This window comes from Variovorax sp. 05N34 (assembly GCF_056397405.1).
In genome coordinates this window covers 278,446-334,035 of sequence record NZ_JBFTNI010000003.1, presented here as the reverse complement: position 1 = coordinate 334,035, position 55,590 = coordinate 278,446, and the positions used below count along the sequence as shown (strand labels likewise).

Here is a 55,590-nt window from a genome sequence, read left to right as displayed (position 1 = left end):
GCCTGGTGCTGCGCAAGACCCGTCTTTCGTCCTTGCCGCACGTGCAGGCGGCCGCGGCCGATGTTGCACAGAAAGAAGAAGCGATGGTCTCGCGCGATCTTCAAGGCGCGACGGTGTTGACTTCGGTGGCGCCAATCCCGTCATTGGGCTGGAAGGTCTTCGTCGAACAACCGATTGGCGAGGTGTACGCCAAGCTGAACGCATCGATCCTGCGCACTGCCTTGCTGCTGCTGGCCGGCCTGGCGATTTCCGCGCTGGCCGCATCGGCGTTGGCTCGAAGCATGGTGCAGCCGATTCGCACGCTCGCAAGGGGCGCGCGCCGCATCGGCCAGGGGGACTTGAACCAGAAGATCGTCGTGGACACAGGCGACGAACTCGAAGGGCTCGCGCAGCAGTTCAATCGCATGTCGGCGCAGCTGCGCGAGTCGTACGGCGAACTCGAACGCAAAGTCGAGCAGCGCACTGCCGAACTGACCGCGTCGCTCGAATACCAGACCGCCACGGCGGAGATCCTCAGGGTCATCAGCCGATCGCCGACGGATCTGCAACCCGTGCTGTGGGCGGTCGCTGAGCGCTCGGCGGTGCTCTGCAGGGCGCATGGCTGCAGGGTGTGGCTGCCCGAAGGCGACCACCTGCGGTCGATGACGGGCTACCAGGGCGTCAACGATGGCACTGCCACCGGCCGCGACGAAATCCTGCCGCAGACCCGCGGGTCCGTGGTGGGGCGCGCATTTGTCGAACGGCGCACAGTGCATGTCGACGACGTTTCGAAGCTCGTGCATTCCGAATACCCGGAGTCGCGAGATCCTCAATCGCGACACCAATTTCGCACCGTGCTCGGTGTTCCGATGGTGCGAGAGGGTGCCTCCTTCGGCATCATCGCGGTGGTGCGACGAGAGGTACGGCCGTTTTCGGATGCGGAGATTCGGCTCGTGGAAACCTTTGCCGACCAGGCGGTGATCGCCATCCAGAATGCGCGCCTCTTCCAGGAGATCGAGGACAAGAGCCGCCAACTGCAGATTGCCAACCAGCACAAGTCGGAATTCCTCGCCAACATGTCGCACGAGTTGCGCACGCCCTTGAACGCGATCATCGGTTTCTCCGAAGTGCTGACCGAGCGGATGTGCGGCGAACTCAACGACAAGCAGATGGAGTATTTGAGGGACATCCACTCGTCGGGCCAGCACCTTCTGACCTTGATCAATGACGTGCTGGATCTCTCGAAGGTCGAAGCGGGCCGCATGGAGCTCGACCTCAGTTGCTTCGACTTCGGCTCGCTGCTCGAAAACGCGTTGACGCTCGTGCGCGAGCACGCCCAGCGCAATGGCCTTTCGATTGCACTGGACGTCGGGGAGGGCCTGAGCGAGTGGATCGCCGATGCGCGCAAGGTCAAGCAGATCGTGGTCAACCTGTTGTCGAACGCGGTGAAGTTCACACCCGCCGGTGGACACGTGAGCCTGACGGCGCGGCGCATGGAAGGCTTCGACGGCGCAGTGGTCGAGCTGAGCGTGGCGGACACCGGCGTGGGCATCGCACCCGAAGACCAGGCTGTGGTGTTCGATGAGTTCAGGCAGGTGGGCGTCGACTATCTGCGCAAGGCGGAGGGCACCGGCCTGGGCTTGTCGCTCGCCCGTCGGTTCGCGGAATTGCACGGCGGGACCCTCACGGTCCAAAGCCGCATCGGAGAAGGTTCGACCTTCACGCTGGTTCTGCCGCTGCAGATACTGGAGACTGTGGAATGAGCGCGCACATCCTCGTCGTCGACGACCTGGCGACCAACGTCAGGCTGCTCTCGGACATCCTCACCGCCCGCGGCTATCGCACCAGCACGGCCGCATCGGGCGAAGAAGCGCTGGCCCGCATCGCCGCCGACGCGCCGGACCTCGTGCTGCTCGACGTGATGATGCCGGGCATGAACGGCTACGACGTCTGTCGCGCCATTCGCGCCGATCCGGCGCTTGGCGTCCTGCCCGTGGTGTTGGTGACGGCGCTGAATCCGGAGCAGGAGCGCATGAACGGCCTGAACGCCGGCGCTGACGATTTCCTCGGCAAGCCCATCAACCAGGCGGAGCTGCTGGCTCGCGTGCGATCGCTCTTGCGCGTGAAGACCCTGTACGACGAGGTGCAGCGGCAGAGGGCCGAACTGCAGGCATGGAACACCACGCTGGAGCAGCGCGTCGCCGAAAGCGTGCGGCAGCTCGACCGCGTGGGGCAACTCAAGCGCTTCTTCTCGCCGCAGTTGGCGGAGGCCATTCTTGCCGGCGGTGCCGACGATCCGCTGAAGAGCCATCGGCGCGAGATCACGGTGGTGTTTCTTGATTTGCGCGGTTTCACCGCTTTCACCGAGACTGCGGACCCTGAAGAAGTGATGGCGGTCCTTGCGCAGTACCACGCCGCAATGGGGCGCCTGGTGCTTGCGCACGAGGGCACTCTGGAGCGCTTCTCCGGCGACGGGATGATGATCTTCTTCAACGATCCTCAGCCGGTTGCCGATGCACCCGTTCGCGCATTGCGCATGGCGTTGCAGATGCAGCAGGAACTGGCCGTGCTGAGCGTGCAGTGGCGCCGGCGCGGTTACGACCTGCACATGGGCATCGGCATTGCACAGGGCTTCGCGACGCTCGGCGGCATCGGCTTCGATGGGCGAATCGACTACGGCGCGATCGGCACGGTGACCAATCTTGCGGCGCGGCTCTGTTCGGAGGCCGCGGCCGGGGAAATCCTCATCTCGCAACGCGTGCAAGGCGTGTTGCATGAGATGTCCCCGAACCCCGACTGGTCGACCGAGCAGGCGGGCGAACTCGAACTCAAGGGCTTTCAGCGCAAGGTGCCCGCCTGGCGGGTGCTGCCCGGCGCATGATCACTGCGCCGGGGCCTCGTCGTCTCGCGCCTCGTCACTCTTCCACGAAGGCTTCTTCCCGCTTGGCCTTGATCGATGGCAGCAGGACGATCCCCAGCAGCAGGCAGGCTGCCGCCAGCAGCCCGGCGGACAACGGGCGCGTGATGAATACGCTCCAGTCGCCGCGCGACAGCAGCAGTGCGCGCCGCAGGTTCTCTTCCATCATGGGCCCCAGGATGAAGCCCAGCAGCAGTGGGGCCGGCTCGGTGCGCAGCTTCAGGAAGAGATAGCCGATGAAGCCAAAGGCCGCGACCATCCACACGTCGAAGGTGTTGTTGTTGGTCGAGTAAACGCCAATCGCACAGAACAGCACGATCGCCGGGAACAGGAACTTGTAAGGCACCGTCAGCAGCTTGATCCACATGCCGATGAGCGGCAGGTTCAGGATGATCAGCATTGCATTGCCGATCCACATCGAGGCGATCAGGCCCCAGAAGAGCTCGGGGTTGCTGGTCATCACCTGCGGGCCGGGCTGAATGTTGTGGATGGTCATGGCGCCGACCATCAGCGCCATCACGGCGTTGGGCGGAATGCCCAGCGTGAGCAGCGGAATGAAGGAAGTCTGCGCGCCGGCGTTGTTGGCCGACTCGGGCGCGGCCACACCGCGGATGTTGCCCTTGCCAAAAGGCACTTCGCCGGGTTTGCCGCGCATCTTTTTTTCGAGCGCATACGAAGCGAATGACGCCAGCAACGCACCGCCGCCGGGCAGGATGCCAAGCGCCGAACCCAGGGCGGTGCCGCGCAATACAGCGGGCGCCATGTCCTTGAAGTCCTGCTTGGTGGGCCACAGGCCCTTGACCTCGGACGTGAACACTTCGCGTTCGTCATCAGGCTGCGAAAGATTGCCGATGATTTCGCCATAGCCGAAGACACCCATGGCAATCACCACGAAGCCGATGCCGTCGGTCAGTTCGGGGATGTCGAAGCTGAAGCGTGCGACGCCCGAGTTCACGTCGGTGCCGACGATGCCGAGCAGCAGCCCCAGCACGATCATCGCGACTGCCTTGAGCAGCGAACCCGAAGCCAGCACCACGGCGCCGATCAGGCCCAGCACCATCAGCGAGAAGTACTCTGCCGGGCCGAACTTGAAGGCCAGCTCGGTCAGCGGCGGCGCGAAGGCCGCCAGGATCAGCGTGCCGACGCAGCCTGCAAAGAACGAGCCCAGTCCCGCGGCGGCAAGTGCCGGACCCGCGCGACCTTGCCGCGCCATCTGGTAGCCGTCGATACAGGTCACTACTGAAGATGATTCGCCCGGCAGGTTGACCAGGATCGCGGTGGTCGATCCGCCGTATTGCGCGCCGTAGTAGATGCCGGCCAGCATGATCAGCGCCGACACGGGCGGCAGCGCGTAGGTCGCCGGCAACAGCATCGCGATGGTCGCGACCGGCCCGATCCCCGGCAGCACGCCAATCAGCGTGCCCAGGATGCAGCCGACGAGGCAATAGAGCAGGTTGGTGAGGGTGAACGCAACGCCGAAGCCGGTTGCAAGGTTTTGAATCAGATCCATGGTGGTCTCCTCAGCCCGAAACGAAGGTGGGCCAGACCTGGATCTGCAGCTTGAGCGCCCAAATGAAGGCGATGTAGCTGCCCACGGCAAGGATGGTCGAAAGAACGAGCACGTCGCGCAACTTGAAATGCGCGCCTGCGAGGCTGGAGATGATGGTCAGCGCGTAGATCGCGAGGATCATTCCCATGGCGGGTACGCCGATGCTGGGCAGTCCGCCGAGCAGCACGCCGAACGCGAGATTGGCCGCCAGCACGAAGAAGAGCGGCTTCCACGCCCACTTGCCGATGGGGTCGCCGTCGACCGTCTCGACCACCAGCGACTGGAACATCACCGCCGCGCCGAGGACTGCCAGCAGGATTCCGAGCATGAGGGGAAAGTAGCCGGGCCCCATCCGGGCGCCGTTGCCGACGGTGTAGGAGGTCGCGCCAATGGCGAAGGCCGCTCCTATGGCTGTGAACATGACTCCTGAAAAGAAGTCTGCCTGACTCTTGACGCGCATGTCTCGCTCCTCGGTTTTGTGGAGCGAGGGTCGTCCCGCGTGCCTGACTCCTGGCTGACCAGGGCTGTACGGACTTCCACGTACCAGCCGGCCACCCAGGCGCTCAGCCGCCTCGGCGCAGCGGCTTCAGCAGACCCTTGAGGCCGTTGTGATCGATCTCGTGCATCAGCGCCAGGAGCCTGCCGATCTCGCCCTTGGGAAAGCCCTCGCGGGCGAACCAGGTGAGATAGTTGCCGGGCAGGTCCGCGATCACCCGGCCCTTGTACTTGCCGAAGGGCATCTCCAGCGTGACGAGTCGTTCGAGGTCTTCAGGGCTCATCTTTGCGCCTCGTGCCGATGCTGTTCCAATTCACCATGTCTTTCAATTCCCTGGGACTCGATCCCGCCCTGGTGCGTGCCGCCACCGACAAGGGCTATGCGGCGCCCACGGCCATTCAACTCGAAGCCATTCCGCCCATCCTGCAGGGGCGCGACCTGCTGGGCGCGGCTCGCACCGGCTCCGGCAAGACCGCGGCATTCTCGCTGCCCCTGCTCCAGCGGCTCGCCGCCGAGCCGCGCCAGACGCCCCGGCGGCTGCGCGCGTTGATTCTGGTGCCCACGCGCGAGCTGGCTGCACAGGTGGGCGAATCCATGCGCGGGCTCGCGCAGCATCTGCCCGTGCCGTTGAAGATTGCGGTCGCCTTCGGCGGCGTGTCGATCAACCCGCAGATGATGGCGCTGCGCGGCGGCGCCGACATCATGATCGCCACGCCGGGGCGCTTGCTCGATCTCATCGATCATCGCGCGCTCAGGCTGTCGACGGTGTCGATGCTGGTGCTCGACGAAGCCGATCGCCTGTTCGACCTTGGCTTCGCCGAAGAGCTGAATCGCATCCTCGCGCTGTTGCCCGAACGGCGCCAGAACCTGCTTTTCTCGGCAACCTTTCCGCAGGCGATCCAGTCGCTGGCTGAAGCGTTGCTGCGCAATCCGGTCCGCGTGGAGGTCGCCTCCGAAGCGGCGGAGGAACCCACGATCCAGCAGCGCGCGATCGAAGTCGACGCCAGCCGGCGCACGCAGTTGTTGCGGCAACTGATCGAAAAGAGTGGATGGCCGCGCGTGCTGGTCTTCGTTGCCACCAAGCATGCTTCGGAGATCGTCGCCGACAAGCTGCGCAAGGCGGGCGTCGACGCCGAGCCTTTTCATGGCTTGCTGAGCCAGGGCAAGCGCACGCAGGTGCTGACCGACTTCAAGGCTTCGAAGGTGAAGGCGGTCATTGCCACCGATCTCGCGGCCCGTGGCATCGACGTGGTCCAGTTGCCGGTCGTCGTGAACTACGACCTGCCGCGCTCGGCTGTCGACTACGTCCACCGCATCGGGCGCACGGGCCGCGCCGGGGCGAGCGGGCTGGCCGTGAGCTTCGTCAGCGCCGACACTGAGGCGCACTTCCGGCTCATCGAAAAGCGCCAGGGCCTGAACGTGCCGCGCGAGCGGGTCGCAGGCTTCGAGCCCGTGGAGACGGCGACGCCGGCCGCACCCGCTTCGAATGCGGGCGGCATCAAGGGAAAGCGGCCGAGCAAAAAGGACAAGCTGCGCGCCGCCGCGCGCTGAATTCACTCGCCCGCGCCGCCGTTTCGCTCAATCCTGCGGCGGCTTCTTCGCGATGCCCATCGTCTTGGCGAGGATGCCGAGCATGACCTCGTCCGCACCACCACCGATCGAGGCCAGCCGGCCGTCGCGATACAGGCGCGACACCCGGTTTTCCCAGGTGAAGCCCATGCCGCCCCAGAACTGCAGGCAGGTGTCCGCCACCTCGCGCGTGAGCCGGCCGCATTTGAGCTTGGCCATCGACGCGAGTTCGGTCACATCCTGGCCCTGCACGTGCAGATCGCAGGCGCGATAGGTGAGCGCCCGCAGCGCCTCGACCTCGGTCTTGAGTTCGGCCAGCTTGAACTGCACCCACTGCTGGTCGGCCAGCGTGCCCCCGAACAGTTTTCGCTGCTGCGCCCATTCGATGGTCTGGGCGATGCAATCGTCCAGCGGTTCCAGCGAGCTGGCGGCGCACCACAGGCGCTCTTCCTGGAACTGCTGCATCTGGTAGACGAAGCCCTGGCCTTCCTCGCCGATGCGATTGCTTTGCGGCACGCGCACGTTGTCGAAATAGATGAGCCCGGTGTCGCTCGAATGCATGCCGATCTTGCGGATCTTCCGGGCTTTCTCGATGCCGGGGCTGTCCATCGGAACCATCACGAGCGATTTGTTCCGATGCACCGGCCCATCGCCGGTGTTGACCAGCATGCACATCCAGTCGGCTTGCAGGCTGTTGGTAATCCACATCTTCTGGCCGGTGATCAGGTAGTCGCCGCCGTCCTTGCGTGCATGCGTCTTCAGGCCGGCGACGTCGCTGCCGGCCCCGGGCTCGCTGACGCCGATGCAGCCCACCGTTTCGCCTGCGATGGCCGGCGCCAGGAATTCGCGCCGCAGTGCGTCGCTGCCGAAGCGGGCGAGCGCGGGCGTGCACATGTCGGTCTGCACGCCGATGGCCATCGGCACGCCGCCGCAGCTCACGTGGCCCAAGGCTTCGGCCATTGCCATCGCATACGAATAGTCGAGCCCCGAGCCGCCGTACGCCTCCGGCTTGTTGAGGCCGAGCAGCCCGAGCGCCGCCAGCTTCCTGAAGATCTCGTGCGCCGGAAAGCTCTCGGCCTCTTCCCATTCATCGACGTGCGGATTGATCTCCTCGTCGATGAAACGGCGCATCGTCCTCTGGATTTCGAGATGCTCGTGCGTGTATTGCATGGCGCAGACTGTAGGCGGCGCGCGGAAAGGCTGCTTGCGGGAAGTGGCTACCGGATGAGCCCGGGGCCGCGGCAGGCTCAGCGCTGCGGCCGGATCCGGTAGAGCGCGTTGTTGCGGTCCGCGCTCACGTAGATGGTGCCGTCGCTGCCGACTGCGACGCCGGTCGGCACATAGGGCGGCGGCATGCCCGGGCCGCTTTCGAGGCCGATCGGCAGTCCTTCGGCGACCGTGCGGCGCGTGCCGCTGGCGGGGTCGATCTCGACCAGCCGCCGCGCCGCGCTTTCCGCCACGATGAAGCTGCCCCACGGCGTCTGCGCAACGCCTTCGGGCATGGCCAAGCCTTCGGCGATGGTGCGCAGCGGCGCGCTCGCGTCCAGGGGAATGCGCGTCAGCTTGCCCGCGGCCTCCGTGACGTAGAGCGCACCGTCCTTGCCGACGATCATCTGGACCGGCCCGCCAAGGCCGCTGGCGATGACTTCCTTGTTCTCGAACTTCGGGCCACTCGCGCGCGTCACGCTGCCGGTGGCAAGTTCGGCGTAGATCACGCTGCCGTCGGGCATCGGTATGGCGTCGTAAGGTGCTTTCAGTGCGTGCAAGATGGCCGTGGTCTTCAGTGTCTTCCGATCCACCAACTGCACCGTGCCCGTGAACCATGACGCGAGTGCGAAGTGCGTCGCCGAAAGGCCCACCGCAAACGGATACTCCAGATCCGGATCGCGCTGCATGCGGAAGACGTCGCGCACGGCGCCGGTGCTGGCATCCACTTGGCGGAAGCCGAAGACATCGGCCACCCAGAGATCGTTGCCGTCGATCTTCATGCCGGCCGGCACCGCGAGCCTGCCGCCAGTCAGGAGCCGCAGTTCGCCCGTGTCGGGACTGAAAGCCTGGACCGAGTTGTCCGCCATGTTCGAGACATAGATGGTCCCGTCCGGCGCGATCGCCAAGTTGTCAAGCGACGGCTTGAGCTGCTTGGCGACGGTCTTGCGTCCAGTGGCCAGATCCACGCGCACCAGTTCGCCGCTGCGCGCATCGACCACCCACAGGTTGCCCTTGCCGTCGAGATTGGCGGCGGCGGGGATCTTGAATCCGTCGGCGATCACCGTCATCGCGCCATTGGCCGGATCGATCCTCACGACCTGGCCCTTGAACCACAGCGGGCCGTAGAGCATGCCGTCCGGCCCCACCTCGAAGCCGTTGAAGCCGCCCATGTCCTTCTTGATGAGGCGGGGCGGCTTCTGACCCGTCCGGTCGATCTCCCATAGGGCGTCGCCCAGGAAGACCTGCGAGGCATAGAGCTTGCCGTTACGCCGGTCGAAGTCGAGCGAGTTGAGTCCGGGCAGGTCCTTCGCGACCACCCGCATCGGCGCGTTGTCGTTCTCGCGCATGCGCAACATGCCCATCAGGTAGTTGGTCCAGGCGAGTTCGCCGTTGGGGCCGACCGCGATGTCGTCGGCCTGACCTTCGACGCTCTTGATGAAGACGCTCGCCGTACCGGTCTTCCGGTCGACTTCCCACATGGTGTTGCCGACGACGGAGCCGGCAAGCAAGCGGCCCTGCTTGTCGATGGCGAGGCCGTGCACGCCCGAAAACGCTGAGGGCGCCACGATCGCCTCGGGCGCGGCCCACCCGGCGGGCTTCGTTGCCGATGCGGCGGAAGCAGTGGCGGGCAGCGATGCAGGCGGTGCCGTGGTGCAGGCACTGAGAACGAGAAGGAAGGCCGACGCCAGAAGCGCGCTACCGATGACTTGTTTCATGTCGTCTCCTCAGGCTTGGAACCGCTTGCGTGTCAAACCCAGTGCGATCCAGAAGGCGGCCACGGTGTATGCCACCAGCACGAGTGCGTGCCGCCACCAGTCCGGCGGCCACTGGTCCATGAAGAGCGGCCGCACCAGCATCACCGCGTTGGTCAGAGGCAGCCACGCGGCGACCGCGCGCACGGCATCGGGCAGTTGGTCCAGCGGAAAGAACACGCCCGACAGGAACATCATCGGCGTCATGAAGAGCGTGAAGTAGTAGGTGAAGAAGTCGTAACCCTTCGCGAGCGCATTGAAGATCAGCGCAATGCACGAAAAGGTGATGCCCGCACCCGCCAGCACGAACCAAGCGATGATCAGCTTGGGGCTGTGGCTGATGCCCAGCGCCAGCATCACGAACATGATCGCCGTGGTCGTGAAGATCGCCTTGAAGGCCGCCCAGAGCATCTCGGCCAGCACCACGTCATCGAGCCCCACCGGCGCGTTCATGATGCCGTCCCACGTCTTCTGGACGTGCATGCGCGAAAACGCGGAGTAGAGCGCCTCGAACGAGGCCGCGTTCATCGCACTCATGCAGATGGAGCCGCTCGCCAGAAACAGGATGTAGGGGATGCGCGTGCCGTCGACCTCGACCTTGCCGACCAGCGCCCCCATGCCGTACCCGAAAGCCACCAGCCAGATCAGCGGTTCGGCGATGTTGCCGATCAGGCTCGGGATCGCGAGCTTGCGCCACACCAGCAGGTTGCGCAGAAACACTGGCCACCAGCGCATCGAGAGTTCGGGCGGGCGCCACACCGACACCGCCGGCGCCTCGGCGATTGGCGAAGTCGTATCCATCTGCATGCTCATCGTTGCCCCTTCTTGCAGGCTCTTCAGCCGTCTTCGCGTATTTGGCGGCCGGTCAGTTTGAGGAACAAGTCTTCCAGATTGGCAGGCCGATGAAAGGTTCGCAAGCCGCTGCGATCGCCGAGCGCAGCCATCAGCCCGCGCGCATCCTGCGTATAGAAGAACACCGTCTCGCCGCTGACTTCCACGCGCGCGGCATAGTCCTTGAGCGGCGACCGCGCCAGTTCGAGCGCGCCGTTGCCGTACAACTCGACAACGTCCGGCTCGAGGTATTGAGCGATCAGGTCGCGCGGACGGCCTTCCGCGATCTTGCGGCCATGGTCGAGCACAAGCAAGCGCGAACACAGCCGCTCGGCCTCATCCATGAAGTGCGTGGTCAGCAGGATCGACTTGCCCTGCTGAAGCAGCACCTGGAGCCTTTCCCACATCAGGTGGCGCGCTTGCGGGTCCAGGCCCGTCGTCGGCTCGTCGAGCATCAAGAGCTTCGGGTCGTTGACCAATGCGCGGGCCAGGGAGAGGCGCCGCCGCATCCCGCCAGACAGCTCGCCGGGCTTGGCGTCGGCCTTGTGCGAGAGAGCCGCGAACTCCAGCAACTGCGGGATGCGCGGCGTGATTTCCGCGCGCCGCATGCCGAAGTAGCGCGCGTAGACCATCAGGTTCTCGGCGCAGCTGAAATCGGGGTCCAGCGTATCGAACTGGCTCACCACGCCCAACTGAGCCTTGATGGCGCGTCCGTCGCGCGGCATCGAAAGCCCCCCCAATCCCTCGATCGTTCCGTGGTCCGGCGCGGTGAGGCCGAGGCACATGCGGATCGTGGTCGTCTTGCCCGCGCCGTTCGGGCCGATCACGCCGAGGCACTCTCCGGGCGCGATCTCGAAGGAGAGGTCGTCCACCACGGTCGTCGTTCCGTAGCGTTTATGGAGGTTGCGGGCCTGGAAGAGGGGGGCGGGCGGGGTCGGCACCGGGGCATTGTGGCGCATCGGAGGCTGGCATGGCGCCCGGCTTCAGAGGCGAAGACCGTCGAACTCGGCCTTCATCCAGTCGATGAAGGCGCGCGTCCGGGCGGGCAGCAGCCGCGCATTCGGATAGATCACGCTCACTGGCCGGGGCGGCGGCTCGAACGCCGTCAAGACCAACTCCAGGCGGCCCTGCGCCACCATCGGCAGCACCTGATAGGAGAAAAAGTTGCCGAAGCCCACCCCTGCTGCGCAGGCTTCCACAGCCGGCGCGATGTGATTGAACTCCAGGTTTCCACGAGTCGCGATCGACAGCGGCCGCCCGTCTTCGCGAAACATCCATGGGCCGACCGTGGACGGATGGATGCGCACGCAATTCGCATCCCGCAGTTCGCGCGGATGCATCGGTGTGCCGTGACGACGCAAGAAGCCGGGGCTTGCAACCACCACGCGGCGAATGCTGCCGAGTTGCTGCGCCACGAGCGACGAATCCTCGAGCTTGCTGATGCGTATGCCGACGTCGACGCCTTCTTCGAGCAGGTTCACGGACCGATCCTGGAGCAGTACGCTGCAGCGCATCTTGTCGTAGCGCTGGAGAAAGCGCACCACGGCCGGCGAAACGTACATGTGCCCGAACATCACGGGCGCGGTGATCGTGAGCAGCCCTGCCGGCTCCGTCGCATCCAGCGTGAGTGAACGATCGGCCGCATCGGCTGCGGCGAGCACCTCTCGGACGCTTTGCAGATAGCTGCGGCCTTCTTCGGTGAGCGAGATGCGTCGCGTGGTGCGGTGGAAGAGCCGTACGCCGAGGTGAGCTTCCAGCGCTGCAAGCGAACGCACCACTGCCGGAAGCGAAGTGTCCAGTGATTCGGCGGCCTTCGTGAGACTGCCCTGGTCGGCGATCTGCACGAAGGTCTGCATGGCTTTGAGTCGGTCCATGGGGCGATTAAATCCGATTGGCTCGATTAATCCGAAACTCGCAGCAGTCAACTGCGTTGTGCGCCATTACTCCTGCGCAAGGAGCAAACAACAATGAAGGCGTTGCAACAGGTCCGCAAGGATTCGCAAGGAGAAAGCGCATGTCTTCAACCCCGACCCGCCCAGCAGATCAAGCTCTAAAGCCATCGGAGAGGACTCGCATCATGACCGCCGCATCGGCTGCTGCGTCGGCTTGGCATGAAGGCGAACAGGCGATGCAGGCGCGCGCGGGCGTGCTGGAGCGCATGGCGATGTTCGGCACGCGCGTTCTTCGCGACTACATGCCCGACCAGCATCGGACTTTCTTTGCGCAACTGCCCTTCCTGATTGCAGCCAGCCTCGACGGCACCAAGCAGCCGTGGGCCAGCGTGCTGGCTGCGCCAGCGGGGTTTGCGCATTCGCCGGATGAGCATCATTTGCGAATCGACGCACATGCGGACGCGGGCGATCCGTTCTCGGATGGGCTGGTGCGAGGCGCGCAGATTGCGCTCTTGGGCATTGAGCCGCACACCGGGCGACGCAATCGGATGAATGGGGTGGTGGAGGAGATGGATGCAAGTGGCTTCACTGTTGCCGTGCTGCAGAGCTTCGGCAACTGCCCGAAGTACATCCAGGCGCGCGAGCCTTTGTTCGTCGATGAGTCGCGCACGGGGTTGCCTGTACGGCGCATCGATGTCCTGGACGCCGCCGCCCGCCGCATGATGGCGAATGCCGACACGTTCTTCATCGCGACAGCGCATCCCTCAGCCGGTGACGGCGCGACATCGCACGGCGTCGATGTATCGCATCGCGGCGGACGGCCGGGGTTCGTGCGCGTGTCTGACGATGGCGCGCTGACCGTGCCGGACTTCATCGGCAATTCGTTCTTCAACACGCTGGGCAACATCGCAGTGAACCCGCGCGCGGGCTTGTTGTTCATCGACTTCGACACCGGCGATCTGCTTCAACTGGCGGTGACGGCCGAGGTGATCTGGGACGGTCCTGAGCTTGCCGCTTTCGAAGGTGCCGAACGCCTTTTGCGCATGCGAGTGGTCGCTGCGATCCATCGGCCGGCCGCCTTGCCGCTGCGTTGGGGGCCGGCGCAGTTGTCGCCCTTTCTCGCCGGCACCGGAAATTGGCCGCAGGCGTCGTGAGCCGTCCGGTCAGTGGAAGCAAGGAATGCGCGCGTTCACGGAGGGCTGGTAGTCCCAGCCGCGCTCGTGCAGCCCATCGGTCGCGAGGCCACGTGACAGCAGCGCCTGAAGGCCCGCCGCTGCGGCAGTGCAGGCGAGCGATTGGCCGGGACACGCGTGCTTGCCATAACCAAAGCCCAGCGTCTGCCGACGGGCCCGCATCAGTTCGAAAGTCGCTGGCGCGGGATTGAGCGCGGGATCCCGATTCGCCGCCCCCAGCACCAGCAGAACCGCATCGCCCGCTGCGAGTTCGGTACCTGCGATCACAGCGTCTTGCGCGACGAAGCGGCGCGTGTTCTGAACGGACGGATCGTGGCGCGCAACTTCTTCGACCAACGCAGGCAGCAATTCCCAGCGTGAACCGAGCGTGCGGCGCAGGTTCGGCTCGCGTGCCAGCGCGGCCAGGCTGTTGCCCAGCAAGCCCGCCGTCGCTTCGCAGGTTTGCGACAGCAGGCCGATGAGATTGGCGCGAAGCACTTTCGTGCAGCGCTCCGGTGCCTCGGTCTGCACAGCCGCGAGCAGGCTGCCGCCGCGCGCCGGGGCGGCCGCAGCGTGCTGCTCGAATCGCGCCATCAAAGCCACCGCCGCATCGCTGGCGGCGTCGAGTCGAGCCTGCGTCGACAGCGGCGACAGGCAGGCTACGAAGTCCCGCATCCAACGCGATATTGCCGGCAAAGCTTCGTCAGCGAAACCCAGAAGATGGGCCACGGCGCTGACCGGGAACGCGAAGCAGAAATCGCCGAGCGTTTCATCCGCCAGCTTTTCAGCGACCCGCAATGCATCGGCATGCGCCGCGGCGAGATCGAGCCGAGCCAACGCACGTTGCAGCACCGGCTTGTGAGCCGCGTGCAACTCGCCGTCATTCATACGGACGAGCTGGCCGAACACCTCGCCCGCCGGTGTCCCGGCGATCACATTCGGCACGGATTCGCCAACCGGCCGCACACGCAAGGCATCGCTCGACAGCAGTTCGCGCACGACGTCGGCACGGCTGGCAACCCACAGTCGCAGGCTTTCGTCGCGGACCAGCGCGGGCCCGCTGCGAAGCGTGGCGTACCACGGATAGGGATTGGGATGCGTGACAGCCGCAATGGCGTCTGCGGGTAGGGCGAGATGGTTCATGCGGCAAGTGTGGTGCTTTTCAAGCGATCACACTTCGCTTACGATCGAAGTATGGACGCAACCGCCGACTCCCATCTCGCCCGGCTCGCAGGCGCCATCGCCGAGCCGGCCCGCTCCCGCATGCTGTGCTGCCTGATGGACGGCCACGCGCGCACCGCGACCGAACTGGCCGCCGTCGCCGAGGTTGCGGCATCGACCGCGAGCGCCCATCTGGCGCGCCTCAAGGAGCAGCGGCTTGTCGAATCGGTTGCGCAAGGCAAGCACCGGTATTTCCGGCTGGCCGGCAGCGAGGTGGCTGCCGTGCTCGAAAGCCTGCTGGTGGTTGCCGGCGTCACGCGCAGCGAGTTTAGGCCGACAACGCCGAGCCGGCTTCGCTCGGCGCGCACTTGCTACGACCACATGGCCGGTGCCGCGGGCGTGGCACTGCACGATCACTTGCACAGCCAAGGCTGGCTGAAGGCTTCGTCGGACGGTGCGGGCCGGTCGTATGACCTCACGCAGAAAGGCATGGCCGCACTCGAGGCGCTCGGGGTCGACGTCGAAGCGGCGCGCGCCAGGCGCAGGCGGTTTGCTTGCGCGTGCCTCGACTGGAGCGAACGCCGCCCGCATCTTGGTGGCGCGTTGGCAGCGTCCTTGCTGCAGCTTTCATTGGAGCGCGGCTGGGTCCGCCAGGATCTGGACAGCCGCGCCCTGGCGGTCACGCCGCGTGCGCGCCGGGAAGCGCCGGCGCTGTTCGGCGAAGCGGGCGCCCCGCCGGCCGGCTATTGAAACGCCACTTCCGCAAAGCTGCGCAGCTTGCGGCTGTGCAGCCGGCTCGATCCTTCCTTGCGCAGGACGTCGATGGCCGCCATGCCGATGCGCAGGTGTTGTTCCACGCGCTCGCGATAGAACTGGTTTGCCATTCCAGGCAGCTTGATCTCGCCATGCAGGGGCTTGTCGCTCACGCACAGCAGCGTGCCGTAGGGCACACGAAAGCGGAAGCCGTTGGCCGCGATGGTTGCGCTTTCCATGTCGAGCGCGACGGCGCGGCTCTGGCTGAAGCGGCGCTGGGGCTGGTTGCCCGGCAGCAACTCCCAGTTGCGGTTATCGGTGCTTGCGACGGTACCCGTGCGCATGATCTTCTTGAGCTCGGTGCCTTGCGTGCCGGTGACCTCAGCCACCGCCTTTTCGAGAGCGAGCTGGATTTCCGACAGCGCCGGGATGGGCACCCACAACGGAAGCTCCTCGTCCAGCACGTGGTCTTCGCGAACGTACGCATGCGCGAGCACGTAGTCGCCAAGCCGCTGCCCCTGACGCAGCCCCGCGCAGTGGCCGAGCATCACCCATGCGTGCGGACGCAGCACCGCGACGTGATCGGTGATGGTCTTGGCGTTGGCCGGCCCGACGCCGATGTTGACCATCGTGATGCCGGTGCAGTCCTCACGCACCAAGTGGTAGGCAGGCATCTGCGGCAGGCGGGCCGGCGACGTGCCCTGCGTCCCGTCGAGCAACTCGCCATACACACGGCTCGACCCAGCCGCCATCCCGCGGCGGCGCGTGACCACGTTGCCTGGCTCGATGAAGGCGACGTACTCGCTCTTCTCGTCGGTCATCGCCTCGTGTCCGAGCCGCACGAATTCATCGATGTAAAACTGGTAGTTGGTGAACAGCACGAAGTTCTGGAACCATTCCGGCGCCGTGCCGCTGTAGTGGCGCAGGCGATGCAGCGAATAGTCGACCCGCGCCGCCGTGAAGAGCGACAGCGGCTGAGCCTCTCCAGGCTTGGCCTCGAAGGTGCCGTTCGCGATGCCGTCGTCCATTGCGCCCAGGTCTGGCAGGTCGAAGACATCGCGCATCAGCGCACGACGCTCCGCGCTCATCGTGCCTTCGATGTGATCGTTCTCGGCAAACGAAAAGTGAATCGGAATCGGCTGTGTGCTCGTGCCGATCTCGAGCTCCACCTGATGGTTCTCCAGCAGCAGCCTGAACTGCTCCCGGTAATACCGCAAAAACAGATCCGGCCGCGTCAGCGTCGTCTCGTAGCGCCCCGGCCCCGACACAAACCCGTAGCTCAACCCCGCATTGGCGACCGGCGTGCGCCGCGACACCGTGTGCGTATGGATCCGCACAAACGGATAACAAGCACGAACCCGCCCCGGCAGGCTTTCCCCAGCCACAAACCGCTGCATCGCATCCCGAAGGTGCTGCAACCCCCCGTCATAAATCAGCCGAACCTGCTCCAGGGCAGCATCAGCATCGGTAAAACGCGCAGGAGCAATAAACGCAGGCATATAAGGCATGCAACATTGTGGCCCACCATCAAGTCACGCAGCCACCAGCAAAAATGGCCGGCGCAGCCCCGCCAAATTCGCGAACACCGCGGAACTGGCTTCGCCAGGCCGCTGGTGTTGCCCCCGGTAGGGGGTTGGCGAAGCGACACGAAGTGCGCGCAGCCTGGGGGCGAGCAACAGTCAGGGCATAGGTTCGCGCATGGTCACGAACTCCTCGGCCACCGTGGGATGAATCCCGATCGTGCTGTCGAACAGCGCCTTCGTCGCCCCGGCCCGCATCGCCACTGCAAACCCCTGAACGATCTCCCCGGCATCCGGCCCGACCATGTGCAAGCCAACCACCTTGTCGCTGGCCGTCTCGACGACCAGCTTCATGAACGTGCGCTCCTCGTTCCCCGACAGCGTGTGGCGCAGCGCCCGGAACTCGCTCGAAAAAATCGTGACCTTGCCGAACTTCATCCGCGCCGCGGCTTCGGTGTAGCCGCAGGTGCCGACATTCGGGTGCGTGAACACGGCGGTCGGCGTGTATTCGTAGTCGAGCTGCCGCTTGCCTTTGCCGAAAAGCGAGTCCACCACCACCATTGCCTCCGCCAGCGCGACCGGCGTGAGCTGCTGGCGAGTCGACACGTCGCCGACCGCGTAGATCGAAGGCACGGAGCTGCGATAGTGCGCGTCGACGATCACGCCCCCGCGCTCGTCGAGTGCCACACCCGCCGCGTCGAGCCCCATGCCCTCGGTGTTGGGCACCCGGCCTGTCGCAAAAAGGATGACGTCGGCCTCCACCCGCTGGCCGCGAGAGAGCATGGCGCACAGGCCGCTCTCCAGTCGCGTGATCATGTTGATTTCGTTGTTCAGCCGGATGTCGATGCCGGTCCGGGTCATCTCCTTGGCAAGGAACTGCCGAAGATCCTCGTCAAAATCATTGAGCAGATGCGCATTGCGCTGCACCTGCGTGACCTTGGCGCCCAGGCCGTTGAAGATCGAGGCGAATTCGCAGGCGATGTAGCCGCCGCCCACCACCAGCAACCGCTTCGGAAACGGGTCCAGATCGAACATCGCGTCGGACACGACGATGTGCTCACGGCCCGTTACGTCGGGCACGAAGGGCATGCCGCCGGTGGAGATCAACACATGCTGGGCCGTGAACCGGCGCTCACCGACCTGCAGCGTCTGGGCGTCCGCGAACTGCGCCCAGCCCTGGATGAGCGTCACGCCCGCGCCTTCGAGCAGGTTGCGATAGACACCATTGAGCCGCGTGATTTCGCGTGCCCGATTCGCCTTGAGGCGCGCCCAGTCAAAACGCGTTTCGCCGACATGCCAGCCGTAGCCTGCCGCTTCCTCGAAAGCGTCTGCATAGCCGGCCGCATAGCTGTAGAGCTTCTTGGGGATGCACCCGACGTTGACGCAAGTGCCGCCGAGTTCGGCGCATTCGGCCAGGGCCACTCGCGCGCCGCGCTGCGCCGCCATACGGGCAGCGCGCACGCCACCGCTGCCGCCGCCGATCACAAAGAAGTCGAAGTCGAATGTGCGCATGGAAGCTCCTTGGCGCCGACTGTAGCCGGCGCAAGGAGAAGCCGCTGCGCACTGTGGCGGATTACGGCCGGTCGACCAGGCCCTGTTGCGGTTGATCCGGGCGGCCCGGGGCGCGGGGCCGAAGTTCCTGCGCCTGGCGCGCCGCCTGTTGCCGTTGCTGGATCATCTGCTGCGCTTGCTGCTGTTGCGCCCGCATGGCCTGTTGTTGCTGCATCTGCATGGCTTGCGCCTGCGCTGCGCGTTGCTGGGCTTCAGCCTGCTGTCGCTGCATCTGCTGCAATTGCTGCGCCTGTTGTGCTTGTTGCGCCTGCATGGCTTGGGCCGCTGCGCGTTGCTGGATTTCCTGCTGCTGGCGCTGTGCCTGTTGCAGTTGCTGTGCTTGTTGAGCCTGCAAAGCCTGCTGCGTCGCGGCACGGCGCTGCGCTTCCTGCTGCTGCCTTTGGGCCTGCTGCAGTTGCTGCGCCTGTTGCGCCTGCATCGCTTGGGCGGCGGCACGCTGCTGCGCTTCCTGTTGCTGGCGTTGAGCCTGTTGAAGTTGCTGCGCTTGCTGCGCCTGCATGGCCTGCGCTGCGGCGCGTTGCTGCACTTCTTGCTGCTGCCGCTGCACTTGCTGGAGTTGCTGTGCCTGTTGCGCCTGCATGGCTTGAGCGGCCGCTCGCTGCTGCAGTTGTTGTGCCTGCTGAGCTTGCTGTGCCTGAACGGCTTGCCCTGCCGCGCGTTGCTGGATTTCTTGCTGCTGGCGCTGGATCTGCTGTGCCTGGAGCGCTTGCTGAGCCTGTTGAACTTGCTGGGCCTGCTGGAACTGCTGCATCTGTCGTTGCTGCTGTCTCGGCTGCACCGCACCGGGCGGAGGCACCGCCGCGGCCCTGCTGAAGGCCGCGGGTGACGGCCCACCGTGCAACGGGATTGGCGCGCCCATCCCCACAGGCACGCTGGCAAGCCGCTCGGTGGGCACACGGACGACCTCTCGCCGCCCGATCGGCCCGCGAGCGAAATGATCCGCCGGCACGACCGTGACCGCCCCGGGCATCAGCCGATTGGCAAACTCGGCATTGCGTGCGGCGTTCTGCGCGGCGATTTGGCGGCCAAGCGCAGCGCGATTGGCTTCGTCGATATAGCGCTGGCTGGCGCGGTAGCCGGGCCGCCATGCCTCGCCGGGAGCCAATGGGAACCACCCCACACCGTGGCGCCCTCCGCCGATCGCCAGGTTGGCACTCGCGCCGGCGGCCGTGCCGCCCACGAAGCCCACAAGCGCAGGCGCATAGACAGGGCGCGCGTGCTGACGTCCCGGAACCCAGCACCAGCGCGACCCGACGCGCGCCCATCGGCCGTAGTGTGTCGGTGCAAAGCCCCAAGGCGCGGCGTCGATCCAGGTCCATCCCCAAGGCGCAACCTCGGCCCATTGGCCGTTCTGATAGGGCGCCCAGTCGGCGTCGACATTGCGCGGATACCAGACCTGACCGTAGTTGGGATCGTTCTGCCAATCGCCATAGGCGTCGAGTTGCTGGTAGCCGACGGTGTCGCGCGACACATAACGCGCGGAGACCGACTGGTCGTCGATGCGATCGCGTTCCGCCACCCAGCGGTCGAAGTCGCTCGCCGCGCGGACCGGTGCGCCGTTCGCGGCTGCGAGGTTCCTGCCGGAGACCGTCAGTTGCTGATGCGGCCCCAGCGGCGTGCTTTCGCCGTTCTCGCCGAAGAGCGTGACGTTGCCCGCCGCGACCGAGACCTGGGTCGTGCCCGAGCCCGGGTCGACGTTGATGCGGAAGTCCCCGGGGGTGTCCACGATCATGGCCATGTTGGCGGTGTCGACCTCGAAACGTCCGCCGGCGAGATCGTCGCGCACACGAACCTGAAGGCTTCCCTGAGTGGCTGTGATGCGGGCCGTGTTGTCGTCGACCTCGGACATCGTGATGCCGGTCTGCTCGTCGAGCCGCACGGCGGTCGAGCCCACGTAGACCTCTGCGCGTGCGCTTCGATCGGCCCACAGGCGGTCGCCGGTGGTGAGCGGCCGATTGGCGACCGCCTCATACCAATTGTCATCGCCGGCCGGCGAGAAGCTCACCGAGCCTTGCTGGAAATTGAGTCGTCCGACGCGAGTCGGAGGGTCTTGCTGCGCTGCCGCAAGCACGCTGGTCAGGAGCAGCGCCAGCCCCAGGAGCCAGCCGGTCGCGCGACGCGGAAACGGGGTGGTGCGTTGGTTCATGGAAGGGTCCTCGGTACTGACCACTCAACGCGCGATGGCGCCTTGGCGCTGGCATCCGCATTGCAAAGCAATACGAATATCCCGCACGGGAGGAAACCAGGTGTAAGCCGAGCGCCCCTGTCGCTATGGGCGCACCACCATGCGCTTGGCGGCCGTGGAAATCCAATCGGCAATAGAACCGGAAACTGCAGGATCTGTCGTCCGACCTAACCCGTTGATAAACAGACGTTATTCACGTATTTTTAAGGAAAAGGAACCGGAATTCATGTCGGTAAAATCCAAGGCAAGCGCCGTCTATGACCAACCCCATCAGTTTGAGCCCCTTCTTCCGGCTCAGGACCTCGATGGGCTGGTTGAAGCCACGCGTCGGATCTTCGAAAAGTCTGCGCAGTTGCGAGCCTCGGCAAGTCCCGAAGCAAGGGAGGCCCTGCGTGCGATTGTGCGGTCGATGAACTCCTACTACTCGAACAGCATCGAGGGCCAGGGCACGCATCCGGCGAACATCGAGCGCGCGCTCAGACACGACTTTTCCGAGAAGCCGGACGTGGCCATGCGACAGCGGATAGCCGTCGCTCACATCGAAGCGGAACTGGAACTTGAACGCCTCGTGACGACAGAGGCGGCCGCCCTCAGCAGCGAATTTCTTTTGAAGGCGCACGCGGCTCTTTACGGCAGGCTTTCAGAAGGCGACCGGCGAACGGAAGACGGGCGCATCGTTGTGCCAGGAGAGCTTCGCAAGCACGACGTTGCGGTAGGCCGGCATCAACCTCCGACCTGGCAGTCGGTGCCCCAGTTCTTGGCAAGGATGGATGAGAGATATGGTCGCCTCAAAGGGGTCGATGCTGTGCTCTACACCATCGCGTCTGCCCACCATCGCGTGGCGTGGACTCACCCGTTCGAGGACGGAAACGGGCGAGCTGTTCGCCTGCAGACCCACTGCTCACTGTTCCCTGTGAGCGGAGGCCTCTGGTCGCCAAATCGCGCGCTCGCGCGCCAGCGCAAGGTCTACTGCGAGATGCTCGACAACGCGGACAGTGCGCGGCAAGGCGACCTCGATGGTCGCGGAAACCTCAGCCAGAAGATGCTCTTGGCGTGGTGCCGCTACTTCATCGAGCTGTGCGAGGATCAGGTCACGTTCATGACCACGATGCTCGATCTTCGCAAGCTCAAGGACCGCATTCGCGCCTATGTTCTCGTGCGCGGGATCACGGATGGAATCTCCGAGTACCGTGAGGAGGCCATCTTTCCGCTTCAGACGGTCGCCACGGCGGGTTCGATCTCGCGGGGCGACTTCATCAGGATGACGGGCCTGGAAGAGCGCACGGGCCGGAAGGTCGTGTCGCGTTTCCTGGCCGACGGGCTGCTCAAAAGCGATGGTCACCGCTCAGACCTATGCATTGGGTTCCCCATGGCGTCGCTCAACATCCTGTTTCCCAACCTGTACCCAGAAGCGTCCGCGGCAGCGCTCGAGTAGCTGCACACCCACGAGCGGACTGGACAGGCACGCGGGCTCCCCCGCTGAATGAGCGGTTCGCCTTCTGTCTGTTATTAGCTAGCCCGCCGGCCTTGGCCTCGGATGGGCCAGGAAGAAACGCAGCATTTCAGCGCTGGCGTCAGGCCCGGTCGGATCGGTGAAAGAGCCCCTCGGGCTGCCGCCCGCCCAGGCGTGCCCGGCGCCATGCAGCAGCCAGTGTTCGATGGTCTCGCCGCCTTGCTCATAGACGCGGCGGGTGTACCTGCGGCCCTTGCTGGCCTGGCCTCTGGACTCGTCCGTGGGCGCTGCGGCGTTCTGGCTCGCGAGCGCTGCGGCCACCAATTGCTCGCCGTTTCGTGCGTGCACCGTGCCATCGGCGTCGCCGTGGAAGACGATGATCGGTATCGATGGCCGAAGGGTCGGTGCGGCCGCCTGTCCATTCTTCATCACCGAAAGCGCCGACATCAGGTCATGCGCGGCGCCAGCAGGGATCCCCGAATGCACCCCGACGGCGGCGAACAGATCGGGATGCGTCCGGCCGAGGATGTCCGCCATTGCGCCGCCCGCCGACAGGCCGGCCACATACACGCGCCCCGGGTCGACCGCTTGCTCCGACATCACCGACCTCGTGAGCGCTGCGAGCAGCGCCGGTTCGCCGCGATCGCGCTGCTGGTGCTGCGGCTTGAACCAGTTCCAGCATTTCGATGAATTGGCGTGCTGCGTCTGCGCCGGATAGAGCACCAGAAAGCCGTGCTCCTGCGCCAGTCGATTCATCTGCGTGCCGGCGGCGAAGTCGTCCGGATGCTGCGTGCAGCCATGCAGCATCAGCACCAACGGGCGGGCCGTTCCGGTGCCTTTCGCGGGAACGAAGAGCTTGTAGGCGATGCTGCGGTTGCGATGGGCAAAGAGGCCGTCCGTCCACTGGTCTTCGCCGAGCTCCGGTACGACTTCAGGCTCGCTCGGTGCATCGCGTGCCACGGGAGGCGCTTCGACAAATCGCGCCTCGACGTCGACCACCAGCCTGTCATCGTTCGCAGCATGGGTAGGGTGAGCAGGGGTGTGCTCGGCCTCGGCAGGGCGTGCGCCTGGCGCTTCCGGCGGAGAGTCGCCCTTCAATGCGCGCTGGATGGCGCGGGTCGCCTCCTGAAGATTGCCGCCCTGTGTCAGACGCGCGGCCTGATGCATCAGGCGTTCAAAAAGTTGATTCATCGGAACACCTCAGCGAATGCGATCGGCCAATGCAGCCTTGACGGCGGGTGGCGCATGCAGTGCGCCAAGAACGGTGATGGAGCCGATGGCGTCCCGCGCGAGTTCGGGCGTCACATCGGCCGAAATGCTCGCGAGGCCGAGCACCCGGATTTCGAGCTTTTCGCCGGCGTCGCGGACGGCTTGCAGATCGGCCGCGCCGAACTGTTGCAGCCCCAGCACCAGCATCTTTCGCGCAACCACCTGCTTCAGCGCGTCCCCGTGGACAGAAAGCTGATTGCGGATTGCCGTTCGTATGAAGTCCGTCCGGTTGGAATAGAAGCCTTCGGCGACCATCAGGTCGATGTGACCGAGATCCACATAGCCCAGGTTGATCGTGATCTTCTCGGCGTCGGGCAGCTTGGTGCGCGGTGCCAAGGGAACGAGTTGATTTTGCATGGCGCCATCCTAACACCATCCAGCCGGATGGTGTGCAGATGGCGTCCGGATGGTCCCGCAGATGGGTCTTGGATCGTTCTTGAATAGAAATCTCGTCGGCAGTATGTTGAACAGGCCCCGGGGGCACCGCTTCTCGAACTGGTGAAGAATGTGTGTTTCCCCAAGTTGGATCACGAAGGACAGCAAGCAATGACCAAGCCGGATGCGACCCCGCCAACATCAGCCGCCATTCCCCCCGGGCGAACTGGCGTCTCGCCGGCCACAGGCTATGCCGGCGACGTCACCCCCGAACAGGCTGCGCAATGGATGGCCGACGGCACCGCGGTCCTTGTCGACGTGCGCACGGATGCCGAACGAGAGTGGGTCGGCTATGTCCCCGGCGCCGTCGGCATCGCCTGGAAACAGTGGCCCGGGATGGCCCTGAACACCGCCTACGACGAAGCTGTGCGCGCCGCCGTCCCTCCCGGCAAAAAAGCGGTCCTGCTATGCCGAAGCGGCGTCCGCTCCATCGCCGCCGCCAAGCGTGCCACCGAACTCGGCATCGAGGCCTACAACATCCTCGAAGGCTTCGAAGGCGACCCCGACCCAGAGGGCCACCGCGGCCAAAAAGGCGGCTGGCGCCTCCGCGGCCTCCCCTGGAAGCAAAACTAGCCCTCCCCAGCGTTGCGTAACCCGCTCGCTGGACACGGCGGAGGCTGCCGGTGTCGCCCGGGCCGAGCAACAGGAACACCGCGGAACCGGCTTTGCCGGGCCGCTGGTGTTGCCCCCGGCAGGGGGTAGGCGGCTACACGAAGTGAGCAAGCCTGGGGTGAGCAAGTGACACCGCGGAACCGGCTTTGCCGGGCCGCTGGTGTTGCCCCCGGCAGGGGGTGCAGAGCCACACGAAGTGGGCGAGGCTGGGGGCGAGTTAGATCTTCGGGATCCTGAGCTTCTGCCCCGGATAAATCTTGTCCGGACTGCTCAGCATCGGCTTGTTCGCCTCGAAGATGGCGTTGTACTTGTTGGGATCGCCGTAGTACTTCTTCGAAATCGCAGACAGCGTGTCGCCCCGAACCACGTCGTGGTACTGGGCCGGGTCTGCTGCAGGCGCGGAGAGCTTGTTGTCGACCTGCGTCACATTGGCCACGTTGCCGGCAGCCAGCGATGCCTTTTCACTCGCTTCCTGCGACGGCGCGCTGCCCGAGAGCGTCACGGTGCCGCTCGCCGCGACGTAGGTCACCTGGAGCCCGGTCAGGCCGAGGTTTTGCGTCTCGATGTACGTCTTGATCGCGTCGGCGGCCTTCTTCTCGGCATCCGGTTCCGGCGCCTGCGCGGGCTGTCCGGCTGGCGCGGCATGTGCGGTGGACCCACCGAACAGCTTTTCTCCCGCTTCCTTGATGAAACTGAGCAAACCCATCGTCTTCTCCTTGCGGCTGGTTGATCGAAGGAATGATTTAAGTGCGGAAGATGGCCCGCAAGCGTAGTCCGCCACCCCATCTGCAGCCTTGCCGGTTGCAAAGTCGTAAATAATCCCGCGCATGGCCTTCCTCGCGATCGACATCGGCAACACCCGCCTCAAGTGGTCCCTCTACGATGCCGCGCGACCCGGAGCAGCGCTGGTCGCGCACGGCGCCGAGTTTCTCGATCACATCGAGCGCCTTGCCGAGGGGGCATGGGCCGAGCTCCAGGCGCCAGCGTCGATGCTGGGTTGCGTCGTGGCCGGCGATGCGGTCCGGCGCCGCGCGGAAGAGCAATTGGTCGAGCGCTTCGATTGCTCGCCGCGGTGGGTGGTCTCCAGCGTCGCCGAGGCGGGCATCGTGAACGGCTACGACCACCCGACACGCCTGGGTGCCGATCGCTGGGTTGCGATGATCGGCGCGCGCCACCGCATGCTGTCGCAAGGCCCGGCACGCCCGATGGTGGTCGTGATGATCGGCACCGCAGTGACGGTCGAGGCGGTCGATGCCAACGGCCGCTTTCTCGGCGGCCTGATTCTTCCAGGGCACGGCATCATGCTGCGCGCGCTCGAATCCGGCACCGCCGGCCTGCACGTGCCCACCGGCGAAGTGCGAGAGTTTCCAACCAACACCAGCGACGCGCTGACCAGCGGCGGCACCTACGCCATCGCAGGCGCGGTCGAACGCATGGTCCAGCACGTGCGGGCGCACTGCGGCGCGGAACCCGTCTGCTACATGACGGGCGGCGCAGGGTGGAAGATGGCGCCAAGCATGAACGGCGAGTTCGAACTGGTCGACAGCCTCATCATGGACGGGCTGCTGGTGATCGCCGAAGAGCGACTGCTACCCAACTGACCCAGCCGTCAAACGGTCAAGCCCTCAAGCAGTCAGGCAGTCAAGCCATCCACCGCCTGGAACATCACCTGCCGGGCCTGACTGATGACCTGCCCCCGCCACGCATCGGAGTCCGTGTAGAAGGCTTCGAGCATGCCCGCATGGATGGAATCGGCCAGTTCGGCCGGCGCGTCCGGATGCTTGTGCAGCCAATGATCCGCGCGCAGAGCCGCCATTACGTCGATCAGCGGCAGCGTGCCGTACTCGAGCGCCATGCCGGTGTACTCGGCTTTTGGGCATTCTTCGTAGATCGCACTCCAGTTGAGCCCGGTCAAGAATGCGGAAGCGGATGACCCGTCGTAGATCGATGTGACCGGCGTTGCCGGCGAGCCCCACCAGGCATTCGCTCGGTCGTAGGCCTGCTGGTCGTCCCTGCAGGCAAAGATGCGCTCGCCAATGCCGTTGGGCCCCAGGCCCGTGTGCAGATCGACCCACGCCAGCCGGCGTGCGCGCTGGCCGTGCGTGCGCAGCACATCCCGAAAGGTCTTGTTGCTCCACGTCGGCGCGTGGCCGCCGAAGAAGAGGCCGTCCTCGAACTGATATTGCCCGCGTGTGACCGCGGCCTGAAATGCACTGGCGCCGTTCTTCGAAACCCAGGCAGCGATCGCGGCCACGTTTTCCTCGGTCGGCGGCCATGTCTCCGGCAGAAGCAGCGGATGCAGGCTCGCATACGGCTCGTTCACCGGCAGCGGCTGCTCGAAATCGAAGAAGTTGCGGTTCAGGTCGACGTTTTCCTGCGTCACGCGCCGGCCATACGAAAAGCCATGCGGATTGAGCGCATGCACATAAAGCACCGCCACGCCTTGCGCGCGAGCCTTTTCGCGCCATTCGTCGTCGTGCAGCGCAAAGACCTGCACGCCGCTGCCGCAATGGCCTTCGACGCCATGGCAGGCGCTGGTCACGAGCAGCATGCGCTCGGCATCGGGATCGCCGTCGAGCGCGACGTCCATCGCGAGTTCTTCGCCGTCGCGCCCCTTGAGCGGATGCACATGCGAACGCACGGCAAGCCCTGCGTTCGCACAGGCCTGGAGGAATTTCTGTCGCGCGATGAAGTAGCGAGATGCGAAGGCTTCGCCGACAGCGATCATGCTGCGGCCCCCGGCGTGGTTGGCGCATTCAGAAACTGTTCCGCCAATTGCACCCAGCAGGTTGCGCCCAGGGGGATCAGGCTGTCGTTGAAGTCGTAGCTTGCGTTGTGCAGCGTGCAGGGGCCGGCGCCGTGGTGCATGTCGCGATGCGTGCCGTCGCCGTTGCCGATGAAGGCATAGGCGCCCGGCTTGGCCTGCAGCATGAAGGAGAAATCCTCGGCCGTCATGGCGGGCTCCTGCAGGAGCACGTTGTCGGCGCCGACGATGCCGCCCATCACGCGGCGCGCGAAGTCGGCTTCGGCCGGCGTGTTGATGGTCGGCGGATAGGTGCGGATGAATTCGAAGTCGCAGCTTGCGCCATGCGCCGCGCAGATGTGCTCGGCAATCTGCTTCATGCGCGACTCGATCAGGTCGAGCACTTCGTGCGTGAAGGTGCGAACGGTGCCGCGGAGTTCTGCGTCGTTGGGCGTCACGGTGGGCGCTTCGCCGGCATGGAACATCGTCACCGAGATGACGCCGGCGTCGATCGGCTTCATGTTGCGCGTGAGGATCGTCTGGAAAGCCTGAACCATTTCGCAGGCGATCGGCACTGGATCGATGCTCGTGTGCGGCAGCGCCGCATGGCCGCCCTTGCCGCGCACGACGATGTGAAACTGGTTGCTCGAAGCCATCACCGGCCCGGGGCTCACGGCGAATTGCCCGGCCTTCATGCCCGGCCAGTTGTGCATGCCGAAGACGGCATCCATCGGAAATTGCTCGAAGAGGCCCTCCTTGATCATCTCGCGTGCACCGCCGCCGCCTTCTTCGGCGGGCTGGAAGATGAGGTAGACGGTGCCGTCGAAGTTCCGGTTCCTGGCCAGGTGCTGGGCGGCCGCCAGCAGCATCGCCGTGTGGCCGTCGTGGCCGCAAGCATGCATCTTGCCGTGGTATTTGCTGGCGTGTTCGAAGGTGTTGAGTTCGGTCACGGGGAGGGCGTCCATGTCCGCGCGCAAGCCGACGGCCCGGGTGCTGGTGCCGTTCTTCACGATCCCCACGACCCCCGTGGTGCCGAGGCCGCGGTGGATGGGAATGCCCCATTCGGTGAGCTTGGCCGCTACCACGTCGGCGGTGCGGACTTCCTGGTAGCAGAGTTCTGGGTGGGCGTGCAGGTCACGTCGGACCGCGGCGATACCGGCCGCCTGGGTGACGAGGGAATCGATGAGTTTCATAGGGCAACAGTCTAGGCTTTGCGGGAATGCCCGCAAAGCCCGTGCCTGCCCTGATCAACGCGCCGGGCCGGACTTCCGGGACAATGGCCGGCATGCCCCATGTGCTTTCCACCCGCAGCCTCGAACTCGCGCAGACGCTCGTGCGCATGAACACCGTGAGCGCCAACAGCAACCTCGAGTTGATCGACTTCGTGCGCGACCATCTTGCCGGCCTGGGCGTGCGCAGCCGCCTCACCTACAACGCCGACAAGACCAAGGCAAACCTGTTCGCCACGTTGGGCGCCGGCAAGCAGGCCGGCGTGATCCTCTCCGGCCACACCGACACCGTGCCCTGGGAAGGCCAGGAATGGACCGTCGATCCGCTTTCGGGGACCGTACAGGACTGGCCCCGTGTCGACGCGCATTCCGAGACAGCCATGGTCGAGCCGCGTTTGTACGGACGCGGTTCGGCCGACATGAAGAGCTTCATCGCGGTGGCGCTTGCCAACGCCGAGCGCTTCATCGAAAGCGAGTCGCCCTTTGCGGTCCACTTTGCTTTCAGCTATGACGAAGAAGTCGGCTGTTTCGGCGTGAAGGAACTGATCGCCGACATGAAGGACCAGGGGATCAAGCCGCTGGCCTGCATCATCGGAGAGCCGACGTTGATGGTGCCGGCCATCGCGCACAAGGGCGTCTACCGCTACAAGTGCTGCGTGCGCGGCAAGGAGGCGCATTCGTCCCTCACGCCGCACTCGGTCAATGCGATCGAGATGGCCGCGCGCGTGGTCGGCAAGTTGCGCGACATGGCCGAGGGATTCGAGCGCGAAGAGCGGCGCTACGAGGGCTTCGACGTGCCCTTCAGCACCGCGAGCGTGGGGCAGTTTCATGGCGGCATCGCCGACAACGTGGTGCCGCGCGATGCGGAGTTTCGCTATGAATTCCGCAACCTGCCCACGAGCGACGTGGTGCAGATGCAGAAGGAAATCACCGCCTTCGCGAGCCGCACCGAAACGGCGATGAAGAAGGTTGCGCCCGAAGCCAGCTTCAGCTTCGAGACCATCTGCGAAATCCCGAGCTTCCTGAGCTCGGCGAGCGAGCCCGTGACACGGCTCGCGCAACGGCTTGCCAAGGAGCAGCGCACGACGCTGGTCGCATTCGGCACCGAGGCCGGCATCTTCAGGAATGCCGGTATTCCCACCGTGGTGTGCGGCCCCGGGAGCATCACCCAGGCGCACCAGCCCGACGAATACGTCACGCTCGAGCAGCTCGCACGCTGCGAAGACTTCCTGCGGGGACTCGCCGCGACGAAGGAGATCCGCTGAGTCCGCCGCCGGGCCGCCCCAAGGCGGACTGCACGCCCCGGGGAGGCAGTGATGACACGCAGTGCGGAGCGTGGGGGTCATGAAAAGAATCGCGCTGGGCTTGCTCTGCGCCGCCGCGCTTCTGTATGTGGCAGCGACGGCGCTCGAATCGCGACATGCGGCCTGGAGCTACGTCGCCGCTTTCGCTGAAGCCGCGATGGTCGGCGCCATTGCCGACTGGTTTGCCGTGGTCGCGCTGTTCAGGCACCCGATGGGCCTGCCCATTCCGCACACCGCGATCATTCCGGCCAACAAGGACCGCATCGGCGCCAAGCTGGCCGGCTTCATTTGCAATAACTTCCTGAGCACGCAGCAGGTGCTGACCAAGCTGGCGCAGTTCGATCCGGCCTCGCGGTTGGCCGATTGGCTTTCGCGCACGGACCACGCGGAGAAGCTGGCCGAGCATCTGATCGCTGCCGTCAGATATGGATTGAGCGCCTTCGACGACGCGCGTGTGCGCGACTTCCTCGGGCGCATGGCTTCGGCGGGGCTCGCCCAGGTGGATATCTCGCGCCTTGCCGGCCAGGCGCTCGACGCACTCACTGCGGACGGCCGGCACCAGACGCTGCTCGACGATGTGCTGGTGCAAGTTGCCGGCATGGTCGAAGGCGATGAAGTCCAGGAGCACATCACCGAAGCCATCGCTCGCGAAATCAAGGCGCTGCGTTATGTGGGCCTGGACCAGGTCGCCGCCAAGCTCGCCACCCGCAAGATCGTGAATGCCGTCGCCCGCACCATCGGCGAAATGGCGGCGGACCCTGCGCATCCGCTGCGCGTGCGTTTCGATGAGTTCATGGCCGGCTTCGTCGAGCGGCTCAAATCAGACCCTGAATTCCGGCGCCGCGGCGAAGTCATGCGTGCCGACTTGCTGGCACACCCCGCGCTGGGCGACTACCTGCACGGCCTGTGGAGCGAACTGCTCGCATGGCTGCACGAGGATCTCGGCAAGAGCGATTCAAGCATTCGCCTGCGCATCATCGCCATGGCCGGAACGCTCGGCGCGCGCCTGAAGGCGGACGAGGCAATGCGCGTATGGATCAACGAGCAGATCGTGGATGCCGCCCCACGTGCCATCGAGCGCTATCGGGAGGACATCCGCCGCTACATCGTCGAACGTGTCGCCGACTGGAACGCCGACGAGATGACCAATGAACTCGAGCGCCACATCGGCCGCGACCTGCAGTTCATCCGCGTCAACGGAACCCTCGTCGGCGGCCTGGTAGGCCTGGCCATCCATACCGCCACCCAAGTCTGGAAGGGTTGATGGTGAAACAGGTTAGCCCGTATTAAGTCCGTATTTTTCCGTCGGCAGTGATCATCGATAGCTCGACGAACTTCGACGCCACATGATTGCGCGGCGAGAACGACACCTCGAACCCGCCGAACTGCTGGCGATCGATGCCTTCCAGACCCGCGATCAGTCCTTCTCGGCTGGGCTTGCCCGGCGCACGACGCAGCCCTTCGACCAGCACCTTGGCGGCCAGGAAGCCCTCCTGGCTCGAGAAGTTCGCCTGCGCCTTCGAATTGCTCTTGCGCACCGCTTCGCTGAATTCCCGCGTGATGCCATTGGCTGCGTTGTAAGGCGAAGGCACGACCTGCGTGACCACGACGCCCGCACCTTCCTTGCCGAGTTCGTCCGCCAATGCCTGCGTGCCGACGAAGGAAACGTTGAAGAAGGTGCCGCCGTAACCCGATTTGCGCGCCTCGCGAATGAAGGCCGCGCAAGATTTGTAGGCGCTGACCTGGACCACGGCGTCTGGCCGGGCCGCGATGATCGTCTTGACCGCCGCGGAGACATTGACCGAATTGCGCTCGACCGTCGCGAGGGCGGCCGGCTTGAGGTCGAGTTGCGACAAGGCCAGGGTGACGCCGTCGAGACCTGCCTTGCCATAGGCGTCGTTCTGATAGAAGACCGCGATCTTCTTGAGGCCCAGGTTGGTCAGCTGCTTGACGATCAGCGCGGTCTCGTCGTTGTAGGAAGCGCGCAGGTGAAAGACGTTCTTGCGGAACGGCTCCCGCAGCGCCATGGCCCCCGTGAAGGGCGCGATGAAAGGCACCTTGGCGTCCACCGCCAGCGGCAGAGCGGCAAGGCTGGTGGGGGTCCCGATGTAGCCGAACAGCGCGAAGACATCGTCGTCGATCAGCTTCTTAGTGTTTTCGGCGCAGCGGTCCGGCTCATAGCCATCGTCCAGGAACTTGATCTGCACGCTGCGGCTCGACTGCGCGTTGTACTGGTCAAGGAAGAGCTTCGCGCCTTCATAGAACTGAATGCCGAGCTGCGCAGCCGGCCCGGTGAAGGGCGCGGACTGGCCGAGAACGATCGGAACATCGCCCTGAGCCCTGGCGAACTGGAAGCCGGCGAGCGCTGCTGCGCCAGTGGCCACGGAAAACTGTCTGCGATTCAACATGTGATAACCCCCACGCCCGCTTTGTCAGGCGCACAACTTAGACTCGGCCGGTTGCTTTCCCCCACTGATTCATGACTTCCCACTCTCCAGTGCGCGAGGCGCACCCGGTGCATCAAGTGCTCGGCGCATGCCCACATGACTGCCCGGACACTTGCGCGCTCGTCACCACCGTGCAGGACGGCGTCGCCGTCAAGCTGCAGGGCAATCCTGAACACCGGCACACGGCAGGCGTCCTTTGCACCAAGGTCTCGCGCTACATCGAACGCAATGACCACCCGGAACGGCTGGTCCAGCCGCTGAAGCGATCGGGGCCCAAGGGCAGCGGCCGCTTCGAGCCGGTGAGCTGGGACGCTGCGCTGGACGACATTGCCCTGCGTCTGAATGCAATTAGAAGTAACAATCCGGAAAAGATTGTGCCCTACAGTTACGCCGGAACCATGGGTCTGGTGCAGGGCGAATCGATGGATCGTCGTTTTTTTAACAAGCTGGGCGCATCGCTTCTGGACCGCACGATCTGCTCCACCGCCGGTGGTGAAGCCTTAGGTTTTACTTTGGGGGGCAAGGTCGGCATGCGGGTCGAATTTTTCGCCGAAGCGAAGCTGATCCTTATCTGGGGCAGCAACTCGATCGCCAGCAACCTGCATTTCTGGCGCCATGCGCAAGCTGCCAAGCGGGCAGGGGCGCGACTGGTGTGCATCGATCCCCGCAAGACAGAGACCGCGGACAAGTGCGACGAGCACGTGGCCCTGCTGCCGGGCACCGATGCCGCCCTGGCATTTGCGCTGATGCACGAGCTGATCGTGAACGACTGGATCGATCACGACTACATCGAACGCTACACCGTGGGTTGGTCGCAGCTTCGCGAGAGGGCATTGCAGTGGCCTCCGGCCCGGGCAGCCGAAGTGTGCGGCGTGCCCGAAGCGCAGATCGTCGAATTGGCTCGCGCCTATGGAACCACCCGCCCGGCGGCCATCCGCTTGAACTACGGCATGCAGCGCGTACGTGGCGGTGGCAATGCGGCGCGTGCCGTGGCTTGCCTGCCCGCATTGGTGGGCGCATGGCGCGAACGCGCAGGAGGTCTTCTGCTCAGCAGTTCGGGGCTCTTTCCCGTAGACCGCGCAGCGCTGCAGCGACCGGACCTGCTCGCCGGACGGCAGCCGCGCACCATCAACATGACCGCCATCGGCGACGCGTTGCAGGACGATGCGCATCCGATCGAGGCGTTGATCGTCTACAACAGCAACCCGGTCGCGGTCGCACCCGACTCCGGCAAGGTGGTTGCGGGCTTTGCGCGCGAAGACCTCTTCACCGTCGTGCTCGAACAGTTCCAGACCGACACGGCCGACTATGCCGACTACGTGCTGCCGGCCACCACGCAACTCGAACACTGGGACATCCATTTCAGCTACGGCCACACGGACGTGATGCTGAATCGCCCCGCGGTTGCGCCCCGTGGACAGGCGCGCAGCAACACCTGGGTGTTTCGCGAACTCGCCCGGCGAATGGGCTTCGACGAGCCCTGTTTCTCTGACGAAGACGAGACGCTTTGCCGTGCGGCATTCGCGGCTGACGCGGTGGACTTCGACGAATTGCAGGCGCGCGGATTCGCGACACTGAAGCTGCCCGATGCGCCCTATGCCGAAGGCAACTTCCCGACGCCGTCGGGCCGCTGCGAATTCTTCAGCCAACGGCTCGCTGCGATGGGACAGGACGGCTTGCCCGATCACATTCCCAATTACGAGCCAGCCGGAAGCTCCAATGAATTCCCGCTCGCGATGATCTCGCCGCCGGCGCGCAACTTCCTCAATTCAAGCTTCGTCAACGTCCGCAGCCTGCGTGCGATCGAAGTCGAGCCTGTGCTCGAAATCAACGATGCCGATGCCCGCCCGCGCGGTATCAGCGATGGCGCCATCGTGCGTGTCTTCAACCAACGGGGCGAGTACCGCTGCAAAGCCGAGGTTTCGCGCAGGGCTCGTCCGGGGGTGGTGCACGGCCTGGGCATCTGGTGGCGCAAGCTCGGCATGGACGGCACCAACGTCAACCAGCTCACCAGCCAGCGCCTGACGGACATCGGCCGCGGCCCGACTTTCTACGACTGCCTCGTCGAGGTGGAGTCGGTTGCGGAACCCGCGGTCGCGCCATGAAGCGGACTCGGTGGGCACTGCTTGGAGGTGCCGCGATCATCGGCGCGGCAGCGCTGGCGGGATGTGCCGACGTCGGCTACTACTGGCAATCGGCCAGCGGCCATATCGATCTGATGCGCGCAGCGCGCCCAGTGCCCGAATGGATCGAGGACCCGTCCGCATCCAAAGCCCTCAAGTCGAAGCTCGAACTCGCGCAGCGCATTCGCCGCTATGCGGTGACCGAGCTCGATTTGCCCGACAACGCGAGCTACAAGGCCTACGCCGACCTTCATCGCACCGCTGCGCTCTGGAACGTCGTCGCGGCGCCGGCACATTCGCTTCAACTGAAGACCTGGTGCTTCCCAGTCGCCGGCTGCGTCGGGTATCGCGGCTATTACGACGAAGCCGCAGCCAACGCCGAGGCCGCAGTGCTGCGTTCGCAGGGCCTCGAGACGGCGGTCTACCCCGTGCCTGCCTACTCGACGCTCGGCTGGATGAACTGGGCGGGCGGTGACCCACTGCTCTCGACTTTCATCGGCTATCCCGAAGGCGAACTGGCGCGGATCGTGTTTCACGAACTGGCGCACCAGGTGCTGTACGTGTCGGGCGACACCACATTCAACGAATCGTTCGCGACCGCGGTGGAGCGCATCGGCAGCACGCGCTGGCTCAAGACACAGGCGAGCGAAGCGGCTCGGATCGAATATGCCGAGTTCGATGCACGCCGCCAGGAGTTTCGCGCGCTCACCGCCGAAACCCGCCTTGTGCTGCAGGGCATCTATTCGTCCAAAGAAGCCGAGGCCCACGACTGGGCCGCGGTCGACGCCAAAAAGCAGGCGGCCATGGAAGATTTCCGCAGGCGCTACGCAGCACTTCGCGCCACATGGACCGGCCCTCGGCAGGGCGCCTATGACGCCTGGGTGGCCCGCGCGAACAATGCGGCTTTCGGCGCGCAGGCTGCCTACGACGAACTCGTGCCCGGCTTCGAGGCGTTGTTCGAGCGCGAGGGAGAAGATTGGCCGCGCTTCTACGCAGCCGTCAAGCAACTCGCCGCGATGCCCAAGGCAGCACGCGACCTGGCCCTGAAAACCGCCCCCGCTTCACCCGACCAGCTCATGCAGACTCGTTCCCCTTGCTGCAAGCCCGAACACAACGGAGGCCACGGTGCCTGACATCGACATCGAACGCAATCACACGCTGGGCCTGCCGGCCGCCCGCGCCGTCGCCCGCCAGTGGATGCAGCGCGCCGAACAGGACTACGGCATGGAGTGCAGCTATGCCGAAGGCGAAGCGTGCGACGTGGCCCAGTTCGGGCGCGCGGGCGTCGATGGCAATGTCGAGGTCAGCGCCGACAACATCAAGTTGCGCGCGACGCTGGCTTTTCCGTTCAACAGCTTGAGCGAACAGATCGAACAGCGCCTGCGGGAGAACCTCGACGAGTTGCTCGGCGCCCCTTCGGCGGGGGACAGTGCCCGCAACGAAAAGGATTGGCTGTGAGCCGAACGGCTCAGCGCAATGATTCGATCAGGTCGATGTATTGCTGCTTGGCCTCGTCTGCGCTCAAACCCTTGCGCGACGTCCAGGCGTCCCATTTGGCGCGCGCGACGATGTCGCTGAAGCTCGGCTTTTTCTCCGTGTTGTCGCCCCCCGTCGCCTGCTTGAAGAGGCCGTAGATCTTGAGCAGCGTCGGATTGTCCGGGCGCTCGGCGAGCAGTTTGGAGTTGGCCTGGGCGGCTTCGAACAGGGCGTTGAGATCAGACATTGCGGCACTCGGCAAATAATGACCCGCGATCTTAAGTGACGGTTTCGCATCAATAACTTCAAACGCCAAGACATGACGAAGCTGAGCACCGACTCGCCCGACATCGCCGCAACTTTCGCTCCTGTCGCCCGAAGCCCGCGACTGGTATGCGCGGCCGCGCTACTTTGGGGTTTCGTGGTTTTCATGCCGGTCGGGCTCAACTACGTTGGTGCGGGTCTGCTGATCCTCGCCGTTCTGGTTTCGGGCGGACTGCGCGAGCGCGCTGCGCGACTGCGCAGCGACCCGCTGCGCTGGCCCATCCTGGCGTTCGTCGTCTGGACGCTGGTCGTGCTGGCGTTCCGGCCGCATCATCCCGAGACAGGCTTGAGCCTGTGGCACGACGGGCGCATTGCGGCCACGCTGGCAATCACCCTGGTCCTGTCGGTCGAGGAAACGGTGTGGGCATTGCGCGGCTTCCTCGCCGCGGCCGCATTCGCATTGATCGTGATCATCCTCGCGCACACGGTCGGCGTGCCCTTGCTGCCGATCTGGCACAACGTCGTCGTGATGAAGGGCAACAAGTCCATCAACGATGCGCTGCTGTTCACGGTGATTGGCGCGTCGGCTGCGGTGTGGGGGCTGGCGCATCTCAACGACACGCGCGACCGTTGGCATTGGGCCGGTCCGGCCTTTGCAGTGACCATCGGGATGGCCGTGATCGTGACTGTGACGCTGCCCTCGCGCACCTCACTGCTAGGACTTCTCCTGGGCGTCTTCGCCGCGTGCGTACATCAATGGCGCGGCCGGTTGCGCGTGCTGGCCGTGTCGTTGGCCGTGGGCGTCGTGGTGGCGGGCTGTCTCGTCTCGCAGGCGCCGTCGGTGCAGGAGAAGTTCACGTTGGGCATCCAGGAACTCGAAGCCGCCAAGGCCGGTGCGGTTTCGGAGGGAAGCTGGGTCGTGCGCTATCACATGTACCGCGAGACCACGCGCATGATGCTCGACGCCCCGCTGGCCGGCCTGGGGCTCGGCAGCTGGACGCCGGAATGGCATCGGCGCGGCCCCAAGCTGCTGTACGACTACAGCATGCCGCACAACGACTTTCTTTGGATGGGTGCCGAAACAGGTGTGCCGGGCCTGCTCGCGCTCGCCGCGATATTCGTGACGGGGCTCGTCGTCGCATGGCGTCGCCGCGACATCACCGGAAGGCTGGCCTTTGTGGCGATGCTGATCCTGTTGGTGGCGACCTGCGTCAACTCGGCCATGCGCGATGCCGCGATCGGACTGAGCCTGCCGTGGATCGCCTTCTTGTACCTGCACCTCGTTCGCGCGCCCGGCAACCCATGGGTCGGCGTGGTGCCGGGGCGCTGGGGCGCGGTGCTGCGCGGCTAGATCTTCAATTTCCCCCAGGCCGCGCCCTGCACGGCAAGCAGGCCGGATCGGCCCTGCACGGTGCCCTGTTCCAGCAGATGCCGGGGCAGTGCGGCGCTGGCGGATTCGTCGTGCAGATTCCGCATCGCGACCAGCGAGTGACCTTGCGCACGCCACCCGGCGAGCAGCCGCTCGAACACGGGCCGCAGCTTCATGCCTTCGAGTTCGGCGTGCAGCGTGTAGACCTGGTCTTGCGTGGTGCCCTCGGTCAGTGCGAGCAGTTGCTCATGCACGTTGTCGACGGTGATGTCGCCCACGCCGATGAGTTCATCGAGCGTCGGCAGCGTGGTCGGGTACTGCGGCGGCCCAAGCACCGCGCCGTCCTGGCCAACGGGCACAAAAGGATGGGTGCCACGCGAATCGGACGCGAAGGTGATCCCGAGCATGGTCTCGGCCTTGGCCGCCGCCGGGTTGAATTGCCAGCCCGCAGCGCCGTGCAGCACCGGCGGCGAGCCGAACACTTCAGTGTGGCGATCGGTCGCGAGGCGCATCTGGTGCTCTGCCCAGGCGGCGTCGTGCGTCATGAGCCCGTCCTGCCAGCGCACGTGGTCCCAGCAATGCACGCCGACCTCGAAGCCGGCATCGCGAACGGCACGCAAGGTGGCCGCTTCTTTCCGGCCAATGTCCGGCCCCGGCAGCAAGACGCCGTAGAGCAAGGTCTTCACACCGTAGTGCTCGACCACCGACGTGCGAGATACCTTGCTGAGAAACCCGGGCCGAAACACTCGAAAAATCGCGCGGCCCGTGTGATCGGGGCCGAGGCTGAAAAGAAAGCTCGCGCCCGCGCCCGCATCCGTCAGGACCTTGACCAGGGGCGGAACCCCTTCGCGCGTGCCTCGCAGAGTGTCGACGTCGATCTTGAGTGCGATGCGCGCCATTGCGCTCAGGCTTCCAGATCGGCGGCGGCAGCAGCGGCGTGGTCGCTGTAATACGCGAAAAGGGCGCGCAGCGCGTCTTCCATGCCGACGGTGGGCTTCCAGTCGAGGTCCGAAATGGTCCGGCGGATGTCGGGCACGCGCTGCAGCACGTCCTGATAGCCGCTGCCGTAATAGTCTTCGGCGGCAACGTCGATCAGCTTGACCTTCGCCGCGGCGTCGCGGTACTCGGGCAAGGTAGCCGCCAGGCTCAACATCATGTTGGCAAGTGCGCGGATCGAGTGGTTGTTGTTAGGGTTGCCGATGTTGTAGATCTTGCTGTCGGCCACGCCGCCTTCATTGGCGATGATCTTCACGAGCGCTGAAATGCCGTCGTCCACATAGGTGAACGCGCGTTGCTGGCTGCCGCCATCGACCAGCCGGATCGGTTCGCCGCGCACGATGTGACCAAGGAACTGGGTGATGACGCGGCTCGAACCTTCCTTCGGCGCATGCAGGCTGTCGAGCCCGGGGCCGATCCAGTTGAACGGACGGAAGAGGGTGTAGCGCAGGCCCTGTTCCTGGCCGTAGGCATGAATCACCCGGTCCATCAACTGCTTGGCGCAGGCGTAGATCCAGCGCGGCTTGTTGATTGGGCCGTACACGAGGTTCGATGCTTCGGGATCGAAGGCTGCGTCGGTGGACATGCCGTAGACCTCGCTGGTCGATGGGAAGACCACGCGTTTTCCGTAGCGCACGCATTGCCGGATGATGGGCAGATTGGCCTCGAAGTCGAGCTCGAACACGCGCAGCGGCTCGCGCACGTAGGTCGCCGGCGTGGCGATTGCCACCAGCGGCAGCACCACGTCGCACTTCTTCACGTGGTATTCGATCCATTCCTTGTTGATGGTGATGTCACCTTCGAAGAAGTGGAAGCGCGGATTGTCGAGCCAGGGAGCGACGCGGTCGGACATCATGTCCATGCCGTGGACTTCCCAGTCGGTGGTTTCCATGATGTGGCGGGTCAGGTGGTGACCGATGAAACCGTTGACGCCGAGGATCAGGACTTTGAGCATGTGGTTCTGCTTTTCTGGAGGAAAGGGGGCTTCTCAGGCGTCGGCTTCGAGCCAGCGGGTGGAGAAGAGGGTTTCGAAATCTTGCGCGCCGAACGGTTTGGCGTCGCCTTCGCGGCGCGCGGACATGACACGCAGCGCACTTCCGTCGGCGGCGACCAGCCAAAGCGTCTGCCCATCGGTGCCCAAACGCAAGCCTTGGCCGCGTGCTTCCACAGGCGTTTCAACAGGCGCGGCCGCACGCAAGGTGCGTTCGATGAGGATGCGCTGGCCGTTGACCGTCAGGAATGCGCATGGATAAGGCGGGGCGAGTGCGCGCACGAGATCATGGGCTTGGCGGGCATTCGCATCGTTCGGAATGCGCCCGTCTTCGGGACGGCGCCCTCCGAAGTAGCCGCCCTGCGACAGATCCTGCGGACGCTCGATTGCCGTGCCGTCGAGCAGCGCCGGGAGGCTTCGCGCCAGCACGATCTCGGCCGCGAGCGTCACTTTGCCGAACACGTCGCGGGCCGTGTCGTTTGAAAGGATGGGCACCGCGAACTGATCGACGATGGCGCCGTTGTCCGGCTTTTCGTTCATGCGATGCAAGGTCGCGCCTGTTTCGCGCGCGCCGTGGAGCACCGCCCAGTTCACAGGCGCGCGTCCGCGGTATTGCGGCAGCAGCGAACCATGCATGTTGAAGGCGCCGCGGCGCGGCATATCGAGCCACTCGCGCTTGAGCATCTGCCGGTAATAGAACGAGAACAGGAAATCGGGTTCAAGCGCGCGTGCGCTTTCAAGCAGCGCCGGATCGTGTGGATCGGTGGGTGTGACGACTCGCAGGCCGTGTTCGGCGGCGACAGAGGCCACGCTGCCGAACCAGATCGTCTCGCTGGGCGAGTCGGTGTGCGTCACGACCAGCCCCACGTCGACCCCTGCATCGAGCAGCACCTGCAGGCAGCGCACGCCGACGTCGTGATAGGCGAACACGATCGCGCGCGGCGCGCGCAGGGCGGCCGTCATTCCCTGCGCTCCAGGATTGCGCTGACCAGGTAGCGCGGCCGTGCGCGGACTTCCTGGTAGATGCGCCCGATGTATTCGCCAAGCAGCCCGATACCGAAGAGCGCGAGCCCGATCAAGAGGAACACCAGCGCAAACAGCGTGAACACGCCGCCCACTTCAGGGCCGAGGATGAGACGCCGCGCCGCCAGGATCACGAACAGCAATCCCGAAAGCAGCGAGACCGCAAGGCCCAGCAACGAGAAGGCCTGCAGCGGCACCAGCGAGAAGCCGGTGACCAGATCGAAGTTCAACCGGATGAGGCTGTACAGCGAATACTTGGATTCGCCCGCATGCCGCGCTTCGTGGCCGACCACTACTTCGGTTGGATTCTTGGCGAACTGGTAGGCCAGCGCCGGGATGAAGGTGTTCATCTCGTTGCACTGGTTGATGAGTTGGACGACGTCGCGGCTGTACGACCGCATCATCGACCCGTGGTCGGTCATCGCGATGCCGGTGAGACGGTGGCGCAGCCGGTTCATTGCGCGCGAGGCCCAGCGGCGCCATGCGACGTCCTGCCGGTCTTGCCGGATCGAGCCGACGTAGTCGGAGCCTTCGTCCATCGCATCGAGCAGAAGCCGGATGTCCTCGGGCGGGTTCTGCAGGTCGGCATCGAGCGTGACGATGCGCTCGCCGCGGCAATGCTCGAAGCCCGCGAGGATCGCGCGGTGCTGCCCGAAGTTGCCGTTCAGCAGGATCACACGCGTGACGTCCGGCCGCAACTCGAACTGCGCCGCAAGCAAGGAGGCCGAGCGGTCGCGGCTGCCGTCGTCGATGAAAACGATCTCATAGGCGATCGCCAGTGCGTCGAGCGCGGGATAGAGCCGCTCGAACAGCGCGGCAAGGCCGGCCTCTTCGTTGTAGACCGGGATCACGACGCTCACCGTCGGCCGCTCAGCCAGAAACGGCGGTTGCGTGATGGTGGACGTGGCGGCGTCGTTCATTTGCGTGGCGTCCATGTCAGCGCAACGTGGCCATCACCCTGGCGACGGCATCACAGACGCGGTCCACGTCGGCGTCGGCCATGGCCGGGAACAACGGGAGCGTGATCGTGCGCGCGCCGATGTCCTCGGACACGGGGAAGTCGCCCGGCGCATGGCCGCGCTTGCGGAACATGGTGAAGAGGTGCATGGCAGGGTAGTGCACGCCGACACCAATGCCTTGCTCCCGCATCGCTGCGATGAAATCGCCCCGGCGCGGCGCGAGCTCCCGAGGAAGCAGCGGCTGAAACATGTGCCAGTTGCCTTGCCGCGTCAGGTCGGCGGGGGGCAGTTCGAAGCCGAGCGTCGTGTCCCACCGCGCGAGATAGCGCTCGGCCAGTTGCCGCCGGCGGACGTTGAATTCGTCGACCTGCCGAAGCTGCCCGAGCCCGATGGCGGCGGCCACGTCAGTGAGATTGGCCTTGCTGCCCCAGGCTTCGACGTCCATGCCGCCGTCCGGGAGACGCGTCACGCCCTGAAGGCGGAGCTTTTCGAAGCGACGCGCCTCGTCTTCGTTGTTGACGACAAGGCAGCCGCCCTCGGACGTCGTCAGGTTCTTGTTGGCATGAAAGCTGAACGACACCAGATCGCCGAAGCTACCGATTTCGCGGTCGCCCCAGTGCGAACCGAAGGATTGCGCCGCGTCTTCGACCACGCGCAGCTTGTGCTTTTGCGCAATCGCGTTGAGCCGGTCGCGGTCGACCGGCAAGCCGGCGAGGTCGACCGGCATCAATGCCCGGGTGCGCGGCGTGATGGCGCGCTCCATCAGGTCGAGATCGATGTTGCGGGTGTTCGCATCGGCATCCACGAAGACCGGCGTGGCTCCGACGGCAAGGATCACGTTGGCCGTCGCGACCCAGCTCATCGGTGTGGTGATGACTTCGTCGCCAGGGCCGATGTCGCACAGCCGCAGACCGAGCTCCAGGGAGGCCGTGGCCGAACTGACCAGCCGGACAGGGCGGCCGCCCATGCGCTGCGACAGCGCTGCCTCGAGCGCCTGGCACTTGGGGCCGGTCGTGATCCAGCCCGAGCGCAGCACGTCGCCGACTTCGGTGATGGTGCGTTCGTCGATCGACGGACGCGTGAAAGGGAGAAACGGTAGGGAACTCATGCGGTACTCCCGCTGCGGGCCACCAGGATCACGCCGACGATGATCACACCGATGCCCAGCCAGCGCTGCAGGTTGACGTCTTCGCCGAAAAGCCACCAGGCGAGCATGGCATTCACGACATAGCCGATGGAAAGCATAGGGTACGCGATGCTCACCTCGACGCGCGACAGCGCGATGATCCAGACGACCACGCTGACGGCATAGCAGGCCAGACCGCCGAGGATGCCGGGATGATGGGCCAGGCCGAGCGCCGTGCGGAAAAGCGCGGGTGCGCCGGCCGACATCGATATCTCGCCTGCACTGTTGGCGCCGGCCTTGAGCAGAAGCTGCGCGACAGCGTTGAGCAGCACGCCCGACAGGACCCACAGGAAATCGAGTGCTTTCATTTACTTCCTGGTAACGACCACGCGTCGCTGGTCTTCATACACGATGCGCATTGGCAGCCCGCGCTGCTGGAGTTCCATCCACGTATCGCGGCCCATGTAGGCCGCCGCCTGGGGCAGCGATTGCCAGCGCGTCACGAACTCATCCAGAGTCTTGATCCAGCGATTCGGTTCTTCGATTTCGCCGAGCGCGAATTCGTCAATGTATTCGACCAGCGTTACCGGGCGGCCCAGGTAGAAAGGCAGCGTCTGGTCGTAGGTGCGAACGGAGAAGACCGGCGTATCGGCCGTGATCTCGCGCTGCAGGATGGGCGCGAACGTCGCGGCGCTCTTGAGCTGCCCATAGGTGTTGTGCGATTGCAGGACCACCAGGGTCCCGATCAGATGGCAGAACGCGAGGCTCAGCACGGCCGCCGTGACCTTGCGCCGGCCCAGCAACCACCATGCGAAGGCGGCGCCCACCAGGAAAACGGCGCCGCCGACCCGGATGGCCGCGGCGATCGGCGCGAGCATCTCGGCCGGCGTGGTGAGCGAGGCGAAGCGGCCCACCTGGGTCGAAAGGACGAACACCAGCACCCAGGCAAGAACCGGCAGGAGCAGATGCCAGCGCAGGACGGAAGCCGAGGCATTGCGCAGTTGCAAAGCGACCAGCATCGCCAGCGCCGGGAACATCGGAAGGATGTACGACGGAAGCTTGGAGCCCGAAGCCGAGAAGAACAGGAAGATGAAGACGCACCAGACCAGCAGGATGTCGCGGGCGGCAATCGGCGGCCGACCGCCGTCCGCAGTGCCCTTGCGGAACAGCCACGGCAGTGCCCCGGTCCAGGGAAGCATTCCCCCCAGGAGGATCGGAACGTAATACCACCATGCACCCTCCCGTTGGTGCACGTTGGACAGATAGCGCTGCAAGTGTTCGTGGATGAAGAAGAACTGCGCGAAGACAGGATTGCGCGCCGACACCAGCACGAACCACGGCGCCGCAAGCGCGAAGAGGATCAACAGCCCGGACACCCAATGCATGCCGCGCCACAAGCGGGTGGTGCGCCGCCAGATGCTGACGAAGACCAGCACGGCCCCAGGGATCGCGATGCCCACGAGGCCCTTGCTCAACACCGCCCCGGCCATCGCCGCCCATGCGAGCCAGATCCAGCCGCGCCGCGCGCGCGCATCTGAAGTGGTGCTGTCGTTGGCCAGCAGCATGGCGCAAAGCGCCAGCGTGAGAAACAGCGTCAGTCCGGCGTCCAGCGTGAGGAAGTGGCTGTTACCCGCGATCCAGGTCATCGATGCGGCAATGGCGAGCGTGCGGATGCCGGTTTCGCGGCCCCACAGCCGGCCGGCCGTGAAGCCGACGGCCGACACCGTGAGGAAGCCGGCGACCCCCGGCCACAGGCGCGCTGTGAAATCGGAGACACCCAAAGCCAGGAACGCCAGCGCGCCCACCCAGTATTGAAATACCGGCTTCTCGAAATACAGAAGGCCGTTCAGCCGGGGCGTCACCCAGTCGCCGGTGCGCGCCATCTCGAGCGCCAGCGTGGCGTAGCGGCCTTCGTCGGGGGTGATGAGGGAACGTGTTCCGAGGCTGATGAACCAGATGAGAAACAGCGCCGCAAGCAACAACATCACGCTCATGACGGTCCATGACGTGGCGCTGCGGGAAGGCGTGCTGGCGGAAGGGGTGAGCCGGGCGTCAGCGTCGGCGTCGGGCGCGCCGTAACGCTGATTGGCAGTCATCTTCATCAAACTTGGCGGGCGGAAAAGTCCAGGAGCAAGTGGGTAGCGGCGGTCCTCGACGGGGCGGCCGAAGTCAACCCCCGAAGGTGCCTCAGGGGGATGAATTCTAGGTGAACGGCCGTCCCAGTCTGACCTTATCCGTCAGTCTGCAAGGCCCGCCCGCGCGAGTTCGATATCAAGCCTTTCGCGGGCGTCCGCGGGCTCCAGGCCGGCGGCCTTTTCATAGAGCCGCGTCGCTTCGGCCATGCGCGTATCGCCGTACAGCATCAGCAGTCCGCGCGCGTACTCCATGAGCGCGCTGGCGGAATGCGGGTTGATCTGCAATCCGCGCTCGAACAGTTGGATCGCCGTTTCCGCACGCACCCCATAGGTCATCCGGCCGACAAGCGCGCCGACCTTGTCGATGACCTCGGCATGGAATGCGGCCAGCGCGACATAGGCTTCCGGGTAGCTCGGCTGCAGCTCGATCACCCGCTCGAGAGCGCCTTTGACCTTCGACCCGAGACCCTGCGCCAAGGCTCGCGCCACGCTGATGCCCTGGCTGTAGCGGCCCAGCGAATAGGCTTGCCAGAAGAGTGCCTGGCAATTGTTCGGCTCCGTGGAAACCTGTGCGGTGGCGCGTTCCGTAACCTGCCTGAACAAGGCCAGGCGAACGGCTTCGCGCGGCTCCAGGTAGTTGGCATAGACCGCCGTGGCTTGATTGGCGAGGCACGAACCTTCGCGCCCGAGCTTCAGGGCCGCTTCGACTGCCCGCTCGAACTCCCCGCTGTGATAGAGCGCCCAAGCCTCCGCCAGCGCCCCCGTGGGTGGCTGCAGACCCTGTCCGATATGCAGACGCTCCCAGTGCTCTGCCAGATTCGACGCGTCGAAGCGAGGCGTGTCCCCGTACGGTATGCGCGTCCATGGCCCTATGGTCGGCGCGTTGCCAGTCGACAGCCGCGGGAGGGGTTGGAGGTCTGGCTGGGTCATTCGGAAAGAAATCGAGTTCAGACCGTTGGGGTTCAGACCGTTGCAGGTTGATCTTCGCCCGAATAGGCACTGCTAAGTGTCAGCAAATGCCTCCGTTGCTCCGGGGCCAGATAGGGCGCCAGCAGGTGCAGCGTGTGGTGCGCGCCGCGCAGAAGCGCGCCCTGCGCATGAGCCGGCTCCAGCGCCTGGCGAGGATTGCGCACGTATTCATAGCTGAGCCAGTAGGTCAGCACCACCACCATGCTCTGCGCGAGCGTATCGACCTCGCGCGGATCGATGTCGAGATGCCCGGCATCGCTGAGCCCGGCGAGAAGGCTGCGAATGGCGCGCGCCTTGTTCTTGAGCACCAGCTGGAACTGCGTTTCCAAGTGGCGGTTCTTGCTCAGCAGGTCGTTCAGATCGCGGTAGAGAAAGCGATAGCGCCAGATCAGTTCGAACAGGCTGTGCATGAAGAACCACGCATCTTCGACGTCGTGAACGCCCTGGCTCGCGTGCAGCAGCTCAGTGAGCTCCGTCTCGTAGCCCTCGTAGAGCCGGTTGATCAGCTCATCCTTTGCGGGGTAGTGGTAGTAGAGATTGCCCGGGCTGATGTTGAGCTCGCCGGCAACGAGCGTTGTCGAGACGTTCGGCTCCCCGAACCGATTGAACAGGTCAAGTGCGGCTTCCAGGATGCGTTGCGCAGTGCGGCGTGGCGCCTTCTTGGCCATGTCGTAGCCCCCGGGGTTTGTCTCTTGGGGACACTCTAGCGCAAGTTTTGGCGGCGGAGGACTTCGGGTGCTGTCTGACGCGCGACAGGAAGGAAGCTTGTCAGTCGCCGCTCGGCTTGCGTCGATGCAAAGGCTTGGTGGCTTCGGGTGTTTTGCGTGCGGCGGTTTTCCGCAGTGCAGCATGCGCGGGGGCGCTGGTGCTTTCCTTGCGACGCAATTCGGCTTCGAGGGCTTCAATGCGGGCCTGGAGGGCTGCTACTTGCTGGGCCGATGGAACGCCGAGCTTCTCGAGGGCGCGCGCTACGCGGTCTTCGAAGATGTTCTCGAGCTTGCCCCATCCGCCTGCGGCTCGCGTGCCGAACTCGCTGGCGAAACCTGCCATTCGGGCTTGGGCCTGGGCGAGGGTTTCTTCGGCGGCTTGCTGGGTTTTCTTCTGCACGCCGGCGCCGTCCTTGACCAGCGCCTCGAAGGCCTTGCTGCCTTCCTGCTGCATCTTGGCGAACGCACCGAGGCCGGCGAGCCAGATTTGCTGGGCGGAGTCTTTGATGCGGTCGGTGGCTGCGGATGCTGCTTCTTCGTTGTGCGGCGGTGGCTTGTCCATGGGCTGATCTCCGGGGTTGGTGGGGTGACTGTAGGTCACTCTGCGGTGGGTTTTTAGGGCCGCATGCCCATCGGCTGGAACGATTACTGCGACTTCACTTCGCCGCCTCGTGAGGCGCCGAAATATTCAGTCGGTATGCGCGCGATCGGCATCTTGAGGTTGTGCAGCCACTCGTGGCCTTCCGCGACAAGTGAAAACTGGAGTTCGTATGGGCCTGGACTGGCGGGCTCCTGGAGCACGAGCGGAATCTCTTCTTCACCGCCAGGCGGGATCGAAAGATATGCGTCATGTCGACCATCCCACGGTGGGTTGGACAGGTCGGGGGTGGCGGGCGAACGCACGAACCGCCAGGTCACACGCAACGGATGGCCCACTTGCGACAGGGTGTGCAGTGTCGACGACCCTTCATTGCGAATCCGGAGCAACACGCGCAGTTCATTCGGACCGGCCCCGGTCATGGTCGCATTGAGCTTGATGTTTTGCGCTTGAACTTCATCGGGCGGCGCTGGCGCTGCGTCAGTGGCGACGTGCTGGCTTGGACATGGTTCAAGCTGGATCCATTGCGCACGCGAAAGGACTTCCTCATGTGTGTGCCCGGCTCTTGCAAGGACGGATCCCGCCAATGCATAGATGCGAGCAGCCGGAGGCGTGCATGGAAAGGGCGGAATGTAGTTTGGAGGCGCATTTCCGGAATAGCCGTTCAGCGTCGGAAGCTTTTGGTCCTGTGCGAAGACCATGCCGTCCAGTTCGGTCAGGAAAAAGGGCTCCTGCGCGCGACCCGTGACATACAAGACTGGGTCAGCTGATCGTGGCGCTCTCTCCAGGGCCGCTGACAGTGGTTCAAGACGGCTTCGCCAGGCCGCGAAAGGGGTGCTGCCAGTTTGATGTCCCAGCAACTCCAGGGCCAGCGCAATAACGATCGCAATGGGTGCAATCCACTTCGCGGCGCGGACCCGCTGCAAACTCTCGACGCCTATGGCGGCCATGATCGCCACCGGCAGCATCATGATGAGGATTACGCGACTGACTGCCCGGATCGAAGAGACCCCAGGCAGGTTCATCAATAGCTGGTAAATGGACCTGTCGCCCACGTACAGCGTCACTGCAACCAAGAGAGCCAAGGCCACCAACGAGCGACCGAGAAGTTGTCGCCTGTGCGCATTGCTTGAAAAGCCTGCCGCCAGCAATGCACACAGACTCAGGATGACAGGAACCAAGCCCGGGAACATCTGGTGCTCATGTCTGACCGGGATCTGCGATCCCAGCGCTCGCAGCCAAGGATATGCGGTGGAACCGTCGGCAAGAAGGTAGCTCTGCGGCCGCGGCAGCATCACCAGAATTTCCGAAGCTGCTCGAGCAAATCCATAGGAGCGGCTGATGGAGTGGTACTTGAGCAGGAGCGCGGCGGTTGCAACTCCGCAGGCAATGATGACGAACGTCGGGACAACCCAACCGCTTTTGCCCGTGGATTCGTTCGCCGTCGTGGTTCGAACAGGACGCAGGCCGGGCACCGTCATCGCCACAGCAGTGGCCCCGATGAGATAAGCCGTGAATACGCCGAGATAGATGGAACAGAAAAACTGAAGCGCGCCCCATGCCGCCACTTGGGCCAGTTCTTGCAGACGCCGCGTCTCGGCAAACTGGAGAAAGGCCACGTAGGCCATCGGCAGCGCAAAGCGGTAAGTCAGTTGCGCATGGCCCTCCTGCGCAAGTGCAGGCAACGAGAACGTGAAGATGAATGCCGCTACCGAAGCCGCAAAGGCGTTGAATTGCAGCCGCCTCATTGCAGCGTACATCGCGGCGAAATTCAGCAAGCATCCGGTCGCGAACCAGGCGTCGAACGCCAGTTCTCTGCTCATGCCTATGCTGCGAAATAGAACGTAGACCGGGCCCGATCCGAAATGGTTGTCGCTGAAGGCCAGCGTGCCTCGTGCCGGAAAGAAAAAGCTTGGCGTCCAGAGCGATGGAGCGTCGCCGCGAATCCACTGGAACAGGTGTTCGAGGATCACGCTATTGAATCGCGCGTCCCCCAAGTCTCCCGGTACGGCCCTGAACCAATCTGTTGCGCGGACGATGTAGCAGAAGATGCCGACAAGCAACAAGACAAAGGGGAAGGCCCGATGAGTGCTCGCAGCCGGGGCCTCCTTGTGCAGCCGACTCATTTGCACAGGTAGTCGACCTGAGCCGCACTATGACGGAACGGGTCCGTCAGGTCATCGCTGTACTTACCCATCAATAGCCGTTGCTTGGGCAGCAGGTGGGTCCGGAAGAACCGGCTGAATGTCGCGAGCCGGTTTCCTTTGGCCGTAAGGTGGACGCATCCATTGTCTATTTCGATGGTGCCCGACTCCATCTGCTCCGTCAGGCGCACATCGACGAGACGATGCTCCTTGACGTATTCCTGCGTGAACACCTCTGCGAACCGAGCTTGCTGAATGCCGCCGCCGCGCTGCTGAAGCTTTTCCAGAATATAGAAAGACAAAGAACGGTCGAGCACGGCGGGCACTGAGATGGCGAGCGCATACGCCGTCAACAGCCAGATGATCAGCATCTGACCCTTTTCGAATCCATTGAAGATGTCGAAAGTGCGAAGCCGCCAGACCAGAACGGCCGTGATGAAGGCCGCCAGAACGCCATCCATGATGGCGCTATAGAAAACCACATTGACGCGAAAGAATGCGATATGCGCCCAATAAATGAGGCATGCGAGCACGACGAAGAGCGTGGAGGCCGCGAGAAATCTGATTGTCTTCATGAAGCGGAAAAAACCAGCAACTTGTTGCCGAGGTAACTCAATGCGGTCTGCAGGACCGTCGCAATGGCGAAACCTGCGGTGTAGTCGAGGTGGAAGGTGTCGGTCCAAACGAAAAGCAGCAATCCATGCAGGCATGCAATGGACGCATAGAGCGCAAGGAACTTCGCCGCCTGCTGCAGGAGCGGCGCCTCTTTTCGCCGAAAGACAAAAAAGCGGCTTCCGATGAAAGAAGCTGTGATGCCAAACCAGGCGGCGATGAAGTTCGCCACGCCCGCCGACGGAACGCCGAGCACCTTGAGATTGAACGTCAGGACGCCATAGTGAATGGCCGTGGCGAGCACGCCGTTCACCACGAAGCGGCCGAGTTCCGCGACTTGGGGAGCGATGGGCTTTTGCCTCAGGATCATGCCGGCACGCTATCCGTATGTTCGACGGACTCTACGAACAATTCATACGCGGCTTGCGCTGGTGCGCCCGACTTGCTGACGCCTGTGAGCATCAGACTGATCAGTGCAAGAGAGCCGGTCTGCAGAAAAACCAACAGCAAAATTCCCAGCGCAACGGAAAACCAGCCCGGCGTCGCAAAACCCGACAGTTTCAGCACGACCGAGGCCACGCCGGCGATGACCGCAAACGTGCCCATCAGCGCGGAAGCGATGCCGACCCTTACGAGCACATCTTCGGCAAACACCATGACGCCTCGAAAGCCATGCAACGCCAGTCCGACGAAATTCATCTTGCTCTTGCCGGCGTATCGCGCGCCGCGATCCAGCGCGCAGGTAACCACCCGAAGGCGTGAACTCAGCACGCAGCTCGCCACATGGGTCCAAAGCTCTTGCATTGCCGCGAGCCGTTTGACGGCGGCGGGTTTGAGCGCCATGAAGTTGCCGAAGCTGATCTGACGCCCGGTCAACAGCTTGAACAACCCCTTGTAGACCACATAAAAAGCCTTGAACCGCAGGCTTTCGACGCGGTTCTTGCGTTGGGCAACGACCACGTCCACTTCGGATGCGTCGAGATTCCGAAGCAGTTCGGATATGGAGGCGGGGACGTCCTCACCGTCCGAGTCCATGACGACCACTGGGACCGCGGCCATGTGGTCCGCGACGTAGCTCAGTCCGACTGCGATGGCGCGCTGGTGCCCTACGTTGCGGCGCAGGCGAATCACCGTTCCCTGGAGGCCGGCCGCATTCATCCAAGCAATGTCGACCGGCTGGCGCACTGATCCGTCATCCACGGCCACGACGTGCACTTTGTTGCCGAAGATGGAAGACAGCTCCTGGAACAAGCGGGTTGAAGCCTCGGCGTCCTCGAAGACAGGCGTAACCACTGCAAATGCGGAAGGAATGGCGCTCATTGTTTTTAGAAGACAGAGACATCGATCGAAAGCCGCTGCCCGTGATCCGATGCTCGGGAGGCGCTGACGATGCCCTCGGAAAGGCCGCCGATCGGCACGTGCCGACACTGGCGAAAGAAGGTCGCCATTGTGCCGCAACGGCAACACGCCTTTGGCTGGAGAGGGAGCCGCGACGGGGGCGTTTCCCGATGGGATAATCCGCGGTTGCCGGCCCCAGCGGCCTTTTTTCAAGTTTGTCACTATCGGGGGACCTCATGATCCTGGTTACCGGCGGCGCCGGTTTCATTGGCGCCAATTTCGTGCTCGACTGGATTGCCCAGGGCAACGAAGCGGTCCTGAATCTCGACAAGCTCACCTATGCCGGCAATCTCGAGACGCTGGCGTCGCTAAAAGGCAATCCGAACCACGTTTTCGTGCAAGGCGACATCGGCGATAGCGCGCTGGTCGATCGGCTGCTGACCGAACACAAGCCGCGCGCGGTGATCAATTTCGCGGCGGAGTCGCATGTGGACCGCTCGATCCACGGCCCCGAAGACTTCGTGCAGACCAACGTTCTCGGCACTTTTCGGTTGCTCGAATCGGTTCGGGGCTATTGGACTGCGCTGCCGGCCGATCAGAAATCGGCTTTCCGCTTTCTGCACGTCTCGACCGACGAGGTCTACGGTTCACTTTCGGCAACCGACCCGGCCTTTACCGAAGAAAACAAGTACGAGCCCAACAGCCCCTATTCGGCGAGCAAGGCGGCCAGCGATCATCTCGTGCGGGCCTGGCACCACACCTATGGCTTGCCGGTGCTCACGACCAACTGCTCAAACAACTACGGGCCTTTCCACTTCCCCGAGAAGCTCATCCCGCTGATGATCGTGAACGCGTTGGCCGGCAAGCCGCTGCCGGTCTATGGGGACGGCATGCAGGTGCGCGACTGGCTTTACGTCAAGGATCATTGCAGCGCGATCCGGCGCGTGCTCGAAGCCGGCAGGCTCGCTGAAACCTACAACGTCGGCGGCTGGAACGAGAAGCCGAACATCGAGATCGTCAACACCATCTGCGCGTTACTCGACGAACTGCGTCCACGCGCCGACGGCAGGAGCTATCGGGAGCAGATCACCTACGTCACCGACCGTCCGGGTCACGACCGCCGCTACGCCATCGATGCGCGCAAGCTCGAACGTGAATTGGGCTGGAAGCCCGCCGAAACCTTCGACACCGGCATCCGCAAGACCGTCGAGTGGTACCTGGACAACGGCGAGTGGGTGCGCAACGTGCAAAGCGGGGCATACCGCGAGTGGGTGCAAAAGCAATATGCCGGCGCGCCTGCGAAGGCGGCAGCATGAAACTGCTGCTGCTCGGCAAAGGCGGGCAGGTCGGATGGGAGCTGCAGCGCAGCCTTGCGCCCCTCGGTGAGCTGGTGGCGCTCGACTTCGACAGCACGGAATTGCGCGCGGATTTCAGCAGGCCCGAAGAGCTCGCCGAGACAGTCTTGACCGTGAGGCCGGACGTCATCGTCAATGCGGCGGCTCACACGGCCGTCGACAAGGCGGAAACGGAAGTCGACTTTGCGCGCAAGCTCAACGCGACTTCGCCCGGGATCGTCGCCGAAGCGGCGCAGCAGATCGGCGCGCTGATGGTCCACTACTCCACCGACTACGTCTTCGACGGAAGCGGAAGCACCCCGTGGAAGGAAACTGACGCGACCGGTCCACTCAGCGTGTATGGGCGCACCAAGCTCGAGGGAGAGCAACTGGTGGCCGCCAATTGCGCACGTCACCTGATCTTTCGCACAAGCTGGGTCTATGCGGCGCGCGGCGGCAACTTTGCCAAGACCATGCTGCGCTTGGCCAAGGAGCGCGATCGATTGACCGTGATCGACGACCAGTTCGGCGCCCCGACCGGCGCCGAATTGCTTGCCGACGTGACCGCCCATGCGATCCGCGATACCTTGCGTGATCCTGGCAAGGCGGGGCTCTATCACCTGGTGGCTGGCGGCGAGACGACCTGGCACGGCTATGCGCGCTTTGTGCTCGAGCAGGCATTGGACGCCGGCGTCGAACTCAAGGCTTCGCCGGACGCTGTCGACCCGGTGCCCACCAGAGCGTTTCCGACGCCGGCGAGGCGCCCGCACAATTCGCGCCTGGACACCCGAAAACTCGAGTCGACCTTTGGTCTCAAGCTGCCAGGTTGGCAAGCCGGCGTTGCGCGCATGCTGCGCGAAACGCTTTGACCGCGAACAGAGAAGAACGAACACACATGACGCAACGCAAAGGCATCATCCTCGCCGGCGGATCGGGCACCCGGCTGCATCCCGCCACGCTGGCCATCAGCAAGCAGCTGCTGCCGGTCTATGACAAGCCGATGATCTATTACCCGCTGAGCACCTTGATGCTCGGCGGCATGCGCGACATCCTCATCATCAGCACGCCACAGGACACGCCGCGCTTTCAGCAGTTGCTGGGCGACGGCAGCCAGTGGGGCATCAATCTGCAGTACGCGGTGCAGCCCAGTCCGGACGGACTCGCCCAGGCCTTCATCATCGGCGACAAGTTCGTCGGCAATTCGCCGAGCGCGCTGGTGTTGGGCGACAACATCTTCTACGGCCACGACTTCGGAACTCTTCTTGCCGACGCCGATGCCAAGCACGAGGGTGCGACAGTGTTCGCCTATCACGTGCAAGACCCGGAGCGCTATGGTGTGGTGGCGTTCGATGGCAGCGGCAAGGCAAGCAGCATCGAGGAAAAGCCGGTCAAGCCGAAGAGCAGTTATGCAGTGACCGGGCTCTATTTCTACGACAACAACGTTGTAGAAATCGCCAAGGCGGTGAAGCCGAGCGCGCGTGGCGAGTTGGAGATCACGGCTGTGAACCAGGCGTATCTTGATCGTGGAACTCTGAATGTGCAGATCATGCAGCGTGGGTATGCGTGGCTTGATACGGGAACTCACGACAGCTTGATGGAAGCCGGGCAGTTCATTGCGACGCTGGAGCATCGGCAAGGATTGAAGATTGCATGCCCTGAAGAGGTGGCGTGGCGGCATGGGTTCATCGACCGGGATCAACTTGCCAAGTTGGCCGCACCCCTGGAAAAGAGTGGCTATGGCAAGTACCTCAGCCACCTGCTGGCCGAAGAGGTCCGCTCATGAAAGTGACGGCAACTTCAATTCCGGATGTACTGATCATCGAGCCGAAGGTCTTCGGTGACACGCGCGGATTCTTCCTTGAAAGCTTCAATCAAAAGGCTTTTGATGAAGCCGTTGGAGAGCATGTCGAGTTTGTGCAAGACAACCATTCGCGGTCCACGAAAGGCGTGTTGCGCGGACTGCACTACCAGATTCAGCAGCCCCAGGGAAAGCTGGTGCGGGTTGCGCGCGGAGCGGTGTTCGATGTCGCGGTGGATATTCGCAAGTCCTCGCCTACCTTTGGAGCCTGGGTGGGGGTCGAGCTCAGCGAGGAAAATCAGAAGCAGGTATGGGTGCCGGCGGGACTCGCACACGGCTTTCTTGTACTTAGCGAATCCACGGACTTTCTATACAAGACGACGAGCTACTACGCACCGGTCCACGAGCGCGCAATCGCCTGGAACGATCCCGTGCTCAACATCAGCTGGCCTGACGTTGGCGGTCAGCCCCAACTCTCGGCAAAAGACGCGGTCGCCGCCGCATTCACAGCCGCCGAAGTGTTTGATTGAGCAGCCGCGTGAAGAAAATTGCTATTGTCCAATCCAATTACATTCCCTGGAAGGGGTATTTCGACCTTATAGCATCTGTCGATGAGTTCGTGCTTTTCGACGATATGCAGTACACGCGCAGGGATTGGCGAAATCGCAATCAGATCAAGACCCCCCAGGGTGTGAAGTGGTTGACGGTGCCAGTCGCTGTCAAAGGCAAATACACGCAGAAGATCAGAGACACCCAGATCGATGGTGTTGATTGGGCTGCATTGCATTGGAAGGCCTTCGAACAGAATTACCGCCGCGCGCCATATTTCGACGAGGTGTCCGATTGGCTCGCGCCGATCTATCTCTCAAACGTGCCAACGCACTTGTCAGTTTTGAATCGAAAATTGATCGAAGCCGTGTGTGCTTATCTCGGTATTTCGACGCGCATCTCCAGTTCGTCCGACTACGTCTTGCCTGAGGGCCAAACGGAGCGCATTGCGGACCTTTGTATGCAGGCCGGGGCAGACGAATATGTATCTGGCCCCGCCGCAAGGAGCTATTTGGACGAGGCGGTTTTCGCGAAGCGAGGCGTTACGCTTCGATGGTTCGACTATTGCGGCTATCGCGAGTATCCGCAGTTGTGGGGAGACTTCGCGCATGGAGTGACCGTGCTGGATCTTCTTTTCAATTGCGGCGCTCAGTCATCGAGTTTCATGAGGTATGTGAAGGAATGAAGCTCTCGATCGTCGCGACGCTCTATCAATCGGAACGTCATGTTGTCGAATTTTGTGAGCGCGCCAGCAAGGCGGCGCGCGAAATCGCGGGGGACGATTACGAGATTGTCCTGGTCAATGACGGCTCGCCGGATCGAAGTCTTGACCTGGCGATTCAGATCGCAACGGAGGACACACATTTCGTCGTAGTTGACCTTTCACGTAATTTCGGGCACCACAAGGCCATGATGACTGGCCTGAATGCCGCCAGGGGGCAACGTGTGTTTCTCGTGGATAGCGACCTCGAAGAAGAACCAGAGTGGCTTCTTGATTTCGCGCACGCGATGGACGAGGAGGCAAGCGATGT

At 64.2% G+C, this 55,590-nt stretch carries 53 protein-coding genes (2 of these 53 cut by a window edge); 20 read left to right on the top strand and 33 right to left on the bottom strand.

Features of this window, described 5'->3' with window-relative positions:
- Both AC1DMA_RS10585 and AC1DMA_RS10580 read left to right on the top strand, forming a co-directional pair.
- A protein-coding gene (locus AC1DMA_RS10585; RefSeq protein WP_478144147.1) for a sensor histidine kinase crosses the window boundary here: on the top strand, positions 1-1,742 show its 3' portion. 727 nt of this gene lie to the left of the window's left edge; the window shows 1,742 of its 2,469 coding nt (coding positions 728-2,469); its start codon lies beyond the left edge, outside the window; its stop codon occupies positions 1,740-1,742.
- On the top strand, positions 1,739-2,860 hold the full coding sequence (locus AC1DMA_RS10580) for an adenylate/guanylate cyclase domain-containing protein (RefSeq protein ID WP_478125020.1): 1,122 nt from the start codon (positions 1,739-1,741) through the stop codon (positions 2,858-2,860). Before AC1DMA_RS10585 ends, AC1DMA_RS10580 begins: the two co-directional genes overlap by 4 nt.
- A gap of 34 nt (positions 2,861-2,894) precedes the next feature.
- Here the strand turns inward: AC1DMA_RS10580 and AC1DMA_RS10575 are convergent, their stop codons facing one another.
- The 3 genes from AC1DMA_RS10575 to AC1DMA_RS10565 form a co-directional block, all read right to left on the bottom strand.
- Positions 2,895-4,406 carry a tripartite tricarboxylate transporter permease gene (locus tag AC1DMA_RS10575; RefSeq protein WP_478125019.1) on the bottom strand — a complete coding sequence of 504 codons (1,512 nt, stop codon included), beginning with the start codon at positions 4,404-4,406 and terminating at the stop codon, positions 2,895-2,897.
- 10 nt (positions 4,407-4,416) lie between these two features.
- Complete coding sequence (locus AC1DMA_RS10570) at positions 4,417-4,905, bottom strand: tripartite tricarboxylate transporter TctB family protein (protein WP_478125018.1); 489 nt, start codon at positions 4,903-4,905, stop codon at positions 4,417-4,419.
- A 103-nt stretch (positions 4,906-5,008) separates the two neighbouring features.
- Positions 5,009-5,224 carry a DUF3820 family protein gene (locus AC1DMA_RS10565; RefSeq protein WP_478125017.1) on the bottom strand — a complete coding sequence of 72 codons (216 nt, stop codon included), beginning with the start codon at positions 5,222-5,224 and terminating at the stop codon, positions 5,009-5,011.
- A 35-nt stretch (positions 5,225-5,259) separates the two neighbouring features.
- Here AC1DMA_RS10565 and AC1DMA_RS10560 point away from each other — a divergent pair, with 35 nt between their 5' ends.
- Positions 5,260-6,492: a DEAD/DEAH box helicase gene (locus AC1DMA_RS10560; RefSeq protein WP_478144146.1), complete on the top strand. Its 1,233-nt coding sequence runs from the start codon at positions 5,260-5,262 to the stop codon at positions 6,490-6,492.
- A 27-nt stretch (positions 6,493-6,519) separates the two neighbouring features.
- Here AC1DMA_RS10560 and AC1DMA_RS10555 read toward each other — a convergent pair whose 3' ends face one another.
- The 5 genes from AC1DMA_RS10555 to AC1DMA_RS10535 form a co-directional block, all read right to left on the bottom strand.
- Positions 6,520-7,680, bottom strand: coding sequence for an acyl-CoA dehydrogenase family protein (locus AC1DMA_RS10555; protein ID WP_478144145.1), 1,161 nt, complete (start codon positions 7,678-7,680; stop codon positions 6,520-6,522).
- Positions 7,681-7,757: 77 nt separating this feature from the next.
- A complete protein-coding gene (locus tag AC1DMA_RS10550; RefSeq protein ID WP_478144144.1) occupies positions 7,758-9,434 on the bottom strand; it encodes a Vgb family protein in 1,677 nt (558 codons plus the stop codon).
- 9 nt (positions 9,435-9,443) lie between these two features.
- Positions 9,444-10,277, bottom strand: a complete 834-nt coding sequence (locus AC1DMA_RS10545) for an ABC transporter permease (RefSeq protein WP_478144301.1) — start codon at positions 10,275-10,277, stop codon at positions 9,444-9,446.
- A 29-nt stretch (positions 10,278-10,306) separates the two neighbouring features.
- Positions 10,307-11,260 (bottom strand): ATP-binding cassette domain-containing protein, encoded by a 954-nt coding sequence (locus tag AC1DMA_RS10540; protein ID WP_478125013.1) that lies wholly within the window; start codon positions 11,258-11,260, stop codon positions 10,307-10,309.
- Between the two features lie 24 nt (positions 11,261-11,284).
- The gene (locus AC1DMA_RS10535) at positions 11,285-12,175 is read right to left on the bottom strand and encodes a LysR family transcriptional regulator (RefSeq protein WP_478144143.1); all 891 of its coding nucleotides are present in this window, start codon (positions 12,173-12,175) and stop codon (positions 11,285-11,287) included.
- A gap of 203 nt (positions 12,176-12,378) precedes the next feature.
- On the opposite strand from AC1DMA_RS10535, the gene AC1DMA_RS10530 reads away from it, so the two are divergent.
- Complete coding sequence (locus tag AC1DMA_RS10530) at positions 12,379-13,347, top strand: pyridoxamine 5'-phosphate oxidase family protein (RefSeq protein WP_478144142.1); 969 nt, start codon at positions 12,379-12,381, stop codon at positions 13,345-13,347.
- A gap of 9 nt (positions 13,348-13,356) precedes the next feature.
- Here AC1DMA_RS10530 and AC1DMA_RS10525 read toward each other — a convergent pair whose 3' ends face one another.
- Positions 13,357-14,508 carry a cytochrome P450 gene (locus tag AC1DMA_RS10525; RefSeq protein WP_478144141.1) on the bottom strand — a complete coding sequence of 384 codons (1,152 nt, stop codon included), beginning with the start codon at positions 14,506-14,508 and terminating at the stop codon, positions 13,357-13,359.
- A 51-nt stretch (positions 14,509-14,559) separates the two neighbouring features.
- Here AC1DMA_RS10525 and AC1DMA_RS10520 point away from each other — a divergent pair, with 51 nt between their 5' ends.
- Entirely contained in the window at positions 14,560-15,276 is a 717-nt protein-coding gene (locus AC1DMA_RS10520) for an ArsR/SmtB family transcription factor (protein ID WP_478144140.1), read from the top strand.
- Here AC1DMA_RS10520 and AC1DMA_RS10515 read toward each other — a convergent pair.
- The 3 genes from AC1DMA_RS10515 to AC1DMA_RS10505 all read right to left on the bottom strand — a co-directional run bounded on the left by AC1DMA_RS10515 (position 15,270) and on the right by AC1DMA_RS10505 (position 20,517).
- Positions 15,270-16,787 carry an AMP nucleosidase gene (locus AC1DMA_RS10515; protein WP_478125008.1) on the bottom strand — a complete coding sequence of 506 codons (1,518 nt, stop codon included), beginning with the start codon at positions 16,785-16,787 and terminating at the stop codon, positions 15,270-15,272. The genes AC1DMA_RS10520 and AC1DMA_RS10515 overlap by 7 nt on opposite strands.
- Before the next feature lie 171 nt (positions 16,788-16,958).
- Positions 16,959-18,311 (bottom strand): glutathione-disulfide reductase, encoded by a 1,353-nt coding sequence (gene gorA / locus AC1DMA_RS10510; RefSeq protein ID WP_478144139.1) that lies wholly within the window; start codon positions 18,309-18,311, stop codon positions 16,959-16,961.
- Positions 18,312-18,372: 61 nt separating this feature from the next.
- Positions 18,373-20,517, bottom strand: a complete 2,145-nt coding sequence (locus AC1DMA_RS10505) for a DUF6600 domain-containing protein (protein WP_478144138.1) — start codon at positions 20,515-20,517, stop codon at positions 18,373-18,375.
- Between the two features lie 139 nt (positions 20,518-20,656).
- Here AC1DMA_RS10505 and AC1DMA_RS10500 point away from each other — a divergent pair, with 139 nt between their 5' ends.
- Positions 20,657-21,991, top strand: coding sequence for a Fic family protein (locus AC1DMA_RS10500; protein WP_478144137.1), 1,335 nt, complete (start codon positions 20,657-20,659; stop codon positions 21,989-21,991).
- 78 nt (positions 21,992-22,069) lie between these two features.
- Here AC1DMA_RS10500 and AC1DMA_RS10495 read toward each other — a convergent pair whose 3' ends face one another.
- Positions 22,070-23,200, bottom strand: coding sequence for an extracellular catalytic domain type 1 short-chain-length polyhydroxyalkanoate depolymerase (locus AC1DMA_RS10495; protein ID WP_478125004.1), 1,131 nt, complete (start codon positions 23,198-23,200; stop codon positions 22,070-22,072).
- 9 nt (positions 23,201-23,209) lie between these two features.
- Positions 23,210-23,635 (bottom strand): CopG family transcriptional regulator, encoded by a 426-nt coding sequence (locus tag AC1DMA_RS10490; RefSeq protein ID WP_478144136.1) that lies wholly within the window; start codon positions 23,633-23,635, stop codon positions 23,210-23,212.
- Positions 23,636-23,824: 189 nt separating this feature from the next.
- Here AC1DMA_RS10490 and AC1DMA_RS10485 point away from each other — a divergent pair, with 189 nt between their 5' ends.
- The gene (locus tag AC1DMA_RS10485; RefSeq protein WP_478144135.1) at positions 23,825-24,286 is read left to right on the top strand and encodes a rhodanese-like domain-containing protein; all 462 of its coding nucleotides are present in this window, start codon (positions 23,825-23,827) and stop codon (positions 24,284-24,286) included.
- A gap of 256 nt (positions 24,287-24,542) precedes the next feature.
- Here the strand turns inward: AC1DMA_RS10485 and lysM are convergent, their stop codons facing one another.
- Positions 24,543-25,031 carry a peptidoglycan-binding protein LysM gene (gene lysM, locus AC1DMA_RS10480; RefSeq protein ID WP_478144134.1) on the bottom strand — a complete coding sequence of 163 codons (489 nt, stop codon included), beginning with the start codon at positions 25,029-25,031 and terminating at the stop codon, positions 24,543-24,545.
- Between the two features lie 121 nt (positions 25,032-25,152).
- Here lysM and AC1DMA_RS10475 point away from each other — a divergent pair, with 121 nt between their 5' ends.
- Positions 25,153-25,926 carry a type III pantothenate kinase gene (locus AC1DMA_RS10475; RefSeq protein WP_478144133.1) on the top strand — a complete coding sequence of 258 codons (774 nt, stop codon included), beginning with the start codon at positions 25,153-25,155 and terminating at the stop codon, positions 25,924-25,926.
- Positions 25,927-25,958: 32 nt separating this feature from the next.
- Here AC1DMA_RS10475 and AC1DMA_RS10470 read toward each other — a convergent pair whose 3' ends face one another.
- Both AC1DMA_RS10470 and AC1DMA_RS10465 read right to left on the bottom strand, forming a co-directional pair.
- Entirely contained in the window at positions 25,959-27,053 is a 1,095-nt protein-coding gene (locus tag AC1DMA_RS10470) for a M14 family metallopeptidase (protein ID WP_478144132.1), read from the bottom strand.
- Positions 27,050-28,261, bottom strand: a complete 1,212-nt coding sequence (locus AC1DMA_RS10465; RefSeq protein ID WP_478144131.1) for a M20 aminoacylase family protein — start codon at positions 28,259-28,261, stop codon at positions 27,050-27,052. The genes AC1DMA_RS10470 and AC1DMA_RS10465 overlap by 4 nt, the downstream gene beginning before the upstream one ends.
- Positions 28,262-28,353: 92 nt before the next feature.
- On the opposite strand from AC1DMA_RS10465, the gene argE reads away from it, so the two are divergent.
- Both argE and AC1DMA_RS10455 read left to right on the top strand, forming a co-directional pair.
- Positions 28,354-29,562, top strand: a complete 1,209-nt coding sequence (gene argE, locus AC1DMA_RS10460; RefSeq protein WP_478144300.1) for an acetylornithine deacetylase — start codon at positions 28,354-28,356, stop codon at positions 29,560-29,562.
- A gap of 79 nt (positions 29,563-29,641) precedes the next feature.
- On the top strand, positions 29,642-30,865 hold the full coding sequence (locus tag AC1DMA_RS10455) for a DUF445 domain-containing protein (protein WP_478144130.1): 1,224 nt from the start codon (positions 29,642-29,644) through the stop codon (positions 30,863-30,865).
- Positions 30,866-30,887: 22 nt separating this feature from the next.
- On the opposite strand, the gene AC1DMA_RS10450 is transcribed toward AC1DMA_RS10455, so the two are convergent.
- Positions 30,888-32,009: an ABC transporter substrate-binding protein gene (locus AC1DMA_RS10450; protein ID WP_478124991.1), complete on the bottom strand. Its 1,122-nt coding sequence runs from the start codon at positions 32,007-32,009 to the stop codon at positions 30,888-30,890.
- Positions 32,010-32,080: 71 nt separating this feature from the next.
- Between AC1DMA_RS10450 and AC1DMA_RS10445 the strand changes: the two genes are divergently transcribed.
- Genes AC1DMA_RS10445 through AC1DMA_RS10435 form a run of 3 tightly spaced genes read left to right on the top strand, consistent with a single transcriptional unit; the run spans position 32,081 to position 35,629 of the window.
- Positions 32,081-34,153 carry a molybdopterin-containing oxidoreductase family protein gene (locus AC1DMA_RS10445; RefSeq protein WP_478144129.1) on the top strand — a complete coding sequence of 691 codons (2,073 nt, stop codon included), beginning with the start codon at positions 32,081-32,083 and terminating at the stop codon, positions 34,151-34,153.
- A complete protein-coding gene (locus AC1DMA_RS10440) occupies positions 34,150-35,304 on the top strand; it encodes an aminopeptidase (RefSeq protein WP_478124989.1) in 1,155 nt (384 codons plus the stop codon). The genes AC1DMA_RS10445 and AC1DMA_RS10440 overlap by 4 nt, the downstream gene beginning before the upstream one ends.
- A complete protein-coding gene (locus AC1DMA_RS10435; protein ID WP_478124988.1) occupies positions 35,297-35,629 on the top strand; it encodes a polyhydroxyalkanoic acid system family protein in 333 nt (110 codons plus the stop codon). The genes AC1DMA_RS10440 and AC1DMA_RS10435 overlap by 8 nt, the downstream gene beginning before the upstream one ends.
- Positions 35,630-35,639: 10 nt before the next feature.
- On the opposite strand, the gene AC1DMA_RS10430 is transcribed toward AC1DMA_RS10435, so the two are convergent.
- On the bottom strand, positions 35,640-35,894 hold the full coding sequence (locus AC1DMA_RS10430; protein WP_478144128.1) for an acyl-CoA-binding protein: 255 nt from the start codon (positions 35,892-35,894) through the stop codon (positions 35,640-35,642).
- Positions 35,895-35,966: 72 nt separating this feature from the next.
- Here AC1DMA_RS10430 and AC1DMA_RS10425 point away from each other — a divergent pair, with 72 nt between their 5' ends.
- Positions 35,967-37,262 carry an O-antigen ligase family protein gene (locus tag AC1DMA_RS10425; RefSeq protein WP_478124986.1) on the top strand — a complete coding sequence of 432 codons (1,296 nt, stop codon included), beginning with the start codon at positions 35,967-35,969 and terminating at the stop codon, positions 37,260-37,262.
- On the opposite strand, the gene AC1DMA_RS10420 is transcribed toward AC1DMA_RS10425, so the two are convergent.
- The 14 genes from AC1DMA_RS10420 to AC1DMA_RS10355 form a co-directional block, all read right to left on the bottom strand.
- The gene (locus AC1DMA_RS10420; RefSeq protein ID WP_478144127.1) at positions 37,259-38,179 is read right to left on the bottom strand and encodes a polysaccharide deacetylase family protein; all 921 of its coding nucleotides are present in this window, start codon (positions 38,177-38,179) and stop codon (positions 37,259-37,261) included. The two genes, AC1DMA_RS10425 and AC1DMA_RS10420, sit on opposite strands and share 4 nt — an antisense overlap.
- A 5-nt stretch (positions 38,180-38,184) precedes the next feature.
- Positions 38,185-39,231, bottom strand: a complete 1,047-nt coding sequence (locus tag AC1DMA_RS10415; RefSeq protein WP_478124984.1) for a bifunctional UDP-4-keto-pentose/UDP-xylose synthase — start codon at positions 39,229-39,231, stop codon at positions 38,185-38,187.
- A 33-nt stretch (positions 39,232-39,264) separates the two neighbouring features.
- Complete coding sequence (locus AC1DMA_RS10410) at positions 39,265-40,230, bottom strand: formyltransferase (RefSeq protein ID WP_478144126.1); 966 nt, start codon at positions 40,228-40,230, stop codon at positions 39,265-39,267.
- Positions 40,227-41,210 carry a glycosyltransferase gene (locus AC1DMA_RS10405; protein WP_478144299.1) on the bottom strand — a complete coding sequence of 328 codons (984 nt, stop codon included), beginning with the start codon at positions 41,208-41,210 and terminating at the stop codon, positions 40,227-40,229. The genes AC1DMA_RS10410 and AC1DMA_RS10405 overlap by 4 nt, the downstream gene beginning before the upstream one ends.
- 16 nt (positions 41,211-41,226) lie before the next feature.
- Entirely contained in the window at positions 41,227-42,357 is a 1,131-nt protein-coding gene (locus AC1DMA_RS10400) for a DegT/DnrJ/EryC1/StrS family aminotransferase (RefSeq protein WP_478144125.1), read from the bottom strand.
- On the bottom strand, positions 42,354-42,743 hold the full coding sequence (locus tag AC1DMA_RS10395; protein ID WP_478124981.1) for an SMR family transporter: 390 nt from the start codon (positions 42,741-42,743) through the stop codon (positions 42,354-42,356). Before AC1DMA_RS10395 ends, AC1DMA_RS10400 begins: the two co-directional genes overlap by 4 nt.
- The gene (locus AC1DMA_RS10390) at positions 42,744-44,471 is read right to left on the bottom strand and encodes a glycosyltransferase family 39 protein (protein WP_478144124.1); all 1,728 of its coding nucleotides are present in this window, start codon (positions 44,469-44,471) and stop codon (positions 42,744-42,746) included.
- A gap of 141 nt (positions 44,472-44,612) precedes the next feature.
- Entirely contained in the window at positions 44,613-45,440 is an 828-nt protein-coding gene (locus AC1DMA_RS10385) for a hypothetical protein (protein ID WP_478124979.1), read from the bottom strand.
- A gap of 32 nt (positions 45,441-45,472) precedes the next feature.
- Positions 45,473-46,147, bottom strand: coding sequence for a TetR/AcrR family transcriptional regulator (locus tag AC1DMA_RS10380; protein ID WP_478124978.1), 675 nt, complete (start codon positions 46,145-46,147; stop codon positions 45,473-45,475).
- Between the two features lie 100 nt (positions 46,148-46,247).
- Entirely contained in the window at positions 46,248-46,748 is a 501-nt protein-coding gene (locus AC1DMA_RS10375) for a phasin family protein (RefSeq protein ID WP_478144123.1), read from the bottom strand.
- An 83-nt stretch (positions 46,749-46,831) separates the two neighbouring features.
- Positions 46,832-48,757, bottom strand: a complete 1,926-nt coding sequence (locus tag AC1DMA_RS10370) for a hypothetical protein (protein WP_478144122.1) — start codon at positions 48,755-48,757, stop codon at positions 46,832-46,834.
- Positions 48,758-48,906: 149 nt separating this feature from the next.
- Positions 48,907-49,503 carry a hypothetical protein gene (locus tag AC1DMA_RS10365; RefSeq protein WP_478124975.1) on the bottom strand — a complete coding sequence of 199 codons (597 nt, stop codon included), beginning with the start codon at positions 49,501-49,503 and terminating at the stop codon, positions 48,907-48,909.
- Positions 49,500-49,910, bottom strand: a complete 411-nt coding sequence (locus AC1DMA_RS10360; RefSeq protein ID WP_478124974.1) for a GtrA family protein — start codon at positions 49,908-49,910, stop codon at positions 49,500-49,502. The genes AC1DMA_RS10365 and AC1DMA_RS10360 overlap by 4 nt, the downstream gene beginning before the upstream one ends.
- Positions 49,907-50,860, bottom strand: a complete 954-nt coding sequence (locus AC1DMA_RS10355; protein WP_478124973.1) for a glycosyltransferase — start codon at positions 50,858-50,860, stop codon at positions 49,907-49,909. The genes AC1DMA_RS10360 and AC1DMA_RS10355 overlap by 4 nt, the downstream gene beginning before the upstream one ends.
- Positions 50,861-51,114: 254 nt before the next feature.
- Between AC1DMA_RS10355 and rfbB the strand changes: the two genes are divergently transcribed.
- The 6 genes in view from rfbB to AC1DMA_RS10325 are tightly spaced (at most 26 nt apart) and all read left to right on the top strand, a layout consistent with a single transcriptional unit that may run on beyond the window.
- Positions 51,115-52,194, top strand: coding sequence for a dTDP-glucose 4,6-dehydratase (gene rfbB / locus AC1DMA_RS10350; protein WP_478144121.1), 1,080 nt, complete (start codon positions 51,115-51,117; stop codon positions 52,192-52,194).
- Positions 52,191-53,081, top strand: a complete 891-nt coding sequence (gene rfbD / locus AC1DMA_RS10345) for a dTDP-4-dehydrorhamnose reductase (RefSeq protein WP_478144120.1) — start codon at positions 52,191-52,193, stop codon at positions 53,079-53,081. The genes rfbB and rfbD overlap by 4 nt, the downstream gene beginning before the upstream one ends.
- Before the next feature lie 26 nt (positions 53,082-53,107).
- Entirely contained in the window at positions 53,108-53,995 is an 888-nt protein-coding gene (rfbA, locus tag AC1DMA_RS10340) for a glucose-1-phosphate thymidylyltransferase RfbA (protein WP_478124970.1), read from the top strand.
- A complete protein-coding gene (gene rfbC / locus AC1DMA_RS10335; RefSeq protein WP_478144119.1) occupies positions 53,992-54,540 on the top strand; it encodes a dTDP-4-dehydrorhamnose 3,5-epimerase in 549 nt (182 codons plus the stop codon). Before rfbA ends, rfbC begins: the two co-directional genes overlap by 4 nt.
- A complete protein-coding gene (locus AC1DMA_RS10330) occupies positions 54,537-55,244 on the top strand; it encodes a WbqC family protein (RefSeq protein WP_478124968.1) in 708 nt (235 codons plus the stop codon). The genes rfbC and AC1DMA_RS10330 overlap by 4 nt, the downstream gene beginning before the upstream one ends.
- On the top strand, positions 55,241-55,590 hold the 5' portion of the coding sequence (locus tag AC1DMA_RS10325; RefSeq protein WP_478124967.1) for a glycosyltransferase family 2 protein. Its footprint extends 595 nt past the window's final position; only the first 350 of its 945 coding nucleotides appear in the window; it begins with the start codon at positions 55,241-55,243; the stop codon falls past the right edge of the window. The genes AC1DMA_RS10330 and AC1DMA_RS10325 overlap by 4 nt, the downstream gene beginning before the upstream one ends.

Bases quoted from the DNA above. Each gene is read 5' to 3' on its own strand.
- AC1DMA_RS10475 (WP_478144133.1), top strand. From the start codon at position 25,153: ATGGCCTTCCTCGCGATCGACATCGGCAACACCCGCCTCAAGTGGTCC.
- AC1DMA_RS10440 (WP_478124989.1), top strand. From the start codon at position 34,150: ATGAAGCGGACTCGGTGGGCACTGCTTGGAGGTGCCGCGATCATCGGC.
- AC1DMA_RS10535 (WP_478144143.1), bottom strand. From the start codon at position 12,175: ATGGACCGACTCAAAGCCATGCAGACCTTCGTGCAGATCGCCGACCAG.
- lysM (WP_478144134.1), bottom strand. From the start codon at position 25,031: ATGGGTTTGCTCAGTTTCATCAAGGAAGCGGGAGAAAAGCTGTTCGGT.
- AC1DMA_RS10455 (WP_478144130.1), top strand. From the start codon at position 29,642: ATGAAAAGAATCGCGCTGGGCTTGCTCTGCGCCGCCGCGCTTCTGTAT.
- AC1DMA_RS10360 (WP_478124974.1), bottom strand. From the start codon at position 49,910: ATGATCCTGAGGCAAAAGCCCATCGCTCCCCAAGTCGCGGAACTCGGC.
- AC1DMA_RS10445 (WP_478144129.1), top strand. From the start codon at position 32,081: ATGACTTCCCACTCTCCAGTGCGCGAGGCGCACCCGGTGCATCAAGTG.
- AC1DMA_RS10430 (WP_478144128.1), bottom strand. From the start codon at position 35,894: ATGTCTGATCTCAACGCCCTGTTCGAAGCCGCCCAGGCCAACTCCAAA.
- argE (WP_478144300.1), top strand. From the start codon at position 28,354: ATGCCCCATGTGCTTTCCACCCGCAGCCTCGAACTCGCGCAGACGCTC.
- AC1DMA_RS10415 (WP_478124984.1), bottom strand. From the start codon at position 39,231: ATGCTCAAAGTCCTGATCCTCGGCGTCAACGGTTTCATCGGTCACCAC.
- AC1DMA_RS10355 (WP_478124973.1), bottom strand. From the start codon at position 50,860: ATGAGCGCCATTCCTTCCGCATTTGCAGTGGTTACGCCTGTCTTCGAG.
- AC1DMA_RS10575 (WP_478125019.1), bottom strand. From the start codon at position 4,406: ATGGATCTGATTCAAAACCTTGCAACCGGCTTCGGCGTTGCGTTCACC.
- AC1DMA_RS10580 (WP_478125020.1), top strand. From the start codon at position 1,739: ATGAGCGCGCACATCCTCGTCGTCGACGACCTGGCGACCAACGTCAGG.
- rfbB (WP_478144121.1), top strand. From the start codon at position 51,115: ATGATCCTGGTTACCGGCGGCGCCGGTTTCATTGGCGCCAATTTCGTG.
- AC1DMA_RS10500 (WP_478144137.1), top strand. From the start codon at position 20,657: ATGCGCTTGGCGGCCGTGGAAATCCAATCGGCAATAGAACCGGAAACT.
- AC1DMA_RS10550 (WP_478144144.1), bottom strand. From the start codon at position 9,434: ATGAAACAAGTCATCGGTAGCGCGCTTCTGGCGTCGGCCTTCCTTCTC.
- AC1DMA_RS10545 (WP_478144301.1), bottom strand. From the start codon at position 10,277: ATGCAGATGGATACGACTTCGCCAATCGCCGAGGCGCCGGCGGTGTCG.
- AC1DMA_RS10395 (WP_478124981.1), bottom strand. From the start codon at position 42,743: ATGAAAGCACTCGATTTCCTGTGGGTCCTGTCGGGCGTGCTGCTCAAC.
- AC1DMA_RS10450 (WP_478124991.1), bottom strand. From the start codon at position 32,009: ATGTTGAATCGCAGACAGTTTTCCGTGGCCACTGGCGCAGCAGCGCTC.
- rfbD (WP_478144120.1), top strand. From the start codon at position 52,191: ATGAAACTGCTGCTGCTCGGCAAAGGCGGGCAGGTCGGATGGGAGCTG.
- AC1DMA_RS10400 (WP_478144125.1), bottom strand. From the start codon at position 42,357: ATGAGTTCCCTACCGTTTCTCCCTTTCACGCGTCCGTCGATCGACGAA.
- AC1DMA_RS10560 (WP_478144146.1), top strand. From the start codon at position 5,260: ATGTCTTTCAATTCCCTGGGACTCGATCCCGCCCTGGTGCGTGCCGCC.
- AC1DMA_RS10470 (WP_478144132.1), bottom strand. From the start codon at position 27,053: ATGATCGCTGTCGGCGAAGCCTTCGCATCTCGCTACTTCATCGCGCGA.
- gorA (WP_478144139.1), bottom strand. From the start codon at position 18,311: ATGCGCACATTCGACTTCGACTTCTTTGTGATCGGCGGCGGCAGCGGT.
- AC1DMA_RS10375 (WP_478144123.1), bottom strand. From the start codon at position 46,748: ATGGACAAGCCACCGCCGCACAACGAAGAAGCAGCATCCGCAGCCACC.
- AC1DMA_RS10365 (WP_478124975.1), bottom strand. From the start codon at position 49,503: ATGAAGACAATCAGATTTCTCGCGGCCTCCACGCTCTTCGTCGTGCTC.
- AC1DMA_RS10385 (WP_478124979.1), bottom strand. From the start codon at position 45,440: ATGACCCAGCCAGACCTCCAACCCCTCCCGCGGCTGTCGACTGGCAAC.
- AC1DMA_RS10410 (WP_478144126.1), bottom strand. From the start codon at position 40,230: ATGACGGCCGCCCTGCGCGCGCCGCGCGCGATCGTGTTCGCCTATCAC.
- AC1DMA_RS10530 (WP_478144142.1), top strand. From the start codon at position 12,379: ATGACCGCCGCATCGGCTGCTGCGTCGGCTTGGCATGAAGGCGAACAG.
- AC1DMA_RS10520 (WP_478144140.1), top strand. From the start codon at position 14,560: ATGGACGCAACCGCCGACTCCCATCTCGCCCGGCTCGCAGGCGCCATC.
- AC1DMA_RS10465 (WP_478144131.1), bottom strand. From the start codon at position 28,261: ATGAAACTCATCGATTCCCTCGTCACCCAGGCGGCCGGTATCGCCGCG.
- rfbA (WP_478124970.1), top strand. From the start codon at position 53,108: ATGACGCAACGCAAAGGCATCATCCTCGCCGGCGGATCGGGCACCCGG.
- AC1DMA_RS10555 (WP_478144145.1), bottom strand. From the start codon at position 7,680: ATGCAATACACGCACGAGCATCTCGAAATCCAGAGGACGATGCGCCGT.
- AC1DMA_RS10505 (WP_478144138.1), bottom strand. From the start codon at position 20,517: ATGAACCAACGCACCACCCCGTTTCCGCGTCGCGCGACCGGCTGGCTC.
- AC1DMA_RS10390 (WP_478144124.1), bottom strand. From the start codon at position 44,471: ATGACTGCCAATCAGCGTTACGGCGCGCCCGACGCCGACGCTGACGCC.
- AC1DMA_RS10495 (WP_478125004.1), bottom strand. From the start codon at position 23,200: ATGAATCAACTTTTTGAACGCCTGATGCATCAGGCCGCGCGTCTGACA.
- AC1DMA_RS10565 (WP_478125017.1), bottom strand. From the start codon at position 5,224: ATGAGCCCTGAAGACCTCGAACGACTCGTCACGCTGGAGATGCCCTTC.
- AC1DMA_RS10490 (WP_478144136.1), bottom strand. From the start codon at position 23,635: ATGCAAAATCAACTCGTTCCCTTGGCACCGCGCACCAAGCTGCCCGAC.
- AC1DMA_RS10380 (WP_478124978.1), bottom strand. From the start codon at position 46,147: ATGGCCAAGAAGGCGCCACGCCGCACTGCGCAACGCATCCTGGAAGCC.
- AC1DMA_RS10525 (WP_478144141.1), bottom strand. From the start codon at position 14,508: ATGAACCATCTCGCCCTACCCGCAGACGCCATTGCGGCTGTCACGCAT.
- rfbC (WP_478144119.1), top strand. From the start codon at position 53,992: ATGAAAGTGACGGCAACTTCAATTCCGGATGTACTGATCATCGAGCCG.
- AC1DMA_RS10570 (WP_478125018.1), bottom strand. From the start codon at position 4,905: ATGCGCGTCAAGAGTCAGGCAGACTTCTTTTCAGGAGTCATGTTCACA.
- AC1DMA_RS10405 (WP_478144299.1), bottom strand. From the start codon at position 41,210: ATGAACGACGCCGCCACGTCCACCATCACGCAACCGCCGTTTCTGGCT.
- AC1DMA_RS10425 (WP_478124986.1), top strand. From the start codon at position 35,967: ATGACGAAGCTGAGCACCGACTCGCCCGACATCGCCGCAACTTTCGCT.
- AC1DMA_RS10515 (WP_478125008.1), bottom strand. From the start codon at position 16,787: ATGCCTTATATGCCTGCGTTTATTGCTCCTGCGCGTTTTACCGATGCT.
- AC1DMA_RS10540 (WP_478125013.1), bottom strand. From the start codon at position 11,260: ATGCGCCACAATGCCCCGGTGCCGACCCCGCCCGCCCCCCTCTTCCAG.
- AC1DMA_RS10420 (WP_478144127.1), bottom strand. From the start codon at position 38,179: ATGGCGCGCATCGCACTCAAGATCGACGTCGACACTCTGCGAGGCACG.
- AC1DMA_RS10485 (WP_478144135.1), top strand. From the start codon at position 23,825: ATGACCAAGCCGGATGCGACCCCGCCAACATCAGCCGCCATTCCCCCC.